Origin of the sequence: Burkholderia sp. AU30280, from assembly GCF_020420125.1 — a bacterium.
Classification (GTDB): Bacteria; Pseudomonadota; Gammaproteobacteria; order Burkholderiales; family Burkholderiaceae; genus Burkholderia.
This window is the reverse complement of sequence record NZ_JAIZRY010000013.1, coordinates 114,750-172,420: the sequence shown is the minus strand read 5'-3', so window position 1 is coordinate 172,420 and position 57,671 is coordinate 114,750. Positions and strand designations below refer to the sequence as shown.

Genomic DNA, 57,671 nt, shown 5'->3' with positions numbered 1-57,671 from the left:
TGGCCAGCGGCCCATGCGTCGTCGCGTCGTCGAACGGATCGCCGACGATCAGCTGCTGCGCGGCCGCAACGGCCAGATCCTCGACCGCGCCGAGCCGGTTGCGCGGCACGATCATGCGGGTCGGCGCGCTGCACGACTGGCCCATGTTCCGGAACGCGGCGGCCACGCCCGGCGGGATGGCCAGCGACAGGTCCGCATCCGGCAATACGAGGTTCGGCGACTTGCCGCCCAGCTCCTGCGCGACGCGCTTGACGGTCGGGGCCGCGGCTTGCGCCACCAGCACGCCCGCGCGCGTCGACCCCGTGATCGACACCATGTCGACCTGCGGGTGCGACGCGAGCGATGCGCCCACCTCGGTTCCGCTGCCGCTCACCAGGTTGAACACGCCGGCAGGCACGCCCGCATCGGCGATCACTTCCGCAAACAGCAACGCGCTGAGCGGCGACAGCTCGCTGGGCTTCAGCACCAGGGTGCAGCCCGCCGCGAGCGCCGGGCCGACCTTCGCGGTGATTTGATAGATCGGCCAGTTCCATGGCGTAATCAGCGCGCAGACGCCGATCGGCTCGCGCGCGACCGCGGTGGTCCCCCGCCGCGTGACGAACGGGTAGCTCGCCAGGTTGTCGCGCGCGACCCGGATATGTTCCGCCGCAAGCGGCACATGCGCGCCGCGCGCATAGGCGATCGGCGCGCCCATCTCCATCGCGAGCGCCAGCGCGAACGACTCCGCACGCTCGAGGATCAGCGCATGAATGCGGTCGAGCAGCGCGGCGCGCTGCTGCGGCGACGTCGCGGCCCAGCGCTCGAACGCGTTGCGCGCGGCCTGCACCGCGCGATCGGCGTCGCGCGCGCTGCCGAGCGGAATGTCGCACAGCGTGTCTTCAGTGGACGGGCAGACCACGGCGAACCGGTCGCCGCCGTCGGGCAAGACCCAGTCTCCGTCGATGAAGAAGCGGTCGAGCCTTCCGGCTTGCATCAGGTGACGAACAGGCGAATTCATTGCAGGGTGTCCTTCAGTCGGTACCAAGCGCCCACGAACGGCAAAAACCACGGTTTGCCGAAGTGGCCAGGAATGGCGGGCCAGTCGAAATCGCTCCACGGGTTGAGATCGGCCCGCCCGTCCATGATCTCCGCCATCAGCGTGCCCATCAGCGTGGCCATGTGCGTGCCGTGGCCGCTATAGCCCGTCGAGTAATACACGCCTTGTCGCTGGCCCGCGCGCGGCAGACGGTTGGCCGTCATGTCGACCATGCCGCCCCAGCAATAGTCGATGCGCACGCCGGCCAGCTCGGGAAACACGGCGGCCATCTGCTGTCGCAGGATCAGCCCGCTCTTTTCGTCCGAACGGGGGTTCGACGCCGCGAAACGCGCCCGCCCGCCGAACAGCATCCGGTTGTCGGGCGTGACGCGAAAGAAATTGACGAAGTGCTTCGTGTCGGTGACCATCCGGCGCGTCGGCAGCAACCGGTCGAGCAGGTCGCGCGGCAACGGCTCGGTGACGATGATGAACGCGCCGACCGGCACGATCCTGCGGCGGATCCAGCCGAACGGCCCCACTTGCGAGATGCCGCTCGCGAGCAGCACCTGGCGCGCACGGATCTCGCCGAGCGGCGTATGCACCGCGTATGCGCCGCCCGCCTCCCGCTTCAAGCCGAGCACCGGCGCATGCTCCAGGATGTGCGCGCCGCGCGCTTGCGCGGCACGCGCCAGGCCGCGCACATAACGGCCGACGTGCATCCCGGCGCTCTTCTCGAAGATCAACCCGCCGTGATAACGGTTCGAGCCGATCTCGTCACGCAGTTGCGCCTTCGTCACCACACGCGTGTCGGGGTCCACGCTCGCGGCGAGCAGCGCCTGGCTTCGCACCAGCTTGTCGAAGTGCTCCGGCTTCGCCGCGAGCTTGAGCTTGCCGCGGCGCACGAAATCGCAGTCGATCGACTCTTCCCTGACCAGCCGCTCGACCGTGTCGACACCCGCATCGAACGCGCGATACAACCGGTTGGCCCGTTCGGTGCCGATGCGCTGCGACAGTGACGCGTAATCCTGCGCGAAGCCGTTGTTGCACATGCCGCCGTTGCGTCCCGACGCTGCCTGCCCCACGGTGCCCGCCTCGCAGACGACGACCCGCGCGCCTTTTTTCGACAGCGCCAGCGCAGCCGCCGAGCCCGTGATCCCACCGCCCACCACGACCACGTCGCAACTTCCGTCAGGCAGCTCCGGCGAGCTGCCCACGAATGGCTCGGACGTATCGAGCCAGTAGGAACTGAAACGCATCACACACTCCAAAGCTGGCGCATCGGGCCGGACAGCCGGCGGGCGTTCGCCGCGCCGGTCCGGCAAGTCGCGCGATCCGAACCGAAACGCTTCGTTCAAACGCCGCTGCCTTCCGCGTGACGGCCGTCGCCTAGAAATCGGCGACCTTGCCCCATGCGGACGCGTCGAACCGGCCCGGCCGATACGGCAGCGGGTCCACGATCGGTTGCGCACCGGTGGCGAGATCCGCGATCAGGTGCCCCGCGCCGGGGCCGATGCCGAAACCGTGCCCGGAAAAGCCGGCAGCCAGGATCAACCCCGGCACGCCCGGCACTTCGCCGATCCCCGGAACGCCGTCCGGCGTGCTGTCGACGAAGCCGGCCCACGCATGCGTGATCGTTGCGTCGCGTAGCTCGGGCAGCAGCTCGACGGCGCGACGATAGGTTTCGGCGACCGTCGGCATATCGGGTTTCGGATCGAGGATGCGCACCTGCTCCATCGGGGTTGGCGCGTCGAGCCGCCACCGCTTCAGCGTTTCGTGTCCGCCGCGCACGCCCTCCAGGCCGCCCGGAAGCAGGTTGCGCCAGCGCTTGGCGAACATCGGCACGAACTGCGGGGCGAATCGCAGGAACTGCGGCGTCACGTCCACGCGCGCGCGGCCGCTGATGGCCAGCGCGTAGCGTCCGTCGCTGCGGCGCGTCACGGACACCCCCGACGTGTACATCGCATCGGGCAGCGGATGCTCGACCGGCGACACGCTCAGGATCGACTGACGGATCGACGCCTGCGGAAAACGGATGCCGAGCTGGCGGCAGAACGACGACGCCCACGCGCCGCCGGCAAGCACGACCGTCCGGGTCTTGATCACACCGGCTTCGGTGACGACCCCTGCGACACGCCCGCCCTCGAGTTCGATCCCGCGCGCCGCGCATTGCTGGTGCACGCTGCCGCCCAGCTTCATCAGCGCGGCCGCCACGGCCGGCGCGGCCTTCCCAGGGTCGGCCGTGCCGTCGGTCGGCGAGAACACGCCGCCCTTCCATGGCCGCCCGGTTGCGCGCCCGCGCTCGCCGGCCTGCTTGCTGTCGAGCATGTACGTCGTCACGCCCGCGGTCTTCGCGAAGTCGCCCCAGCTGGCCCAGCGGGACAGCTCGGCCTCGTCATTGCTCAGGTACAGCAACCCGCAACGATGAAAGCCCGTGTCTTCGCCGGATTCGGCGGCGAATCGCTCCCACAGATCGATGCTCTTGCTGGCCATCGGCAACTCGCGCTCGTCGCGGTTCTGCTGCCGGCACCAGCCCCAGTTGCGGCTCGACTGCTCGGCACCGATCCGGCCCTTCTCTACCAGCGCGACCGACACCCCGCGCCGGGCCAGGTAGTACGCGGTAAAGACGCCGATGATTCCGCCGCCGATCACGACGACGTCGGCCGAAGCCGGCAGCGTGGGCGAAGTTTCTATTTGGCGCAGCGGAGGGGACATGTTCAGTCTCGTTCGGTGGATACGTGGACGTTCTGCACGACGTAGAATTTCGCCACGCGCTCGCGGCTTTCCCACCCGATCGGTGCGCCGCGCGGCACGAACAGCGCATCGCCGGCGCCGAGCGACAGCACGCTGCCGTCGGGCGCGGCGAACCGTACGCTGCCGGCCAGCAGGAACATGAACTCGTTCACGCGATGCGGGCGAACGATGCGGTGATAGGGCGTCGAATCCCACGTGCCCGCGCAGTACTCGGCGCCGTCGTCGATGAACACGTTGTCGCTGCGGCATTGCGGTGCGGGCCCGAGCAGCACCTCCGCCGGCAGCGACGACGACGGCTTGAAGTCCGCATCGGCGCTCAGCGGAAAGCATCCTCGCTTCGTCGGTTTCGCGCACGCGGCCGCGCAGAACATGAGAAGCACGCGCGATGCCGCGCTGACGCGAAGCGCCGTGCCGCCGCCGATGACGGCCCCGTCCCCCGGCCCCAGCACCAGCGGAGCGGCCCCTTCCGCTTCGAGCGTCAGCTCGCCTTCGACCACGACGAGGGTTTCAATGTGCGGATAGCTCGAGACGTCGAGCTCGCCAACGAAGCGGATCCGCCCCGCGGCCATCGAGTCGGGCCCTTCCCACGCGATCTCGCGATGTCGCGCGAAAGGATCGCGCTCGCCGAACGCCCGCATGTCGAACGCGGTTGAAGAAGGGCTGCCGTCGGCACGGTGCAACACGAAAACTGCGCTCATTCCTGCTCCTGTACTGTGCGCGCGGGCCGGGTGGAAAACCGCCGCGCGATATCGGAAATCGTCGTTTGCCGGCGCGTCGGCCGGCAACCCGCGGGCGGGCACGCCGCCCTTGCACCTACGCGACGTGACACGACGCTTCGCGGTGTTCGGCCCGCGGGCGGATCGCCGGCACGCGCGCCGGTGCGCCATCCGTGCGCGCGACCATGTAGTCGCGCGGCGTGATCCCGAGCACGCGCCGGAAATGCCGGCACAGATGGCTCTGATCGAAGAAGCCGACCTCGGTCGCCACGACCGACGGCGCCAGGCCGGCCCGCAACAGGTCCTGCGCCCGTCGCACCCGCACGAGGCACAGATACCGGTGCGGCGACAACCCGACTTCACTGCGAAAGCGCGCGGTGAAACGCGACACGCTCAATCCGGCCACGGCCGCGAGCGTGTCGAGGTTCAGCGGCTGCGCAAACGACGCATCGATCGTGCGGAGCACGTCGCCGATTGCCGGCGAGAGCGGGCAAACGAATCGTGCGTTCATGTCGAATCCTCCCGGGTCACGCGTTTCAATGCAGGAAATCCTGCATCCGGTAATACGCGCCGACGATGGGCAGGAACCACGCATGCCCGAAATGGCCCGGCATCGCCGGCCAGTCGAGCTCGCGCCACGGGTTCGACGCGGCTGCCCCGTACAGCACGTCGGCCATCACGCGGCCCATGTGCACCGACATCTGCACACCGTGGCCGCTGTAGCCCATCGAGTAAAAGAGTCCGTCGTGCTGGCCCGCGCGCGGCAGCCGGTCGGCGGTGATGTCGACCAGCCCGCCCCAGCAGTAATCGAGCCGCACGTCGGCCAGTTCCGGAAAATATCCGGCCATGCCCGCGCGCAGGACGTCGCCGCTTTTCGCGTCGGAGCGCGGGCTCGACATCGCAAAACGCGCGCGGCCGCCGAACAGCAGCCGGTTGTCGGGCGTCACGCGGAAGTAGTTGCCGATCTGGCGCGACGTCACGTACGCGCGGCGGTGCGGAAACAACCGGTTCAGTTGCGCGTCGGGCAGCGGCTCGGTGACGACGATGAAACTGCCGACCGGCGCGATGCGCCGCCGGAACCACGCGAACGGGCCGTGCTGCGACGCGCCGGTGGCGACCAGCACGCGGTCGGCGACGAGTGTGCCGCGCGCACAGGTGATCGTGTGCCGCTCGCCCCCGAGCCGTTCGAGCCGCGTGACGGCCGCCTGCTCGTAGATGCGCGCGCCGGCCCGCACCGCCGCCTGCGCGAGGCCGACGCCGAACTTGCCCATGTGCATCTGCACGCCGCGGCGCTGCAACAGCCCGCCGTGGAAACCGTCGGACGCGACTTCCTCGCGGATCCGCGCCGGCTCGATCAGTTCGATGTCCGGATCGACGTCCCGCCGCAATGCGTCGAACGTCTTCGCGAGCCCCGCGAAATGCTGCGGCTTCGCGGCGAGCTTCAGCTTGCCCGCCCGCCGGAAATCGCAGTCGATCGCGTGCTCGGCCACGATCGTCTCGACGCTCTTCACCGCGTTTTCGTACGCGCGATAGAACTGCTTGGCGGGTTCGGCGCCGATTCGCGCGGCCAGCGACGCGTAGTCCTGCGCCACGCCGGTGTTGCACTGGCCGCCGTTGCGGCCCGACGCTTCGCCTGCGATCTGCGCGGCCTCGAGCACGACCACCGAGACGCCGCGCTGCGCCAGCGCAAGCGCCGCGGACAGGCCGGTGAAGCCGCCGCCGATCACGGCCACGTCGGCGCGCCCTTCAACGGGCCCCTCGCAGCCGGCGCGAAACGCGGGGCGGGTATCCAGCCAGTACGATTCGAATTTCATCGGATCCTTCTCGAGCATTCGGCACCGACGATCGGCGACCGTCCGTTGCAAGCCATTTAATCACCATCGAAAAGCGCAGTTGCCGCGTATTCACGCACGGCGCGCGCACGATTCACCGTTTTGCACGACCGCCGCAGCACACTATGCGGAAGGCCGCTCGCCGGGCGCCGCGCACGCGATGCATGGACGCCGCCGCGCGTTACAGGCGCACCGGCTGCACCGGCACGTCCGCCCCAGCCGGCTCGGCCTGGAAGCGCGCGAGATCGTCCTCGCTGCGATGGCACAGCACCTGCGCGCCGTTCCCGAGCGTGCGCAGGACCGGCGCCGTGCGATTGCACACGCCGTCCACCCGCATCGCGCAGCGCGACAGGAACGGGCACAGCTCCGCATCGTCCGCGCTCGCGCCGATCGGCACGAGCGGCCGATGGCAACGCTCGGCCGCACCGTCGAGCCAGCCCGCGCGCAGTTCCGGCGCGGACGACACGAGCAGGTGCGAATACGGGTGATAGGGCGGCGCGCACAGCGCATCGCGGCTGCCGGTCTCGACCCGCCGGCCCGCGTACAGCACGACGATCTCGTCGCTGATCGCGCGCACCTTCGCGATGTCGTGCGTGATGAATATGTACGACACGCCGAGCTTCGCCTGCAGGTCGCGCAACAGGTCCATGATCGCGGCGCCCACCACCGTGTCGAGCGCCGACGTGACCTCGTCGCACAGGATCAGGTCGGGCTCGGCCGCGAGCGCGCGCGCGAGGTTCACGCGCTGCTTCTGTCCGCCGGACAGCTCGCCCGTGCGCCGCGCGGCGACCGTCTGCGGCAGCCGCACGAGTTCGAGCAGTTCCGCGACGCGCTGCCGCGCACGCGCCCCCTTGATCCCGTGATAGAACGCGAGCGGCCGCGCCAGCGTGCGCTCGACGGTATGCACCGGGTTGAGCGCGGTATCGGCGTTCTGGAACACGATCTGCACGCGGCGGTGCTGCTCCTTGGTGCGCTTGCCGATGTCGCGCGCGAGCGGCTCGCCGTCGAGCAGGATCTCGCCGCCCGTCGCCGGCACGAGGCCCGCGATCACCTTCGCGAGCGTCGTCTTGCCGGAGCCGGATTCGCCGATCACGCCGACCGTCTGCCCGCGCCCGATGCGCAGGTCGACTTCGTGCAGGATCACCTTCGCGGGCCAGCCCTTCGCGGTCCGGCCGCCATAGCCGGCGATCGCGCCGCGCAGGTCGAGCAGGTGCGCCGGCGCGGCGGGCGCCGCTTTCGCATCGTGCCCGGCATCGTCCGGCGTGACCGCCGCGATCAGGCTCTGCGTGTACGGGTGCGTCGGCGCATGCAGGATCTGTTCGGTCTCGCCCGCCTCGCGGATCACGCCGTCGCTCAGCACGACGATCCGGTCGGCCATCTGCGCGACGACCGCGAGATCGTGCGACACGTATACGGCGCTCATCCCGTAGCGCCGGATCACGCTCTTGAAGGCCTGCAGCACGTCGATCTGCGTGGTCACGTCGAGCGCCGTGGTCGGTTCGTCGAGGATCACCAGCTCCGGATCGGTGATCAGCGCCATCGCGGCCATGAGCCGCTGCAACTGGCCGCCCGACACCTGGTGCGGGTAGCGCCTGCCGATCGTCTCCGGCTCCGGCAGCGCGAGCGCGCGGAACAGCTCGACCGCCTTCGCCTGCGCATCGCGCTTCGTCATCGTCTTGTGGATCAGCGCGCTCTCGATCACCTGGTCGAGGATCGTGCGCGACGGATTGAACGCGGCAGCGGCGCTCTGCGCGATGTACGCGACCCTGCGGCCGCGCAGCGCGGCCAGTGCAGGCGCGGACAACGTACAGACGTCGGTGCCGCCGAGCTTCACGGAGCCGCCGGCGATCCGGCAGCCGGCGCGCGCATGCCCCATCAGCGACAGCGCGATCGTCGTCTTGCCCGACCCGGATTCGCCGATCAGCGCGAGCACCTCGCCGCGCCGGATCTCGAAGTCGACGCCGTGGACGATCGTCGTTTCCTCGCCGCCCGGCCGGCCGCCGACCACACGCAGCCCGCGCACCTCGACGAGCAGATTCGATTCGTGTTGCATCAGTGCCCTCCCGCGGCGCCCGCAGCGCCCTTGCGGCGGCCGCGATGCGGCAGGCCGTCGATCAACAGGTTCACGCCCACCGTCAGGATCGCGATCGCGACCGCGGGCATGATCGCGACGGCCGAGCCGTCGCCGAGGCTCGCGATGTTCTCGCGCACGAGCGAGCCCAGATCCGCGTACGGCGGCTGCACGCCGAGCCCCAGAAAGCTGAGGCCGCTCAGCAGCAGCACGACGAACGTGAAGCGCAGCCCGGTATCGGCGAGCATCGGGTGAATCATGTTCGGCAGCATCTCGACGCACGCGATGTACAGCGCGCTTTCGCCGCGCGCCCGCGCGACCTGGACGAATTCGAGCGTGCTGATGTTGACGGCCAGCGCGCGCGCGATCCGGTACGAGCCCGGCATGTAGCTGACCGCGGCGGTGAGGACCAGCAGCGGCAGCGACGAGCCGAACGCGGCGACGAACATCAGCGCGAACATCTTCGACGGAATCGACGTGAGCGCATCGAGCAGCCGGCTCATCGTCTCGTCGACCGCGCGGCCCGACACGGTCGCGAGCAGCCCGAGCGTCGTGCCGGTCAGCGCGGCGAGCAGCACGGCCGCGAGCGCGAGCAGCACGGTCAGCCGCGTGCCGTACAGGATCCGGCTCAGCATGTCGCGGCCGAGGAAATCCGAGCCGAACGGCAGCTTCGCGCTGAACGGCGCGAACACGTCCTGCGTGACGATCGTGCCGACGTCGTGCGGCGCGAGCAGCGGTGCGAACACGGCGATGAACAGCATCAGGCCGACCATCGACAGGCCGACGCGACCGCCGGCCGTCAGCTTCATGCGCGCGGCGCGGCGCTTGCGCGGCCGATCGGGGGCGGGCGCGGCGGGCGGCGGCGAGCCGCCCCACGGTGGGCGCTGCTCGCCGGACGGCGGCAGCGCGCTGCTGCGTTGAACGGGTTCGGTCGGTTGCATGGGCGGCATCTCGGTAGAAGGACGGCAACCTGTCAGGTGCGCAGTCGCGGGTTCGACACGATCGAGCACAGGTCGGCAAACAGCACGAGCGTCAGGTACGCGACGCAGAAGATCAGCGTGCACGCCTGGATCAGCGGGAAATCGCGGTTGCCGACGGCATCGACCATCAGGCTCGCGAGGCCCGGATAGTTGAAGATCGTCTCGACGACGATCACGCCGCCGAGCAGATACGACAGGCTCAGGGCGACCGCGTTGGCGATCGGCCCGATCGCGTTCGGCAGCGCATGGCGCAGCACGACGCGCGCGGGGCTCGCCCCCTTGAGCACGGCCATTTCGACATACGACGCGCTCAGCTGCTCGATCACCGCGGCGCGCGTCATGCGCGCCATCTGCGCGATCACGACCGCGCACAGCGTCAGCACCGGCATCGCATACGCGCGCAGGAAGTCGTGCACGCTGTCGATCGGGCCGCTGTACGACAGCGCGGACAGCCAGTGCAGCTTCACGGCCAGCACGAGCACCGCGACCGTCGCGATCAGGAACTCCGGCGTCGCGACGAGCGACAGCGTGCCGAGGCTGATCACGCGATCGATCACCGACTCGCGCTTGACCGCCGCGAGGATCCCGAGCAGCAGCGCGATCGGCACCGACACGGCCGTCGTGATCGCCGCGAGCGCGAGCGACTTCGGCAGGCGCCCGCCGATCATGTCGGACACCGGCATGTCGCCGGACAGCGAACGGCCGAAATCGCCGTGCAGCAGCCCCGCGAGCCAGTGCAGGTAGCGCACGTGGGCCGGCATGTCGAGGCCGAACTGCTGGCGCAGCGCGGCGACCGTCTCCGGCGTCGCCGACTGGCCGAGCGCGGCCTGTGCGGCGTCGCCCGGCAGCAGGTTCGTGATCGTGAAGATGATCGCGGACACGATCAGCAGCGTCAGCGCGGTCACCGCGATGCGCCGGCCGATCAGCCCGAGCAGGATTCGGTTCATGGAGCGGCACTCCCGAAAAGGCCGCGCGCAGCCGGTGCGGTTTCCCGCACCGGTCGCGCCACGGCGGCAAGCGTCGGCATCAGGCGTTCCACCACACGTGCTCGGCGAACATGAAGCCCATCATCCCGCCGGTCGGCACCGAGCCGAGGCCCGCGAGCCGCTTGTCGTACCCGTCGAGGAAGCTGATGAACGCCGGAATGCCGACCCGGCCCTGCTGCGCGACGATCGCCTGCATCTCGCCGTACATCTGCTTGCGCTTCGCGTCGTCGGTCTCGGAGCGCGCGGCGAGCAGCAACTGGTCGAACTTCGTGTTCTTCCAGCCCGACTCGTTCCACGGCGCATCCGACTTGAAGAACTGCGTGAACAGCACGTCGGCGCTCGAGCGCGGGTTGATGTTGCCGAAGCCGAGCGGATGCTTCATCCAGTGGTTCGACCAGTAGCCGTCGGGCGACACGCGGTTCACCTGCAGGTTCAGTCCGATCTTCTGGCCGGCCTGCTGCAGCAGCACGGCCATCTCGATCGACCCGTTCGCATCCGACGTCGCGTAGATCGGCGGCAGCGCGGCGCCGAGCGCACCGGCCTTCTGGAACAGGAACTTCGCCTTGTCCGGATCGTGCGGGCGCTGCGGCAGCGACGCATTGAAGTAGCGATGCCCCGGCGGGATCGGCTGGTCGTTGCCGATCACCGCGTAGCCGCGGAACACCGCCGAGCGGATCTGCTCGCGATCGAACAGGTACTTCATCCCCTCGACGAAATCGGGATGGGCGGTGATCGGGTTTTCGCTGCGCATGATCAGGTCGGTATAGAGCCCCGACTTGGTTTCCTTCAGCGCATAGCCGGGCGTCGACGCGACCCGCTGCGTCGAGCGCGGGTCGATCGAGTTGATCAGGTGCACGTCGCCCGACAGCAGCGCGTTCAGGCGCGCGGCGCTGTCGCTGATGCCGATCAGCTCGATCTCGTCGAGGTACGGCATCCCGGGCTTGAAGTAGCTGTCGTTGCGCACGCCGACGGTCGATACCCCCGGCTTGAACGACTTGAGCTTGTACGGCCCGCAGCCGATACCGGTCGAGAAGTCGGTCGTGCCGTCCTTGACGATCACGAGCTGCGGCGTCGCGAGGATCACCGGCAGGTCGGCGTTCGCGCTGGCCAGCGTGAGCGTGACCTCGTCCGGACCGCTCGCCTTCACGTCGGCGAACTGGTCGGCGAGCGTCTTGACCTTCGATGCGGTGGCCGCGTTCTTGTGGCGCATCAGCGAGAACACGACGTCGGCCGGCCCGACCGGCTTCCCGTCGTGGAACGTGACGCCCTTGCGCAGCTTGACGATCCACGTCTTCGCGTCGGTCGTCTGCAGCGACTCGGCGAGATTCATCTGCGGCGTCAGGCTCGCATCGAGCTGCGTGAGGCCGCTGTAGAACATGAAGAAGCGAATGTAGTCGGCGCCGGTCGAGCCCTTGGCCGGATCGAGCGTATCGGCCGTCGAACTGGATTCGTTCGCGACCCGGATCTTGCCGCCGCGCTTCGGCGCCGGCGCGGCGAACGCCGACTGCGCATTCATCAGCAGCCCGCCGCCGCCGACGGCCATCATGCCGCTCGCCGCCATGACCCGCATCATGTCGCGGCGCGTGAAACCGCCCTTGTCGATATCGTCGTTCATCCGAACTGCTCCTGACTGTGGAAAGTGGGTCCTGGGGTCCAGCGTGGTTCGATCATCCCGTTGCGCCCGCCTGCTGGTGGCCGGCGCAACGTCTTGCACATGAAGTTCATTTAAGCATCGCCAAAATGCGGGTTGTCGCGATTCGGGGCGGCCGCACGACACGAATCAACCGTTTTGGGTAGGCTGCGCAGCATGAATTGCTGCGTGCGTATACGTCATGTCACGCCGCGTCACGCCACGCCCCGGCGCGTCACGCCGTTTGGCCGACACCGTGCCGCGACGGCCGTGCCGACCCGCGATGCCCCCGCGCCGCGCGCCGCCCTCGCATGAAAGTTCAGACGATAGCCGGCGCCCGACGCGACCGATCCGGGCGCTGACCGCGGTGCGGGCGGCTTGCCCGGCGCCGCGCCCGCGCGTATCGACCGCCGGGCGGCAACGCAGGCGATCCCGGCCGGTTCGACGGCGCGCCGCGCGGCCGATACGCCGCCTACAGCCCGAGCTGCGTCGCGAGATGGCCGATGTCCGACACCTCGTAGTAGTTGTAGAACGGCGTGCCCGGCTCGTGGCCGCGGTTGACGAACGCCTTGTGCTTGATCCCGAGATCCTCGGCCGTCATCAGGTCGTAGCGCAGGCTCGACGACACGTGCAGCACATCCTCCGGCTGGCAGCCGAGCTGGCCGAACATGTATTCGAAGCCCTGCATCCGCGGCTTGTACGACTGCGCCTGTTGCGCGGTGAACACCGCATGGAACGGCGCGCCGAGCTTGTCGACGTTGCTCATGATCTGGTCGTCCGATGCGTTCGACAGGATCACCAGCTTGTATTTCTGGGCCAGTCGCGACAGGCCCGCGGGTACGTCCGGATGCGGGCCCCAGGTCGGCACCGCCAAATAGAAGCTTTCCGCCTCGGCTTCGTCGAACGTCACGCCGAGCCTGTTGCAGGTGCGGCGGATCGCGTTGACGACGACATCCCGGTACGGCTTCCATGCACCGAGCACCTCGTCGAGGCGATAGGCGGCGAACGCGCGCACGAACGCCTCGAGCGCGACCGGCGACAGCCGGTCCGCGTAAACCTCGCGCGCCATTTCCGCCATCCGGAAGCGGGTGAGCGTGCCGTAGCAGTCGAACGTGATGAACTTCGGTTCAAATTGGATCATGGTGACGTCCTGTCGGTGTGAAGCCCCGGCAGGGCCGGGGACGGGCTGGGTTGTATGAAATTGAATCAGGGCAAAAAATCCGCCGCGCGTCGTTCGATGCCGCTCAAAGCGCAGAATCGTCGCGTGTTGCGCGCCTCGCACGGCACGATCTGCGGCGGCCTTCATGGGGCGCACGGGCGGGTGCGTGATGCATGGCCGCTTCGGCGCCTTGCTTCAATCGTATTGCGTTCGAACGGCAGAAGCTGCCGGAATGACGGGTCGGGCCGGCACGAACCGCGCGTTCCCGCGCGCCGATCAGGCCGGTTTGCGTCGAACTCGCCCGACCGGCCGCCAGCACCGGAAAACAGGCGAATCGTCCTATCCGCACCGCCGTGTCGCTGGCACAGTGGGTGCATCGTTCCCACTCATCCGGAGTCCGGCGTGTCCGACCTCAATCCTTCCAGCACGCTTACCTATCGCCCGTTCGCCGAAGCCGACCTGCCCGCCGCGCATCGGCTGTCGGAGGCAGTCAAGTGGCCGCACCGGCTCGACGACTGGCGCTTCGTGTTCCAGCTCGGCGGCGGCTTCGTCGCCGAGGACGAAACCGGCATCGTCGGTACCGCACTGGGCTGGCGCTTCGGCGAAGCGCACGCGTCGCTCGGCATGGTCATCGTGTCGCCCGAGCGCCAGGGCCGCGGCATCGGGCGCGAACTGTTTTCCCGCGTGCTCGACAGCCTCGGCTCGCGAACCATTTTTCTGCATGCGACGCCGGCGGGCGAACCGCTGTACGCGAAGTTCGGATTCGAAGCGATCGATACGATCGATCAGCACCAGGGCGCCGCGTTCCAGCCGCCGCTGATATCGCTGCCGCCCGGCGAGCGCCTGCGGCCCCTCGGCGCAAACGACGGCCCGCGGCTTGCCGCGCTCGCGTCGCGGGCCGCGGGCTATCGACGCGACGCGGTGATCGAGGCGCTGCTCGGCGTCGCGAACGGCATCGCACTCGACCGCGACGGCGAACTGCTCGGCTTCGCGCTGTTTCGCCGTTTCGGCCGCGGCCACGTGATCGGCCCGGTGGTCGCACCGGACACGCTGCGCGCACAGGCGCTGATCAGCCACTGGCTCGCGCTGCATGAAGGCATGTTCGTGCGGCTCGACGTGCCGGGCGACAGCGGGCTGTCGGACTGGCTTCAAGGGCTCGGGCTGCCGCGCGTCGATACCGTCGTCGCGATGGCGCGCGGGGCGACGCCCGAACGCGACCCCGCGCTGCGCGCGTTCGCGATCGTCAGCCAGGCGCTCGGCTGAACGGCACGCCCGATGAGCTTCCTCTACAAGGCCGACCCGGTGCGCGGCACGCAATGGGCGCAGCGCTTCGCGCAACAGGCGCCCGACCTCGCGTTCCGGATTTGGCCGGACATCGGCGATCCGCACGACGTCCGCTACCTCGCCGCATGGCAACCGCCTGACGATCCGGCCGCGCTGCTGCCGAACCTCGAGGTCGTGTTCTCGGTCGGCGCGGGCATCGACCAGTTCGACCTGTCGCGCGTGCCTGCTCACATCCCGGTCGTGCGGATGATCGAGCCCGGCATCGTCGAAGGCATGGTCGAGTATGTGACGCAGGCCGTGCTGACGATTCACCGCGACCTGTTCGACTATGCGGCGCAGCAACGCGCGCAGGTGTGGCGCGAGAAGCCGGTGCGCGCGGCCGCGTCGCGGCGCGTCGGCGTGCTCGGGCTCGGCACGCTCGGCCAGGCCGTGCTCGATACGCTGCGGCGCTTCGGGTTCCCGTGTGCCGGCTGGAGCCGCACGCCGCGCACGCTCGACGGCATCGACTGCTACGCGGGCGACGCGGCGCTCGACGCGTTCCTGGCCCGCACCGACGTCCTGATCTGCCTGCTCCCGCTCACCGACAGCACCCGCGGCCTGCTGGGCGCGCGCGTGTTCGATGCGCTGCCGGCCGGCGCGTCGCTCGTGCAGGCCGGGCGCGGGCCGCAGCTCGATGCGGCCGCCCTGCTCGCCGCGCTCGACAGCGGCCGGCTCGACAGCGCGATCCTCGACGTGACGGACCCCGAACCGTTGCCCGCCGGCCATCCGTTCTGGACGCATCCGCGGATCCGGATCACGCCGCACATCGCGAGCGCAACGCGGCCCGATACCGCGGTGGACGCCGTGCTCGCGAACCTCGCGCGGCATCGCGCGGGGCAGCCGATGATCGGCGTCGTCGATCGCGCGCGCGGCTACTGACGCGCGCCTCCGGTGCGGCGGGGTGCGCAGCAGAAAATGCCGAAGCACCCCGTGCAAACGCCGTATCCATACGTTTCGGGCAGCGAATTGAAGGCACAGGCGAATGGCTCGCCCGGTAGCATGAACTCACCGCTGACACCCGACGAGAGTCCCGCCTTCCCATGAACCACGCCACGCTGATCGAAGCCGATCGTCAACACCTGATCCACCCCGTCGTCAACTATCGTGCGCACGAGGCGCGCGGCGTCACCGTGCTCGAATCCGCCGAAGGCGTGTTCCTGCGCGACGCCGACGGCCATACGCTGCTCGACGCGTTCTCTGGCCTGTGGTGCGTGAACGTCGGCTACGGCCGCGCCAGCATCGTGAAGGCCGCCGCCGAGCAGATGGCGCAGCTGCCCTACGCGACCGGCTATTTCCATTTCGGGTCGCGGCCGGCGATCGAGCTCGCCGAACGGCTCGCGGCGCTCGCGCCGCCGTCGCTGAACCGTGTGTACTTCACGCTCGGCGGTTCGGATGCGATCGACTCCGCGGTGCGCTTCATCACGCACTATTTCAACGCGACCGGCCGGCCGTCGAAAAAGCAGATGATCGCGCTCGAACGCGGCTATCACGGTTCGTCGACGATCGGCGCCGGCCTCACCGCGCTGCCCGCGTTCCATCGCCATTTCGACCTGCCGCGCGCCGACCAGCACCACATCCCGTCGCCCTACCCGTACCGCCATCCGCTCGGCGACGATCCGCAGGCGCTGATCGCCGCGTCGGTCGCCGCGCTCGAAGCGAAGGTGGCCGAACTGGGCGCGGACAACGTCGCGGCATTCTTCTGCGAGCCCGTGCAGGGCTCCGGCGGCGTGATCGTGCCGCCGGCCGGCTGGCTGAAGGCGATGCGCGACGCGTGCCGGCGCCTCGGCATCCTGTTCGTCGCCGACGAGGTGATCACCGGCTTCGGCCGGACGGGCCCTTTGTTCGCGTGCGAAACCGAGCGCGTCGAACCCGACCTGATGACCGTCGCGAAAGGCTTGACCGCCGGCTATGCGCCGATGGGCGCGGTGCTGATGTCCGACGAAATCTACGAGGGGATCGCGGGCAGCCGCGCCGAATCGGCCGTGGTCGGCCACGGCTACACCTATTCCGCGCATCCGGTCAGCGCGGCGATCGGCCTCGAAGTGCTGAAGCTCTATCACGAAGGCGGGCTGCTCGCGAACGGCCAGGCGATGGCGCCCCGCTTTGCCGCAGGCCTCGACGCGCTGCGTGCGCATCCGCTCGTCGGCGACGCGCGCTCGGTCGGCCTGCTCGGCGCGCTCGAGCTGGTGGCCGACAAGGCACGCAAGACGCGCTTCGACCCGGCACTGAACGTGCCGGACAGGATTGCCGCCGCCGCGTATGCAAACGGCGTGGTGTTCCGTGCGTTCGGCGACGGCGTGCTCGGTTTCGCACCGGCGCTGAGCTTCACCGCGGGCGAGTTCGACCTGCTGTTCGAGCGCGTGCGCAAGACGCTCGACGACGTGCTGGCCGAACCCGGCGTGCAGCGCGCGCTCGACGCCGCACACGCGCAGCCGGCGTGAGCGCGACAAGGGTAAGCGGGGCTTGTGACGGCCCCGGTTCGACTCTAAAGTAACCGGACATTCCATTTTTGCCCTCTCACGGACCATGACGGACAGCAAGCTGGATCGCATCGACCTGCGCATCCTCTCCCAGTTGCAAAAGCGCGGCCGCATGACCAACGTCGAACTGGCCGACGCGGTCGGGCTGTCGCCCAGTCCCTGCCTGATCCGCGTCAAGCGGCTCGAGAAGGCCGGCTACATCGGCGGTTACGGCGCGCACATCCAGCTCGAGAAGCTCGGCGACGTGCAGGTCGTATTTACCGAGGTCACGCTGGCCGACCACCGGCGCGAGGACTTCGACCGTTTCGTCGCGGCGATCCGCAATGTCGACGAAATCGTCGAGTGCCATCTCGCAAGCGGCGGCTACGACTATCTGCTGAAGTTCATCACGCGCAGCGTCAGCCATTACCAGACGATCATCGAGGGCCTGCTCGAGCAGAACATCGGCATCGAGAAGTATTTCAGTTACGTGATCATCAAGTCGCCGTTCGTCAAACGGCACTATCCGCTCGAATCGCTGTTCGGCGACCGGCATTGACGGACAGCGTGCGGCATCCACGAACGCGGCAGCCATGCCGTCCGCGTGGAGTCGTCGCGCGCCCGCGCCGCCGCGCACCGCCGCCGAACCGCTTCATCCAAGGACCTGTCATGCCACTCACGCTGTCCCGCTCCGAACTCCTGCGCACCGCCAACCTGATCGACGGCGCCTGGCGCGATGCGCTCGACGGCCGCCGCTTCGCCGTCACCGATCCGGCAACGCTCGACACCGCCGCTGAAGCACCCGACAGCGGCGCGGCCGACGCCCACGCGGCGACCGACGCGGCCGCGCGCGCGCTGCCCGCCTGGCGCGCGACGCCCGCTCGCGAACGGGCGGCGATCCTGCGCACTTGGCACGCGGCGATCGTCGCGCATACCGAGGATCTCGCGAAGCTGATGTCCCGCGAACAGGGCAAGCCGCTCGCCGAAGCGCGCGGCGAAGTCGCCTACGGCGCGTCGTACGTGCTGTGGTTCGCCGAGGAAGCGACGCGCACGTACGGCGACCTGATTCCGCAGCAGCAGCGCGGTAAACGCCTCGCCGCGGTCAAGGAGCCGATCGGCATCGTCGCCGCGATCACGCCGTGGAATTTCCCGCTCGCGATGATCGCGCGCAAGATCGCGCCCGCACTCGCGGCCGGCTGCACCGTGGTCGCGAAGCCGGCGGAGGACACGCCGCTGACCGCGCTCGCGCTCGCGTTCCTCGCGCAGGAAGCGGGCGTGCCGGCCGGCGTGCTGAACATGATTTCCGCGTCCCGCGAGCGCGGCATCGATGCCGTGGCCGACTGGCTCGCCGACAGCCGCGTGCGCAAGATCACGTTCACCGGATCGACGCTCGTCGGCAAGCTGCTCGCGCGCGAATCGGCCGCGACGCTGAAGAAGCTGTCGCTGGAGCTCGGCGGCAACGCGCCGTTCATCGTGTTCGACGATGCCGAGCTCGACGCGGCAGTCGACGGGCTGATGGCCGCCAAGTTCCGCAACGGCGGCCAGACGTGCGTGTCGCCGAATCGCGTGTACGTGCAGGCCGGCGTCTACGACGCGTTCGCCGCGAAGCTCGCGGCGCGCGTCGCCGCGTTGAAGGTCGCGCCGGCGACCGACCCGGCCGCGCAGATCGGCCCGATGATCAACGCGCGCGCGGTCGACAAGATCGCGCGCCACGTCGGCGACGCCATCGAGCGCGGCGCGCGCGTCCTGGCCGGCGGCAAGCGCCTGCCCGAACTCGGCCCGAACTTCTACGCGCCGACGGTGCTCGCCGACGCCACCGCCGCGATGCAACTGAACTGCGAGGAAACCTTCGGCCCGATCGCCGCACTGTTTCGCTTCGATACCGAGGACGAAGCCGTCGCCGCCGCGAACGACACGCCGTTCGGGCTCGCCGCGTATTTCTACACGCAGGACGTGCGACGCATCGCGCGCGTGTCGGCACGGCTCGAAACGGGCATCGTCGGGATCAACGAAGGCGCGCTCGCGAGCGAGGCCGCACCGTTCGGCGGCGTGAAGGAATCGGGCTATGGCCGCGAAGGTTCGCGCTACGGCCTCGACGACTACCTGTCGATCAAGTACCTGTGCCAGGGCGGGCTCGACTGACAGTGCACGGATGCGTGCAACGCCGGCAAGGCAGGATCGCGGGAATCATGGACAATACTGCGCATCTGAGATGCGGAGGCTTGCCCGTGGGAATCAACTTCGATTTGAACGACTTGCAGGCGTTTCGCGCGGTCGTGGAAACGGGCAGTTTCCGCAAGGCCGCGGAGACGGTGAGCATTTCCCAGCCGGCGCTGAGTCGTCGGATCGACAAGCTCGAGGAAGCGCTCGGCGTGCGCCTCTTCGAGCGCACCACGCGTCGCGTCACGCTCACCACGGTCGGCCGCGTGTTCGCCCAGAGCGCCGAACAACTGCTCGACGATCTCGACGCCGCGCTGCTCGGCATTCGCGACGTGTCGTCGAGCCGCCTGGGCCATGTGACCATCGCATGCGTGCCCTCGGTGGCCTACTACTTTCTGCCCGCGATCATCGCGCGCTATCATCAGCGCTTTCCGCGCATCCGGGTCAAGCTGCTGGACGCGGGCGCGAATGAGGTGCTGGGTGCCGTCATCAGCGGCGAGGCCGACTTCGGCGTGAGCTTCATCGGCAGCCAGGAAGCCGAGATCGAGTTCAAGGTGTTGCTCCAGGAGCGCTTCGTCGCCGCGTGCCGCCGCGACCATCCGCTCGCGCGCAAGAAGCGCGTGACCTGGAACGAACTGTACGAGCACGATTACGTGGCGGTGGACAAGACGTCCGGTAACCGTCTGCTGCTCGACCAGGCGCTGGCCGCCGTGGCGCCGCGCGGGCCGAGCGTGTGCGAAGCGCGCCACGTGACGACCCTGCTCGGATTGATCGAGGCGGGGCTCGGCGTCGCCGCGGTGCCCTCGATGGCGATGCCCGGGCACGACCACCCCGTTCTCACGAGCGTGCCGCTCGTCGAGCCGGTCGTCAAACGGCGCGTGGGCATCGTCAAGCGGCGCGGACGTCCGCTCACGCCGGCCGCCGAAGCGTTTCATCGGATGATCGTCGACGCGAAGCGCGGCGGCATCGCGAGCAGCGGTGCATCGGCATGACAACGACACGAAAGACCCGAAGGAAGATCGTCCCGTGAGGTTGGCCAAGCTGCTCAAATCGCTCTATGTGCAGGTGCTGCTTGCGATGCTGCTCGGCGTGAGCGTCGGTCACGCATGGCCGGGCGCAGGCGCCATGCTCAAGCCCCTCAGCGATGCGTTCGTCGGCCTGGTGCGGATGACCATCGCGCCGATCGTCTTCTGCACGATCGTCTCCGGCATCACGTCACTTGCGGACGGGAAGGCAATCGGCCGCACGATCGTTCGGGCCATGGCGCTCTTCTATTCGCTGACCGCCGTCGCGCTCGCGATCGGGCTCGTCACCGCGTTCGTGCTGCGACCGGGCGCCGGCCTGCACATCGACGTGCACCATCTCGATTCGAGCATCCTCGCGCAGTACGCGAAGGACGCGCAGCCACGCGGGCTCGTGGCGTTCGGGTTGAGCGTGATTCCCGATACGATGCTTGGCGCGTTCGAGAAAGGCGAGGTGTTGCCGGTGCTGCTGCTGTCGCTGCTGTTCGGTTTCTCGCTGAATGCGCACCGGTCAGCCGGCCGGCCCGTTCTTGCGCTGATCGACGGGGTCGCCCAGGTCGTCTTTCGCGTGCTCGCGATGATCATGCGGCTCGCGCCGCTCGGCGCATTCGGCGCGATGGCGTTCACGGTGGGCCGCTTCGGTATCGGCTCGGTCGGCTCGCTGGCAAAGCTGATGCTGTCCTTCTACGCGGCATGCGCGCTGTTCGTCGCGCTGGTGCTCGCACCGCTCGCGCGCCTGCACGGCTTCGCGCTGTGGCGGCTGTTGCGCTACCTGCGCGAAGAGCTGCTCATCGTCCTCGCGACGTCCTCGTCGGAGCCCGTTCTGCCGCGCCTGATCGTCAAGCTGACGTCGCTCGGTTGCGACCGGGGCGTCGTCGGGCTCGTGCTGCCGGCGGGCTATTCGTTCAACCTGGACGGCACCGCGATCTATCTGACGCTTGCCGCGTTGTTTATCGCGCAGGCGTGCGACGTGCCGCTTTCCGCGTCGCAGATCGCGATGATGCTCGCCGTCATGCTGCTCACGTCCAAGGGCGCGGCGGGTGTTTCCGGCAGCGGGCTGGTGGCGCTGGTCGCCACGCTCGCCGTCATGCCCGACCTGCCCGTTGCCGGGGTCGCCCTGCTGGTCGGTATCGATCGCTTCATGTCCGAGGCACGCGCGCTGACGAGCGTGATCAGCAATGCCTGCGCGGTCATCTTCGTGTCGATGTGGGAACGCGCGTGCGATCGCACGCTCCTTGCACAGCGGCTCGCCGTGGCCGGTTCAGCCTTCCCGAACGGGGCCGATCAAGGCCGCGTCGCGGCCGATGCCGACGGTAACGGGAAGGCCGCCTGACGCACGCCTTCCCGTCGGCCGGATTCAGTGAGCGGCAACGGAATCGAGTCCGGTCGACCTCACGTCCGCCTGCACCTCGGGCGACGCAAGATAATCGAGCAGCGCCTTCGCTTCCTTCGGATGCTGCGCACCGACGGGAATGCCGGCGGCGAAGCGCGTGACCGACTGCAGCGATTCGGGAATCTTGCCGACGAAGGTCGCGCCCTTGACCGGCAGCAACTCGCTCACCTGCTGGAAGCCGATTTCGTAGTCGCCGTTCGCCACGACCGACGCCACCGGAATCCGCGGAATCATCTTCGCCTTCGACTTCACCTGATCCTCGATGCCGAGCTTCCTGAACAGCTCGCGTTCGATATACACGCCGCTCGCGCTGTCCGAATAGGCGATCGACCTGGCGTGCAGCAGCGCCTGCTTCAGCCCTTCGGGGGAGCTGATGTCGGGCTTTGCCGCGCCGTCGCGCACGACCATGCCGATACGCGAATCGGCCAGCTCGACCCGGGATCCGGGGATGACCTTGCCCTGCCTGATCAGTTCGTCGAGTGCGTAGCCGACCATGATCACCGCGTCGGCGGGCTCGCCGCGCGCGAGCCGGTTCGGAATCGCTTCGGGCGACTTGCCCATCGACGGACCGAGCGCGGTATCGAGCGTATTGCCCGTCGTCGACTCGAACCGGGGGCCGAGCAGCGTGTAGGCGGCGGTGAAGCCGCCCGAGCTCATCACGTGCAGTTCGGCGGCCTGCACGTTGGTCGCCGCCGCGCTAGCGGCGACAAGCGCGGTCGCGCAACATTTCAGGAACAGGTTTCTCATGGTCGTGGTCGTGGTCGTGGTCGTGGTCATGGTCGTATGGATTCGCGTGGGTTCGTGGGGTTTGCCGAGCATCCCGATGGGTTAGCGCATCAATGCGCCGGCGTCAGCGTCGCGGCACGGGGGCGATAGAGCGCGAACGTCGCAAGCAGCGCGCACACCGCGGCGAAGCTCATCCAGTATCCCGGCGCGGCCTTGTCGCCCGTCATGTGAATGAGCGCGGTCGAGATGGCCGGCGTGAAGCCGCCGAACACGGCCGTCGCAAGGCTGTAGGCGAGCGAGAAGCCCGCGACACGCACCTGCACCGGCATCACTTCCGTGAGCGCGACGACCATCGCGCCGTTGTAGATCCCGTACATGAACGAGAGCCAGAGGAGCACGAGCAGCATGTTGACGAACGACGGCGCGTGCGCGAGCAACGACAGCGCCGGGTAGGCGGTCACGATGGTGAGCACCGTCATGGCGACCAGAAGCGGCCGGCGGCCGATCCGGTCGGACAGCGCACCGCCGATCGGCAGCCACACGAAGTTCGACACGCCGACGCACAGCGTCACGAGCAGGCTGTCGGCGGTGCTCAGATGCAGCACCGTCTTGCCGAAGGTCGGCGCGTAGACCGTGATCAGATAGAAGCTCGTGGTGGTCATCGCGACCAGCATCATGCCGGCCGCCACGACGCCCCAATTCCGGACCAGCGTCCCGAACACTTCCTTCATGCCCGGACGATGCGTGCGCGCCTTGAACGCCTGGGTTTCCTCCAGATTGCGGCGCAGCATGAAGATGAACGGCACGATCATGCAGCCGACGAAGAACGGCACGCGCCATCCCCATGCGGCGATGGCCGACGTGCTCAGCCATTGATTCAGGGCAAAGCCCAGGCCCGCCGCGACGACGATCGCGACCTGCTGGCTGGCGGACTGCCAGCTCGTGAAGAAGCCCTTGCGGCCGGGCGTCGCCAGCTCGGCGAGATATACCGATACCCCGCCCAGTTCCGCGCCGGCGGAGAAGCCCTGCAGCAGCCGGCCGAGCAGCACGAGCGCGGGTGCCAGCAGGCCGATCGTCGCGTAGCCCGGCACGAACGCGATCAGGATGGTGCCGCTCGCCATGATGGACAGCGTGACGATCAGGCCCTTGCGGCGGCCGACGTCGTCGATGTACGCGCCCAGCACGATGGCACCCAGCGGCCGCATCAGGAAGCCGGCGCCGAACACGGCGAAGGTCATCATCAGCGATGCGAACTCGCTTTGCGCGGGAAAGAAGACGTTGGCGATCTGCGTGGCGTAGAAGCCGAACAGGAAGAAGTCGAACTGCTCGAGAAAATTCCCGGCTGTGACGCGGAAGACCGCAGCGGCCTTCGAACGTTCGGTCGGAAGGCTGGACGAGGGGTGCATCGGGGTGTCTCCTGAAAATCCAGAAATACGCGGGGGGCGGACGATTGTCGTTTTCCGCCATGTTCGCTTGGCGTCAGGCAAACGATAAGTGCAATTTTTGGAAGGATTGATGTTGATTGGTTATCAATCGGCGCGCGGGCGGCGCACGTGGCGGGACAGGGTTCCGGACGACAGCCAATGAAAAAGGGCCGGTCAGTACATCGACCGGCCCTGCCATCTACGATCACTGACGATCACTGCCCCGCAGCCGCCTCGATCGCGTCCGTGTCCCACTTCCCGCGTCGCGTTGCCTCGGCCAGCATCCCCAAGGTCAGCGGCCGTCGCTCCGGGTGCCGAAGGCGCTTCACGAGCAGCCCGATGAGTGACGACAGCAGTGCCTGGCCTTCGGGGCCAAAATAGCGCCGGTACGGGAATCCTCGGGCGTCGACGCCGAATGTCGCTGCCCACCGGTCGATGAACTCCACCCCGTCGAGGCCCGTGATGCCGAGATCCTGCTCAAGCCGCGATTCCGGTTGCACGCTCAGCTTGCTGCCGAACACCGGCCGCCCGAGTTCCTCGCGTGTGAAGGCTTCCAGGCGTTCCCAGGTATCGTCTTCCATGGCTCAGAGCACCCGGTCCTCGGGCTTCACGATTCGATTGTAGGTCGACACGGTGTTGTGCGTGATCAGGTAGGCGTCGAGCGCCAGGAATACCTCGCCCACCACGGGGATCGCCCGACCGACCCACGCACCGAGGCGGCGAGTAAAGGCGATCCGGATACCGGACAACCCGCCACCCGTGATCGTCGGCAGGCGAAACGGCAACGTTTGAGGGAGCAACTTCCGAGCGGCAACGGAGGCGACGGACGTGCCCGGTGTAGCGCCGGCGAACTTGCCGGGGACTGGGACGTCAGCCTGATCGAGAAACATCGCTGACGCAGCGGCGAGATTGTCCAGGCCGAGTTGCTTGCGTGTCTCGTCGAACGCGACCAAGGCAAAGACGTCGACGGGCCGCAAATCCTGCCAGGTGCCGTAGGTGTACCTGTTTTCATTCATTCATTTTTCTCCTGATCCAGCAAGGGCGCTGCTCTCCCAGCGGGTACCCCCTGCGAAGGCGACACTTTACCGCATCGCCTGGAACGGCCCGAGGCCGGGCGCGAGCGGCACGTTCGAGAACGCGGGCTTGCCCGGCAGGCCGAGCGTCCCCCCCGACGCCGCCCGACTTGCCGAGCCGCTTCAGCGCCGGCAGCGGGCCGCCCTCGCCGATCGCGATCGTGCCCGCGAGCGCCCGGGTTTCCCGGCCTCCGCCGGCTGCCCACTCGTCGATCGCCTGCGTGTGGCCGGCCCTGCTCTGCTTAACGGCACCGGCGGGAAGACATTGCGTCATGCAGAACGGCGGGCGCTTCCTCCATCGGTGCCTCGTCCACCGGTTCCGGAGACTGTCCGCACGGCATGCCTGCGCTTGACGCGGCCCGGCGTGAGCGGCCGCCACACCGTCGGGCCACCGGATCGCCTTGCTCGATCTCCCCAGGCTCGGTCGCACACGTTTGCGCCCCGGCACGCGATCGCACGCACGCGGCTGGCCGCCATGCGGGCCTTGATTTTCAGTTAACCGTGCCGTTAACCCGGATTTGAACCGGGCCGGCGTCATTGCAGCCGGCTTCCCTTACGAGCGCGAGCATGCCCGCATTCACCTCGATCGAGAAAATTGCCGACTGGGCCGGACGTCACCCGCTTGTCGTCGGGGCGGCGGGCACGCTGATGTCGCTTGCAGCACTCGGGATCAGCGCGGCGACTCTGTGGGCAGGACGAAACGAAGCCATCGAGCACGCGCATGAAACGTCGCGCAACGTGGCAGCCGTGCTGGTGAGCCAGATCGCACGCACCGTCGAAACGTCGAACAACGCGCTGCTCGCACTGGCCTCCGATCTCGGCAATCCCGCGGTACGGCGCATGGATGCAGGGCTGCGACACGATCTGCTGTTCGAGCGCACCGCGGCCCAATATGTCACCGGCATGGGCGTGACCGACAAGCGCGGCCAGTTGATCGACGGATGCTGCGGCACGATCCACCGTTGGGATTTCAGCGATCGCGACTACTTCAAGGTCCATCGCGATGCAGACAACGTCGGCCTCTACGTGTCCGAGGTCTATCGCGCGCGCTCGCGCGCCGGCAAGGAATCCATCGCGCTGTCGCGGCGCATCGAGCGGCCCGATCACACGTTCAACGGGATCGCGGTGGTCGCCATCGACCTCGCCTATTTCGATCAGCTGCTGTCCCGCCTCGATGTCGGGCCGAACGGGGTCAGCGCGATCCTGCGCGCGGACGGCACGATCCTGTCGAGAAATCCGGCGTTGAACGACAACCAGATGAATAACCTGCGTCGCTCGAAATCATTCGAGCGGATGGTGAACAGTGAATCGGGCTTCTATCCCGCGCGCTCGAGCATCGACGGCACCGTGCGGCTGTATACGTACCAGCGGGTGCCGGGCACGCCGCTGATCGCCGTCGTCGCGCCGGCGGAGCGCGACGTGCTGGCGGGCATTACGCGCCTGTCGTGGACGGCCGGCGTATTGGCGACCGTGATCAGCGCGCTGTTTTGCGCGGTGGTATGGCTGCTTGCGTTTGCGCTGCAGGGCAACCTGCGCAAACAGACGCTGCTCACGGATCTCACGCGGACCGATCCGCTGACCGGCCTGTGCAACCGCCGCGCGCTCGATATCGCGCTGGCCGACGAATGGGAACGGCTGCAGCGGGGCAGCAACGGCAGCCTGTCGATCCTGTTCATCGACGCCGACCACTTCAAGCAGTACAACGACCGGTATGGGCATGCGGAAGGCGATACGGCGCTGCGCTTTCTCGCCGACTGCATCCGCACCCATACGCGTCGACGCGGCGATCTCGCCGCCCGGTATGGCGGCGAGGAGTTCGTCGCGGTATTGCCGGATACGGACGAACACGGCGCCGCGCGGGTCGCGGAGGCGATTCGCCGAGAAGTCGAACGCAACCGGCTCGACGGGTTTGCGCAACCTGTTCCAGCCTTCACCGTCAGCATCGGCTGCGCGACCGGCCATCGCGCGCGCCCCGCGTCCGTGCATGCGCTGTCGCGCCAGGCCGACATGGCACTGTATCGCGCGAAGCGCGAAGGCAGGAATCGGGTGTGTTGCGCGGAACCGGAGCAACTCACTCGCCTGGCTTGACCGGCCACGGACCGGGTCTGCTTTGTTCGGCGGTTGACGACCCGCAAACGATAGTGTCATACGCCGGTCCTCAATTGTTCATGCGCCGTTCCGATAATCAGGAAAACTATTCGATGTCAATAAAACCGGACCTCACCTATGAATGATCGACGATTAACGGTTCGCGCGAAGCTGACCCTGGCTTTCTGCCTCCTGACCTGCATGGTTCTGCTCGTCTCCCTGCTCGGCATCGTATCGCTCGGCAATGCGAACGCGGCATTCGAAAATTTCGTCAATGGCACCAACACCCGCGCCACCCTGGCGGACAAGGTCCGCGTCGCGGTCGACCGGCGCGCGATCGCCGCCCGCAACCAGGTGCTTGCGACCGCGCCGCGCGACGCGGACATCGAGAAGGAAGCGGCGCTGCAGGCCGACCGCGAGGTCGGCGCGCTGCTCGGCGAACTGACGAATGCGGTCCGCGAGGGGAGCGGCGCATCCGACAAGTCCCGCGAGCTGGTCCGGCAAATCGGCGCGGTCGAAGCGCAGTACGGCCCCGTGGCACGTGCCATCGTCGACGCAGCGGCGAACAACCGCCGCGATCAGGCCGTCACGATGATCAACGAACAGTGTCGGCCGCTGCTGGCCAGGCTTGTCGCCGCCACCGACGCCTATGCGACGTACGCCCGCACGCAGGGCGCGCAACTCGTGACGGAATCGGACGACCGCTATGCATCGCAACGACTGATGCTGATCGTCATGAGTATCGCAGCAGCAGTAGCGGCCGCGATCTCGGGCGTCTTCATCACGCGCGGCCTGCTGCGCTCGCTCGGCACGGAGCCTGCCACGCTCAGCGACATCGCACGCCGTATCGCCGCCGGCGATCTCGGTAGCGAATCATCGGCCGGTGCCGCGCCGGTCGGCAGCGTACTGGCTTCCATGCGGGACATGCGGGCGAACCTGACCCGCCTGATCTCGGAAGTCCGTACCGCATCCGGCAATGTCGCGACAGGCGCCGGCGAAATCGCGTCCGGCAACCAGGACCTCTCCTCCCGCACGGAACAGCAAGCCGCCTCGCTGCAGGAGACCGCATCGAGCATGGAGCAGCTGACGTCCACCGTGCGCCTGAACGCCGACAATGCGCAGCAGGCGAGCGGGTTGGCCACCAACGCATCGGAGGTCGCCCAGCGCGGCAGCACGGCAGTCGGCCTGATGGTCGACACGATGACGGACATCAGCGCCAGTTCCACCAAGATCGCCGAGATCACCGGGATCATCGAAGGCATCGCGTTCCAGACCAACATCCTCGCGCTCAACGCGGCCGTGGAGGCCGCCCGCGCCGGCGAACAAGGCCGCGGCTTTGCCGTGGTGGCCAGCGAAGTCCGAAGTCTTGCACAGCGCTCATCGGGCGCCGCGAAGGAAATTCGCGAGCTGATCTCGCAATCGGTCCGGAAAATCCAGGACGGCTCGCATATCGCGAACCACGCGGGCGAGACGATGAACCAGGTCACGCATGCGATCGCGCGCGTGACCGACATCATGGGCGAGATCGCTGCCGCGTCGAACGAGCAGAGCCGCGGCATCGAGCAGGTGAATCTGGCGATTACACAAATGGACGAAGTCACCCAGCAGAACGCGGCACTCGTCGAACAGGCAGCCGCCGCATCGAAGTCGCTCGAAGAACAGGGCGGCCGGCTTGCCGAGGCGGTATCGCTGTTCCGGCTGGATACGCGGGCGGCCGGCGCATAGCCTCCCCCGCGCGCGTGCCCTCGATGGGTGCATCGAATCCGGCACCCGACATGTTCAGCACCGGAAATTAACCAGATAGTGGGAATTCGCGCGCGCCGAAGCCAACGCGAAACAATTCCTTAACGGCCACGTAACGATCCATCACCACAATTCGCCATCTTCGATCATCAGGATGGAGTCTTGCATGTTTGCATCACGAAGCCGTTTCCCGCTGCACGTTGCAGCGTTGTCGAGTGCGATCGTCCTGGCCGCCTGCGGCGGCGGCGACGATGTCGCGTCGACCGGCACGACGGCCGCAGCCGTTCCGGCGCCGCCCGCCGACCCCGGCTTCGTCGACAGCGCCCCGGTGCCGAGCGTGCCCGCGTTCGTCGACAACATCGCGACCAACCAGCGCGGCGATGCGCGCTATGCGACGCTGTCGACCAACGCCGCGGTGCGCGTGGTGAGCCGCTTTCTCGATCTCTGGCAGCCGTCGACGATGCTGGTCGACGCGGGCGTGAGCGCGCCGGCGAACGGCGCGTTTCCGGCCATCTCGCCGTCCACCTGCTCCGGGCTGCCCGGCAGCGGCGCACCGTGCGGCACGATCCTGAACGACGCCGTGCTGTCGGCCAACGTGCAGTACGTGATCAACGCGACGACCGCACGCACGCCGCAGCAGGCCGATGCCGCGTACTACGACGACCGGCGCGGCAAGGGCTTCAGCGTGACCGACGGCATGGGCCCGCTCACGGCGGCGTGGCGCACCGCGGCCCAGCAGACGACCAGCATCACCAGCATTCCGGCGGACGCGACGTCGGTGCTCTACAACGACTCGGGCAACAACGTCGGCGTGGGCAGCAGCACGAACGCGAACTTCGGGAAAGTCGTCGACCTGCTCAACGAAATGGGCAACAACGCGTCGACCGAACCCGCCAAGCGCTTCTACAAATATGCGCGCCCGTACCGCTGGAGCACGAGCGTGGTGGTCGCGCCGACGCTCGTTCCGGCGGAAAGCACGACGCCCGCGACCGACGGCGGCTTCATCAGCGGCCACGAGGCGGAAGCGATGCGCGATGCGACGACGATGGCGTGGCTCGTGCCGGAACGCTTCCAGGAAATGGTCAGCCGCGGCCTCGAACTCGGCGAGAACCGGATCCTCGCCGGCATGCACTCGCCGCTCGACGTGATCGGCGGCCGCATGCTCGCGCTGGCCGTCAGCGCGGCGAACCTGACCGCGTACGCCGGCGACGCGCAGGCCGCCTACACGCAAGCCCACCAGACGCTGCAGCAACTGACGGGGACGACCGCCACGACGTTCTCCGCATTCGCGCACGCCGGCACGGCGGCAACCGACCGGTTCGCCGACTACGCGACGAACAAGGCCGCATTCCTGCGCCGCCTGACGTTCGGTTTCGGCGCGATCGAATCGACGGACGCGCCGCCGGTCGTGCCGAAGGGTGCCGAGATCCTGCTGCAGACGCGCTTCCCGTACCTGAGCACCGACCAGCGGCGCGTCGTGCTGAAGACCACCGAGTTGCCGTCCGGCTATCCGGTCATGGACGATGCGGAAGGCTGGGGGCGCCTGAACCTGTTCGCGGCAGCCGACGGCTACGGCGCGTTCAACGGCAACGTGATCGTGTCGATGGATGCGTCGCAGGGCGGGCTCAATGCGGCCGACCTGTGGCGCAACGACGTCGCGGGCGCCGGCAAGCTGACGCTGCAAGGCAGCGGTACGCTGACGCTGGCGGGCAACAACCGCTACACGGGCGGCACGCAGGTCAGCGGCGGCACGCTTGCGGCCGCGTCGACGACGGCGTTCGGAACAGGCGACGTGTACGTCGGCCCGGGCGGCAGCGTGAGGATCGCGGCCGGCGCGCCGGTGACGATCGCGACCCGCTACACGCAGCTCGACGGCACGACGCTCGAACTCGACATCGACGGCAACGGCGGCGGACGCCTGCGCGTGGGCGGCCCGCTCACCGTCGCGGGCGGCACGCTGCACGTGAAGTTCGTGAACGGCTACGCGCCGAAGGCCGGCGACACCATCGCGCTGATCGACGGCGCGGCGGCTGCCGCGAAGTTCTCGACGGTGACGGTCGACGGGTTCAAGGCAACGCCCGTTTATACCGCGACGGGCGTGTCGATCACGCTGTCGGCGGCGTAGCCGGCCGGGCATCGATCCCTGCGACGAGGCCGCCCGAGGGCGGCTTCGGCGCGGGCCTCGCGTCAGACGAAGCGGGCGGGCGCCGCCGTGCCCGGCGCTGAAAGGCGGCCTGGATTGACCGACGCACGGGTGCCTGCGCCCGCTTTCGTCCTCGCCGCATCGCATGGCATCCTGCGTAAACCCCATCTCGAAATAAAATCAAATCCCTTATAATGGGATTTTCATAACAAAAGACGCATATACATTCATCCGATCATCTTTCAAGTCCTGAATTTCGGGTTTTCTTTCATTTTCGCTGCGATCACCCGCCGCCCTGCGTTGCCGCTCGCCCGGTGAGCGGCAACGCGGCTTTTCTTCCGCGTCACCCGGTGTTTTTTTCTGGATATGATCGTCGGCGGGACCGGGCGTGCTGCACCGCACCTCCCGGAAGTCATCCAGGCGGATCGCGCATGACGCGGTCGTACTACCGCGCCCGGGCAGCATGAGCCGGCTTCGGCCAGCATCGATTTCGAGACGGGATGCATTAGCCACACCATGAACCTGCACGCTGAAACACTGTGCTTCTCGGATGTGTTCCTCCATTCCCAGGCGATCGTGAACTGGTCGCAGCACTACGACCAGATCAGTCCGGGCACGGCCACGACCACGCTGCGCCAGGTCGCCGGCCAGCGCTTTCACGTCTTTCGCGAACGCATCAACCAGCGCGTGATGCAGCACGGCCTGGCGCCGCGCGACCGCCTTTGCTTCGCGCTGCCGATTGCCGGCACCGTCGCGCCGGTGGTCCAGGGGCGCACCGTCGAGCGCCCGAGCCTGCTGACCTTGCGCGGCGGCGAGGAGTTCGTCGCCCACCTGCCGTGCGACACGGAAGTGCTCGCCTTCACGATCGACCGCACGCTCACGGCCGATCGCGAACTGGACGAACTCGCGAACCTGCCCGCCCGCGTGCTGAAGCAGCCGGTGCTCCCGATCTCGCCCGCGCGCTACCGCGATGCGCTGGACGGCCTCGAACGCGTGCTTTGCCAGGCACTCGACAGCGGTTCGCTCACGGCGCGCGACGGGTTCGACGAGCGCGTGCTCGCGCACAGCGTCGTCGGCATCCTGCTCGACCTCGTGCAGTCCGACGATCCGGAGGCCGGCGCGCTGCCGTCGGCATCGACGCAAAGCTATATCGTTCGCCGCAGCCAGGAGATCGCACTGGAAAGCGACGATGTGCCGACGGTGATCGATCTCTGCCATCACCTTCGAATCAGCCGCCGCACGCTGCAATACAGTTTCCAGAACGTCGTCGGCACCACGCCGACGGCCTACCTCCGCTCGATCCGGCTGAACGCCGTGCGGCGCTTCCTGATGACGACGCCCGACACGATGCGGATTGGCGACGCTGCCGCGCAATTCGGCTTCTGCCATTTCGGGCGTTTTTCCGCGTACTACCAGCAACATTTCCACGAACTGCCGTCGCACACGCCGCGCCTGAGCTGAGCCCGCGAACGCGTCGCGGCCGCGCATCCGGGTAATCCCCTGCCGCCCGGCGCATGCGGATTGCCGAAAGCGGACAACGCCTGCTTTTTCGGCACCGTAAATTTTGTCGTCGGCCTGTTCCGCATCGCACTGCATCGGGCGGCCGTCCAAGCGCAGCCCTGTGCCGTCGGCGCACGTCGGCATCGATGGTCGGTTCGTCAGGATCGGCCCGCGGCACGGGGATATTGATCAGGCATGCCGGTGTCGATTCCCGATGGACGATCCGGTCAGCGGGACTACTCATGAACGAATCGTCGCCCCGGCCCGAAGCGGGCCTCAGCAGGAACGCCGTCGGCCTTTCCCACATCGTCTTCTTCGTCGTAGCGGCAGCGGCGCCGCTCACCGCGATGGTCGGCGCGACCCCCGCCGCGTTCTCGCTCGGCAACGGTCCCGGCGTGCCCGGCGTATTCGTGCTGGCGGGCGTCATGTACCTGATCTTCAGCATCGGCTACGCGGCAATGAGCCGGCACATCGCCAATGCGGGCGCGTTCTATGCATACATCGCGAACGGGCTCGGGCGTCCTGCCGGCGTGGGCGGCGCGTTCGTCGCGATCGTCGCGTACAACGCCGTGCAGATCGCGATCTACTGCATGTTCGGCTTCTTCCTGAACGACAGCATCCAGCGGCACTACGGCGTCGACGTGCCGTGGTGGGCGTTCGCGCTCGCCTGCGTCGTCGCCGTCCACTTCTGCGGCGCGCGGCGCATCGAGTTCAGCGGCCGGCTGCTCGGGATGCTGATGATCGGCGAGATCGCGATCGTGATGCTGCTCGATCTCGCGATCGTCGCGCATGGCGCGAGCACCGGCGGCTTCAGCGCGAAGCCGTTCAGCCCCGCGATGGTGTTCGCACCCGGGCTCGGCACCGCGCTCGTGTTCGTGCTCGGCTCGTACATGGGCTTCGAGGCAACGGCGATCTTCTCCGAGGAGGCCCGCGACCCGAAACGCACGATTCCGCGCGCCACGTACGTGGCCGTGATCCTCATCATGGCGTTCTACGCGCTGTCGTCGTGGGCGATCGTCGAGGCGTGGGGCGAGAGCCGGATCGCCGCGCAGGCGGCCCGCGATCCGGCCAATCTCTGGTTTGCCGTCAGCGGCCGGCTGCTCGGCGGCATCGCGACGGATGCGATGAACGTGTTGCTCGTCACGAGCCTGTTCGCGGCGATCCTGTCGTTCCACAACACGATCACACGCTACTTCTACGCGATGGGCCGTGAACGCGTGCTGTGGCGCAAACTCGGCCATACGTGCCCCGTGCATCGCTGCCCCGACGTCGCCGGGAAAGTGCAGACGCTGATCGCACTCGCGGCCATCGTCGGCTCCGCCGCGTGCCGGCTCGATCCGTTCGCGGTCGTGTTCTCGTGGATGAGCGCGCTGGCCACGATCGGCATCATCGCGGTGCAGATCCTCGTGGCGGCCTCGGTGATCGCATTCTTCGCGCGCGACCGCCGAGACGCCGGCCTCGTGCACCGCCTGATCGCGCCGCTCGTCAGCGTGATCGCACTCGGCGCGTGCCTCGTGCTGGTCGTGCGCAACCTGTCCGTGCTGAGCGGATCGGATTCGACCTTCGTCGCGATGTTTCCGTATTTCCTGGTCGCCGTCGGCGCGCTCGGCATCCGCGCCGCGTTGCGATTGAAGCGCAACGATCCCGACCTGTATCGCGAACTCGGGCGCGCCACGCCGTAACCGTCGCCCGGCCGGTGCCGTTTGCGGCACCGGCATCGTCTTGCCCCACGCCTGACGCTGCCCCTCGATCGGCACGCGACGCCTCGATGCATCGCGCCGGCACGGCCCTGCACGGGTATTCCCTATCGCGATCACGCGGCAACGATTGCCGATAGCGGACAAGGCCCGCCGTTTCATCGACATACAGTGAACCCGACGTCGAAGCCGTGCCGTGACAGCCTTCACCGCCACGACCGGCGCGGCTCGACGACTCGCCCCTGTGAAACACGGACACCATGATGAAAATTCAGAACCTGATCGGCGGCCGGCATTGCGACGCATCTGCCGGCCGTACCTTCGAAAAGCTGGCACCCGCTACCGGCGACTACGTCGCCGCCGTGCCGGCGTCGACCGCCGAAGACGTCGATCGCGCCGTACGCGCCGCACACGGCGCGCTGCATGACGACACCTGGGCACGCGCGGGCGGACCGGCCCGGGCGCGCTGGCTGCTCCGGCTGGCCGACCTGATCGAGCGCGACCGTGACGCGCTCGCGGAATGCCTGGCCATCGAACAAGGCCGTCCGCTCGCCGAGATGCGCATGATGGACATCCCGATGAGCATCGACACGCTGCGCTACTTCGCCGGCTGGGCCGACAAGCTCGAGGGGCGCACGATTCCGACCGACGGCTTCATGGGCCGCCCGACACTCAACTACACCCGGCGTGCGCCGGTCGGCGTCGCCGCGCAGATCATCCCGTGGAACGCGCCGCTGATGATCGCCGTGTGGAAGCTCGCACCGGCGCTCGCGGCCGGCTGCCCGGTCGTGATCAAGCCGTCGGAGGACACGCCGCTTGCGCTCGCTCGTCTCGGCGAACTCGTCTGCGAAGCCGGCCTGCCTGCCGGCGTCGTCAACATCGTCCACGGTGTCGGCTCGGAAGTCGGTGCCACGCTGGTCGCGCACCCGCTCGTGAGCAAGGTCAGCTTCACCGGCAGCACCGAAGTCGGCCGGACGATCGCCGCCGAAGCGGCCCGGACCTTCAAGCGCGTCACGCTCGAGCTCGGCGGCAAGGCCGCGCAGATCGTCTTCGCGGATGCCGATCTCGACCGTGCGATCCCGTCGCTGATGGCCGGCATGTTCGCGAACCAGGGCCAGACGTGCGCGGCCGGCTCGCGCGTGCTCGCGCACCGGTCGATCGCACCCGCACTCGAAGCGCGGCTCGCGGAAGCCGCCCGCGCCCTCCGCGTCGGCCCGCCGTCCGAACCCGGCGTGCAGATGGGCGCGCTCATCAACCCGCGTCACCTCGCACGCGTGCGCGCGCACGTCGACGCCGCGCTCGCCGAAGGTGCGGTCATGCTCGCGGGCGACGAACAGGTGCCGCCGCGCGGCTGCTTCATGCGCCCGACGATTCTGGGCAGCGTGCATCCGGACATGCGGATCGCCCGCGACGAAGTGTTCGGCCCGGTCGGGATGGTCATGCCGTTCGACACCGAGGATGAAGCCGTCCGCATCGCCAACGACACGCCGTTCGGCCTGTCCGCGTCGGTCTGGACGCAGGACGTCGGCACCGCACACCGCGTCGCCGAGCGGCTCGACGTCGGCGCGGTCGCCATCAACGCATGGAGCCCGATCGATGCGCGCCTGCCGTGGGGCGGCACCAAGCAGAGCGGAATCGGGCGCGACCTGTCGAAGGCCGCGCTCGACTCGTACCTCGAGGAAAAGATCATCAGCGCAGCCCTGTGATCCCGCGGCGCACAACGCGCCGCACCGTGTTCAAGCACTTCGTGAGAGAAAGACCATGGACTACCAAAAGCGACAAAAGCGATTCTGGCACCCGATGAGCTCGGCAGCCGCCGGGCACACGACCCCCACCGTGATCATCGAGCGCGGCGACGGCAACTACGTGTACGACGTCGAGGGCCACCGCATGCTCGACGGTGTCGGCGGACTCTGGAACGTCAACGTCGGCCACAACCGGCCGGAAGTGAAAGCCGCGATCGCACGCCAGATGGACGAGCTGTCGTACTACCAGACCTTCGACGGCGTCGCCCATCCGCGCGTGTACGACCTGGCCGACCGCCTGTGCGCGATGTTCGCGCAGGAGGACATGCAGCGGGTGATGTTCGGCAGCGGCGGCTCCGACGCGATCGAGACCGCGCTCAAGATGGCACGCCAGTACTGGGTCGCCGCGGGGGAACCGTCGCGCACGAAATTCCTGTCGCTGCGCAACGGCTACCACGGCGTACACGTCGGCGGCACGTCGATCGGCGGCAACGGCGTCTACCACTACAATCACGGCCCGCTGCTGCCCGGCTGCGTGCTGCTCGACACGCCGTGGCTCTATCGCAACCCGTGGAATTGCGACGATCCGCAGCAACTCGTCGAGCATTGCATCCGGCAGCTCGAGGAAACGATCGCGTACCACGGCCCGCAGACCATCGCCGCGTTCGTCGCGGAACCGGTACAGGGCGCGGGCGGCCTGATCGTCCCGCCCGCCGACTACTGGGCGCGCGTGCGCGCCGTGTGCGACCGCAACGGCATCCTGCTGATCGCCGACGAGGTGGTCACCGGTTTCGGCCGTACCGGCAGCCTGCTCGGCAGCCGCGGATGGGGTGTCGCCGCCGATATCCTGTGCGTCGCCAAGGGCATTTCCGCCGGCTACGTCCCGCTCGGCGCGACGCTGTACAACGGACGCATCGCGCAGGCGATCGAACACGGCGCGGGCTTCTCGCACGTGATCATGCACGGCTATACGTACAGCGGGCATCCGCTCGCGTGCGCCGCGTCGCTCGCGGTGCTCGACATCGTCGAAGCAGAGGATCTGCCGGGCAATGCGGCACGGGTCGGCCAGCGCCTGCTCGAGCAGTTGCTGCCGCTGAAGGCCGACTTCGAGACCGTCGGCGACGTCCGCGGCAAGGGACTGATGCTGGCGCTCGATCTCGTCACCGACAAGGCCAGCCGCACGCCGCTCGATCCGGGCGAGGGGTTCGCGGCGCGCGTCGCCGATGCCGCACGCAAGCGCGGCGTCCTGGTCCGCGCGATCGCCAACAAGGTCGTGATGTCGCCGCCTTTGACGCTGCAGCAGGACGAAGCCGATTTCATCGCGGTGACGTTGCGCGAGGCGCTGCAGGAGTGCTGCGCGGATTCGCGATCGATCGCCTGACCGCGCGGACAGCCGGGCGCACGAGCTGTTCGTCGAAGGTTCGTGCGCCGCGATCCGGCCTCGGTTCGACGAAGATCGCCGCGGAACGTCGACGCCGACGATCGGCAGCCCGCCTTTTGCAGTTTCGTTTTCAAGGAACACAAGCCAAATGGAAAACCAGGCCATTGCATTCACGGTGGAGAAATACCCGCTCGCGCTTCGGCTGCTTCACTGGGCCAGGGCGATCCTGATCGGCGCGCAACTCTGGACCGGATGGACCATGGTCCGCCTCGACGACAACCTGCCGGCCAAGTTCGACTGGTACTACCCGACCCACAAGGAGTTCGGCGTGCTCACGCTGCTGGTGGTCCTGACGCAACTGGCGATTCGCTCGATGAAGCCGTTGCCGCCGCTGCCGTCGAGCCTGCCGAAGCTGGACCGGAAGCTCGCCAAGATCGCGCACTACCTGCTGTATGCGCTGGCGATCATCGTGCCGCTGATGGGTTATTCGATGTCCAGCACGTATACGCAAAGCGACGGCGTGCCGTTCTTCTTTTTCCGCGTGCCCGAGCTGCTGCCGAAGAACGACCACTGGTTCGAGGCATTCCAGTGGCTGCACAAGACGCTGGCCTACACGCTGCTCGCGCTTGTCGTCCTGCATGTTCTCGCCGCCCTGAAACACCGGTTCTTCGACTCGAACCGCGAAAACGACGTATTGCGACGCATGCTGTAACGCCGCTGTCATACGGGGCCGCGATCCCGGCGACGCTCCGCATTCGGGTCGCTCGACCACGGCGGCCCGGTTTCTTTCATTTCAAATACTTCGTTTTACTAACTACAGACGGACCGTTTCGAGCGTCCGGCGCACCCGCACGCCATCGAAAACGGCACCGCACGGCCATACCGGCCCTCACCTGGAGATCGACAATGAAGAAGATGATTGCGGCCGTATCGGCCGCCGGCGCGATGGGATTCAGCCTGACGGCACACGCGCAGAGTGCCGTGACGCTTTACGGGTTGATCGACGAAGGCGTCAATTTCACGAGCAATGCCGGCGGCAGCAAGGCCTATCAGATGGTCAGCGGCGACACCGTCGGCAGCAACTGGGGGCTGAAAGGCACGGAAGACCTCGGCGGCGGGCTGCGGGCGCTGTTCCAGCTCGAGAACGGCTTCAACACGAGCACGGGAGCGCTCGGCGTGACGTCGCGGATGTTCGGCAGGCAGGCGTACGTCGGGCTCGATTCCGACCGCTTCGGCACGCTCACGTTCGGCCGCCAGTACGATCCCACGCTCGACATGTGGAGCACGTTCACGGCCACCGGAAACTGGCTCGGCGACTTCGGCGCCCACCCCTACGACAACGACAATGCCGACTGGGACTACCGTATCCAGAACAGCGTCAAGTACGTGTCGCCGACGTACGCCGGCTTCAAGGGCGAAGTGCTCTACGGCCTCGCGAACCAGGCGGGCGGCTTTGCTCGGAACCGCGTGTACAGTGCCGCGCTGCAGTACCAGATGGGCGCGTTCTCTGCTGCCGTCGCGTACCTGAAGGCCAACAACGGCGGCGCGACCGCGGGCGGCGCGCTGTCGAGCGACGATACGGTATTCAGCGGCCGCTCGCAGCAGAACATCGATGCCGGCGCGTCCTACAAGTTCAGCGACAAGCTGACGCTGTCCGCCGCGTACTCGCACGTCGACGTGTACAGCCCCGAATCGAATATCTACTTCGCGAACCAGCCGTCGGCCGGCTCGCAGAATGCGTGGAAATTCGACAACTTCGAGGTCAACGGCCAGTATTTCTTCCGGCCTGACTTCTGGTTCGGGGCCGCCTATACGTACACGCGCGCGCACGTCGCGACGGCGGCGGGCGATGCATCGCCGAGCTGGCACCAGGTGTCGATGATGCTCGACTACGACCTCAGCAAGCGGACCTCGACCTACATCCAGGGCGCATACCAGCATGCGACCGGCAACACCGGCACCGACTTCGACTACGCGCACGTCATCGGCACCGCCGGGCAGTCGTCGGGCCGCAATCAGCTGGCCTTGCGCGTCGGGATGATGCATCGCTTCTGAAACGGGCGGTTGACGCACGGGCTCGCGCGCCATGTACTCGGCGGCCCGTGCTTTCCGGCACCGTCAGAACTGATGCCGCACGCCGACGCGTACCGCGGTCTGCGTCGAGCCGGCTGCCGCGCCGCCGAGCGCGGCCTCGACCTGGGCGCCGTAAGCGCCGTCGTGCCCGCGTGCGAATACCGCGTACAGGCCGGTACGCTTCGACAGCGAATAATCGGCGCTCAGCGTGACCTGATTGGCCGAGCCGACGTCGCCGCCGCGCTGCTGGTACTGGAAGCCGCCGCCCAGCTGCAACGACGGCGTAAGCGCATAGGTCAGCCCGGCGTCGTAGGTGGTTGCCCGCAGCGGTGCGGCGGCGCCAATCCTCACATCCGACACCATGCCGAAGACGCGAAACCGGTCGAAGTTGTAGCCGGCCCCGCCCGAGAAGTTGCGAAGATTGCCGCCGGAAACCACGTCGTGCTGGCCGAAATAAGCGAGCGCGGCGCTGAACGCGCCCTGCGTGTAGGACAGCATCGCGCTCTGCACGCTGCTGCGCGCGACCGAACCGGGCACGTTGCCGAACCCCCACATGCCGCCGAACGCCAGCCCGCCGAACGTCGGACTCACGTACTTCACCGCATTGTTCACCTGAACGCCCCACACGCGGTTGTCGAGTGCGCCGCCTGCCGACGCATTCGCCGGCAATCCCCATGCGAGCAGGCCAGCCGGCGTGTTCGCGCCGATCGCGAAGGACGGCATGAGATCGCCGACGAAGTCGAACTGGCGCCCGAGCGTCACGGTACCCCAGTCGCCGCCGAGCCCGACGTACGCTTGCGAGCTGAACGCGGAGCCCGGCACGGTCAGCGTCCCGTCCGACGTCTGGAACTGGCTTTCGAGCCGGAACACGGCAAAATTGGCGCCGCCGAGATCCTCCCTGCCCGTCAGGCCCCACACGTCGTTGCGCGACACGCCCGCCTGCAACGCGAGCTGGCGCCCGCCATGCGGGGCAGCCGCCACGTTGCTCGTATAGGTCACGCCCGTGTCCAGCGAGCCGTAGAGCGTCACGCTCGATTGTGCGAACGTGGGTGTAACCGCACCGCAACCACACAACGCCACCATCCGGAACCACGCTTTCATCTGCTTCTCCTCATCGAATTTTTCCGGTCGATACGCCCGTGAACCGGCCGGCACGGCGACGACATCGATCCGGCACGCCTTTCCCGATAACAATAGGAATCCATATCAATAGACGGCACAGCGATCCGCCGTGCCGTGGCCGGCCCGCTTCCCGAACATCCGCCGGCGCGGCCCCGGTTACCGCCTGCGCGACTTAAGTTAGACTACGACCCTGTCGCCCGCGGTGCCGCACGCCGTGCCGCAGTCCGGCCGCGCGAACCGCGTTCGTCCTTCCCGTTTCATTGCCGCAAGCCGCCTGAATCCCGGATCACGTCATGTCGAGCCTCACCAAAATGCTGTCCATCCTCGACGTCTTCTCTTCGTCCGCGACGTCGATGACGGCCGAGGAGATCGCCGAGCACATGGGTTTTTCGCGGACCACCTGCTACCGCTACGTGAAGGAACTGGCGTCCGTCGGCCTGCTCGTCGGCAGCAACGGCCGCTATACGCTGGGCCCGCGCATCATCCATCTCGACTACAACATGCGGCAGTCGGACCCGACGCTCACCGCCGCGAAGCCCGTCATCCAGAAACTGGTTCAGGTCACCGGCGGCGATGCGCTCGTGTCGACGCTGTTCGACGAGCAGATCATCAACGTCATGCACGAGACCGGCGCCGAGAACCTGCAACTAGGCTTCGGCCGCGGCCGCATCATGCCGCTGTTCCAGGGCGCGTCGTCGAAAGTGATCGTGGCCGCGATGTCGCGCGCGCGCCTGAAACGCCTGCACGAACGGCACAACGACGAACTCGGTGAGTTCGCGGCCGACTGGACACAGTTCTGGCGCGTCTGCCAGCAGATTGCCGACGCCGGATACTGGATCTCGCGCGGCGAACTCGACGCAGGGTTCGTCGGCATCGCCGCACCTATCCGCACCGCCAGCAGCGGCGAGATCAACAGCAGCCTGTCGCTCGTCTTTCGCGCCGAACACTTCGCGCTGTTCGACGAGCACGTGCTCGGCAAACTCCTGATCGACGCCACCGCCCGGATCGGCGACGCCATCTGACGCGTCGCGCGTCGTCGCATCCAACGCCACGCGCGCAGCACCGACGTGCACACAGTCAATTCATCTGCGTGATGAATTTGGTAACCAGGTAGCCGTCGAACGTCTCCGTGCCCCCCTCGCTGCCGAAGCCGCTGTCCTTCACGCCGCCGAACGGGATCTCCGCCGGCCCCATCCCGAAGTGATTGATGTTGACCATGCCGGCTTCGAGCGAGCGACTGATGCGATGCGCGTTGCGCGCCGATTCGGTGAACGCATACGACGCGAGGCCGAACGGCAGGCGATTGGCCTCGGCGAGTGCATCGTCGAGCGCGTCGAACGGCACGATCCCGACGATCGGACCGAACGGCTCCTCGTTCATCAGGCGCGTGTCGCGCGACGGGCCGAGCACGACCGTCGGTGCGAAATAGTGCCCCGGCCCCGACAAGCGCGTGCCGCCCGCGGCGATCTCCGCGCCTTTCGCCTTCGCATCGGCAACGAACGCGTCGATCTCGGACACGCGTCGCGCATGCGCGAGCGGCCCCATCGTGGTCCCCTCTTCCAGCCCGTAGCCGACGCGGATCGCGCCGACCGCATCGAGATACGCGGCGACGAACCGTTCGAACGCCGGGCGTTGCACGAAAAGCCGGGTCGGCGACACGCAGACCTGCCCGGCATTGCGAAACTTGTACGCGGCCAGCATCGTCGCGGCGCGCTCGATGTCCGCATCCGCGCAGACGAGCACCGGCGCATGCCCGCCCAGCTCCATGGTCATGCGCTTCATGTGCAACCCGGCGAGCGCGGCCAGTTGCTTGCCGACCGGCACCGAGCCGGTGAACGAAATCTTGCGCACCAGCGGCGACTCGATCAGTTGCTTCGACACGTCGCCCGGTACGCCCCAGACGATGTTCAGGCAGCCCGCGGGCAATCCGGCATCGTGGAAGATGCGTGCGAGCGCGACGATCGCGCTCGGCGATTCCTCGGGCCCTTTCAGCACCAGCGTGCACCCGGACGCGAGCGCGGCCGCGATCTTGTGCATGGCCTGGCTGAACGGAAAATTCCAAGGCGAAAACGCCGCGCACACGCCGATCGGTTCCCGCAATACCGTCTGCGCGACGTCGGGAGAACGCGACGGTACGACGCGGCCGTAGGTGCGGCGCCCCTCCTCCGCATGCCATTCGAGCTGTTCGGCCGACGACTCGACCTCGGCGATCGCCTCGCGAAGCGGCTTGCCCTGGTCCATCGTGATGTGACGGCCGATCGTGTCGGCCCGCTCGCGCACGAGCGTGGCGGCACGGCGCAGGATGTCCGAGCGCACGAGCGGCGACTCCCGCCGCCACGCCGCGAATGCGCGATACGCGGCGTACACCGCGGCGTCGATATCGTCCGCTGTCGCATGCGGCAGCTCGCCGAGCACGCGGCCGGTTCCCGGATCGAGAACGGGTTGCGTGCGCCGGCCGTCGGCCTGCAGGAACCGGCCATCGACATACAGATGGAGCGGCGCGTAATCATGGGGTGCATCAGGCGTCATGTGCGACGTCAGCGGTGTAAACGGAATCAAGACGGATACCTCGGTAGAGACTGCACGATGGGCGCGGACGGTGCGACGATCGCATCACGCGGCCTGGCCCGGCGCACGCAACAGGCCGCCGATTTCCTGCCGGAGAATCTGGTTTTCCTGCCGGACGAGCAGATGCCGGACCTTGCCGCGAAACGTCCTGAACTCGGGATCGGCCATCAGCACGGCACGCCGCCGCGTGCGATCGTCCAGCGAATCGAACGCCCACAGATAGACGAGCTGGTTCAGCGGCCCGACTTCCGTCGCGAAACAGCCGACCATCGTGCCGAGCGCCTGCTCCTGCGCCGTGCGCCCGCCTTCCGCGTACAGCCGCAGATATTCAGCGACGCCGCCCGGCACCAGCGTGTAGGTGCGTTGCTCAACAAACATGGGCTTCCTCCCGTTGTCGCGGCGCGAACGTCTGAAAGGCCGCGGTCACGCCGGCCATCCCCGCGGCATCCGTCTGCGCGGCCACGTAGCGATCGGGGCGCACCACCACGAGCGGGCCCGCATGCCGGTCGAACCAGGCAGCCATGGCGTTGTCGACGTCTTCGACGCACGTGCTGCCGTGGCCGCTGGCCAACCGCCCCGCGCGGCCGGTGCCGCTGCGCGAACGATTGACCTGGATGAACGTCGCGCCCAGCGCCGCCCAGTACGCCCGGTCGTCGTCGCTCAGGCAGGCCTGCGGATCGCATTGCCAGCCGACGATCGAGAACCACGGGCCCAGCACGTCGTCGAGCTTGCGGCGCACGCCGTCGGCCGTCTCGACGTCGGGCTGCGCGATCATCCGGCCGACCGCGGTGTCCGGCGCCTCCGGCAGCACGACGCCCCGCGTATAGCGCGGCATCGGCTTGAAACGCATCTGCAGGATGTAGTCCTTCAGGCCCGGCGCAAACCGCGCGAGCCCGAGGAAACGATCGCGCAGGAATGCGACGATTCGGCTGGTCGGCATCAGCATCGCGCCGAACGTGTCCGCGAGGTCGATCATCGCCTTCGCGTGATCGCGCCGCTCCCATTCGTACGTGTGGATCACGCCGGGATGCAAGGCCCCCTTGACAACGCCCGCCAGTTTCCACGCGAGATTGCCCACGTCGCGCAACCCCGCGTTCAGGCCCTGTCCGATCCACGGCGGCGTCAGGTGCGCGGCATCGCCGATGAGCGCCACGCGGCCGACGACGAACCGTTCAGCCACCCGCGAATGGTGCGTGTAGGTCCTGGCGCGCACGATCTCGAGGCGGTCGACATCGTCGACGTACGGTGCGATCAACGCGCGAATCGATTCCGGTTGCGCGATCGCCTCTTCGTCCTCGTGCGGGAACACGAGAAACTCCCAGCGCCGGAAATTGAACGGCAGGTAGATGCAGACGTTCGGGCGGCGCGGGTCGCAGTTCAGCGCCGTGCACGGCTGGTCGAGCCCGGCGTTCTTCACGTCGACCACGACCCACTTCATCGAATGGGTGGTGCCGGCCAACTTGACGCCCAGCCACTCGCGCATCGGGCTGCGGCCGCCGTCGGCCGCCACCACGTAGTCGGCCTCGAGCGCGTAGTGCTGGCCGTCGGCGCGGCGCACCTGCAGCGTGACGCGCTCGTCGTCCTGGTCGAGGCCGACCACTTCGTCGCCGGTCCGCAGCGACACGTGCGGATAGCGTGCCAGCCCGTCGCGCAGCGTCCGCTCGGCCAGTTGCTGCATGAAGATGTTGCGCCGCCACCAGCCGAATTCGCGCATCGACGGGCGGATGTCGGCAAAGCATTCGCCGTTCGCCTTGAACATCCGCAGCGGCACGTTCTGGATGATGTCGCGGCTTAATTCGTCGGCGAGGCCCGCGGTCTGGAACAGCCGCAGCGCCTCGTCGTCGATGCCGACCGCGCGCGGAAACTCGACGATCTGCGGCGCCTTCTCGATGATCACCGTCTCGATGCCATAGAGGCCGAGCAGGTTCGCCATCGCCGCGCCGTTCGGCCCCGCGCCGACGATCGCGACCGACGTCCGGTTCGCATGGTTCAGGTTCATTCGTCAGACTCCCGCCCGCCACGCCGGATCGTCCAGACGATCGAGCCAGGGTCGCAATGCGTGATTGAACGCGGCCGGCTGATCGTCATGGACGTAATGCGTCGCACCGGGAATGTCGATCCGCTCGATTCCCGCGTTGGCGGCCGCCATTTCGGCCGCCACGTCCGCGGACAGGAAATCCGATTCGCCGCCGCGCAACAACAGGGTCGGCACGTGCAGGTTGAGGATCAGCGGCCACAGGTGAACGAGTTGCTCCGGCGTGGCGGCCAGCCGCGCTGCCGCAATCCCGTCGGCGTCGTGCCGCCACACGATCCGCCCTTGCGCATCCTCTTTCAGCGAGTGCACCACGCGCGAATCGAGCGCGAATTCCGTGATGTTCGGCCGCTGGCGCCGCCAGAACGCGCGCGCCTCGTCCCACGACGCGAACGCGGCCGGCGTGTCCTTCAGTTCACGCTTGATGCGCTCCGAACCCTGCGAACCGGCCGACGCGCCCGGGCCCATGTCCTCGATCACGAGACCGGCGAGCCGTTCCGGTTGCGCCGCTGCGTAGACGAACGCATTGGCGCCGCCCATCGAATGCCCGACCAGCACGAACCGCCGCAGGTCGAGCGCGCGCACCAGCGCGTCGAGATCGCGCACGTAGGCCGCCGCGTAATAGTCCCGCCGCGGATCCCAGTCGCTGCGTCCGCGTCCGCGCTGATCGAGCGCGACGACCCGGTAGCGGTCGACCAGCGCGTCAGCGACGGGCGCCCACGTCTGCGCGTAGCTGCGCAAGCCGTGCAGCATCACCACGGCCGGTGCATCGTCGCGCCCCCAGCTCACGTAGTGCAGCCGCAGCCCGTCGCTGTCGACCCACCCCTCGTTGACGGATGCCGTATTCATCATCGCCTCCCCGGCCGCCATCCGCGATCAGACCAGACCGTCGTTGCCGACGATCTCGCTCGCCTTCAGCCCGCCGAGCCGCGCATGCAGGCGGCCGCGCGTCGCGAAGGCGAAGATCACCAGCACTTCGTCGTCGTTGGGTGCATCGGGAAACAGGCACGTCACCGTGTCGTAGTGCGAGCGCACGTAGAGCGCATCCTTGTGCGCAAGCGGCACGTCGATCACCGTGTTGACCGGGCCGCGCTTGCCGCTCGACGGCACCCACGACTTCCCGCCGCCCAGCGCCGCACGGATCGGCTCCGCGAAGATCGACGTCAGGAACGCGTTGCCGTGTTCGTATTCACCGGCCGAGCCGACCAGGCACGCCTTGCCGTAGCTCTCGATCGCACGACCCGCGGCGAGCGATTCGATGCGCCGCGCAAACTCCTTGCCGAGCGCGGGCGACGGGCGCACGAGGTCGTCGAGGTTTTCGCTGAAGCGCCCCGCATACGGGTTGTGAACGGCCGCGGCGATCACGATCTTGCGCAGCGGCTCGCCGTCCGCGAGCTGGCCGGATTCGTTCGCGAGCGAATCCTCGATCTGCGTGTACCACTTGCGGATGTGAAAACCTTCGAAATTGGCAATCTTGCTCATCAGGAATCCTCTATTAAATGTCGGTCATGCGGAAATGGAGAACCGGCGCATCAGTCGAACAGCGGCTCGAGCTGCGCGGGGTCGCTCGGTGCGTTGTACAGGTGCAGCACGCGCTTGCCCTCTTCGTCGTCGGTGACGGTTTCGCAGAAGAATTCGAGGCGGTTGCCGTCCGGGTCCGTGAAGTACACGCCGATCCCGACCTTGTGATCGGTGATCTTGACGATCGGCACGTCGCGGCGAATCAGCATGCCGTACAGGCGGCGCAGTTCGGTCAGGCCGCCGGCGATTTCGAGGCCGTAGTGCTGCAGGCCGATCGTGCCGAGCTCCGCGTCGGACGCCGCGCGGATCAGCGCGATGTCATGGTGCTTCTGGCCGAAGGACATGAACACCCACTGCTCGCCGCGCGCGGTTTCCGTCATGCCGAGCACCTCGGCGTACCAGGTGCTCGAGCGCACGGGGTCGCGCACGAACAGCGACAGGTGGGTGCGCTGGACGCGCGGGGTCGGCAGCGGCAGTCCGCTCGCGTTCGCCCGCTCGGCGTGTCGCTGGATGTCGGACGGGGTCATCGTTCGCTCCATTCAATTGATCGACTGCGCGTGGGCGACGAGCGGCGCTTCGAACGGCGTCCACGCGACGGCCGTGATCTCGCTGAAATCGCGCCATTCCTTGGCCCAGTTCCGGCCGCCGTCGCGCGAACAGAACAGGTGCCCGTACTTGGTGCCCGCATAGACGAGCGCCGGCCGGGCCGCATGGATGCCGAACGCCCAGAACGTGGAATTCGGCGGCGTCTGCAGGTCCGTCTCGTGCCACGCGTAGCCGCGATCGGTCGAGCGGTAGATGCGGCTGCGGGTGCCCGGCGTGCCGTCGCCGATCGCCATCAGCAGGTCGCCCTCCGGCTCCGGTAGTTGCACGACCGTGCGCGTGTAGTACAACCCGTCGAAGCGATCGCGCGACTGTCTGGCGTCCCAGGTCTCGCCGTCGTCCTCGCTCACGTACACCGCGTTGACCGTCAGCAGCACGGTGGTTTTAGGCCGGTCCGCCGTGGCGGACAGCACGGCGATCGCATGAATGTCGCTGTTGCGGATCGCCGTGCCCGGGCCGTCCACGCGCGCCCAGCTCGCACCGGCATCGCGGCTGCGCCACGCGCCGCCTTCCTCCACGCCGTACCAGACGTTGCGGCCGTCGTCCGGATCCACGCAGATCGTCAGCAGCCGCGGGCGATTGACACCCGCGCAGAACTCGGGGAATTCGGGCGCCGTTCTCTCCCACGTCAGGCCCGCGTCGCTCGACTTGTACAGCGCGGCGCGCGACGGTGCGCCGGTGCCCGCATAGAGCACCGCGGGGTTCGCCGGATCGATCGCGATGGACCAGACCGTCTGCCCGTTCAGCAGGTTGTCGGGACGAAACCAGTGCGCGCCGCCATCCTCGCTGATGCACAGCCCCGCATCGGCGCCGGCATAGACGCGCGACGGCGTCGCGGGATCCACCGCGAGCGCGCGCACGATCCCGTCGAATTCGATCGGCTCGGCGAGCCCGAGGCGATGCCAGGTCTTGCCGTCGTCGTTCGAGCGCAGGATGCCTTGCCCGGCCGTGGCGACCAGTACGGTTGCAGTCATGAATTGCTCCTTGTGTCAGAGAAAGATGCCGCGCGTGAGCCCGCCGTCGCAGCCGATCGACTCGCCGGTGATCGAACCGGATTTCGGCGACGCGAGAAACGCGACGATCCACCCCATTTCTTCCGGCTGCAGCACGCGCCGGATCGGCGTGACCTTCACGTAGTTCGCCTCGACCTCCGCGGCCGTGAGCCCCTGCTTCCGCGCCTCTTTCTCGTAGAGTTCGTGGATGTGCGGCGTCTCGACGACGCCCGGGTGAATCGTGTTGACCGTGATGCCGGACGGGCCGAGCTGGTCGGACAGCGTCTTGGTGAGGTGCACGATCGCCACGTTGCGCATGCCGGACAGTTGCTTGCTGCCGCGGCCCGTGAGGCCGCCGATGTTGACGATCCGGCCGAAGCCGTTGCGCCGCATGTAGGGCGCGGCCGCCTTCGCGCAGCGCAGGTAGCCGACCACCTTGATGTCGATGTCCTGGAGCAGCCCCTGCGGGTCGGCGTTTTCGAGCTCGGCCCGCACGAGGCCGCCCGGATGCGCGGCGCCGTTCAGCAGGATGTCGAGCCGGCCGAAGCGCTCGACGCTCGCGGCCATCGCCGCTTCGACGGATGCCATGTCGGTCGTGTCCACCATGACGGGCAGGATCGCACCCGCCGTGTCGCCCAGCGGCGCGAGTTCCGCACGGATCTCGGCGGCGGCCGCCTCGAGGTGTTCCATGCGCCGCGCGGCGATCGTGACGTTGACGCCTTCGCGGGCCAGCTCGAGCGCGACGGCCTTGCCGATGCCCATGCTGCCGCCGGTGATGAACGCGGCTTTTCCGTGGAGTTGCAGATCCATAGCGATGAAAGTGAGAGTCGGGATTGAAGGGGAAAGCGGGTTGCGTGATCAGGACAGGCACATTTCGATGAGCGTCGGCCCGTCGGCATACGTGAGCGCGTCGTCGAGCGCCTGCACCAGCGCTTGCGTCGTGCTCGTACGCTCGGCCGGCACGCCGTAGCCGCGCGACAGCGCGAGCCAGTCGATCGTCGGATCGTCCAGCAGCGTCAGGCGACTGGCGTGCGGCGTGTCGACCGGCAAGCCGCTGCGCGCGAGTTCGGTCTGCAGGATGCCGTAGCGCCGGTTCGACGCGATCAGCATGACGACCGGCAAGCGCTCGCGCGCCATCGTCCACAACGCCTGGATCGTGTACTGCGCACTGCCGTCGGACTGCAGCGCGAACACGCGGCGCTCCGGGCACGCGACGGCGGCGCCGAGCGCGACCGGCAAACCCTGGCCGATCGCGCCGCCCGTATTCGTGAGGATCGTGTGACGACGGGCACGCGCCGACGCGGTGACGAACGGATAGCCGCACGTACCGCCCTCGATCGACACGATCGCGTCGTCGGGCAACGCGTTCGCCAGCACGCGGCCGACGGCTTGCGGCGTCAGCGGCCCGTCCTCCACGTGCCAGCACTCGACCGGCACGCCGTCCGCGCGCTCCGGTGCGCCGATGCGATCCGCGAGCGCTTCGAGTGCGTCGTCGGCCGCGTCGCCCGGTGCGGCGAGCGTCACGATGTCTTCGGGCCGCGCGAGTTCGCCCGGAATGCCTTCGTAGCCGAAGTAGGTGACGGGCGCGAGCGCACCCGCCAGCACCACGCGCCGGCAGGCCAGCGCGGCCAGCGCAGGCTCGGGGAAGTAAGGCAGCCGGTCGATGTCCGGCAGGCCGCCGCCGCGCTCGGCGCGCGCCGGAAAGGTTTCGCTGAAGCAGGTCGTACCGGTGGCCGCCGCGATGCGCGCCGCCGCGCGCTGCCCGCGCGCCGACAGGGCACGGCCGCCCATCAGCAGCACCGCGCGATGGCCGCTGAGCAGCAGCTCCGCGACCCGCTCGACCTGCACGGAGTCGAACGACACCGCCCGGCGAACGACGGCGGGCGAGCCCGCATCGCGCACCTTGACCGACTGGAGATCGACCGGCAGCACGAGCGTCGCGACGCCGCGCTGCGCGCCCATCGCGGCCGAGATCGCATCGGCAGTATCGGTCGCGAGATCGGTCTCGCTCGCGACGCTGCGGTACCACACCGACACGGGGCGGGCGAGCGACTCGATGTCCGACGTGAGCGGCGCGTCGTACTTCAGATGGTCGCGCGTGTGATCGCCGACGATGTTCAGGATCGGCGTGCGTGCGCGGCGCGCGTTGTGCAGGTTGGCGATGCCGTTCGCGTGGCCCGGCCCGAGATGCAGCAACGTCATCGCGGGCTTGCCGGCCATGCGGCCGTAGCCGTCCGCGGCGCCCGTGCAGACGCCTTCGAACAGCCCGAGGATCGAGCGCACGCCCGCCACGGTGTCGAGCGCGCCGACGAACGGCATCTCGGTGGTGCCGGGATTGGCAAAACAGACGTCGACGCCGGCATCGCGTGCCGTCTCGAGCACGACGCTCGCCCCGCTTCGGGTTCCGGTATCGGTGTCCAACTGTGGGATGTTCATGCGGCCGCTCGACGGTTTGAATGAGATGGGTTTTACTGTAATCCCGAATTACGGGATTTGTCAAACAACAAAACCATCGGCATCTTGCCTGCCGCACACACGTTTACCCGATAAATTCCTCTCTATTTCGGTATAAATCACGCATCCACGATCCGCCTCACGCCTCTTGGAACTATCACAATTCCCGCAATTCGGAATTTATCGACATTCGATCGGGCAGACGTTGCCGGCCATTTCGCCCTGGATGCGATGTCACCACCTTGCGATAGCACGCGCGTCTCATTTGCATTGGATTTCGGCGAATATGTCCTGTTTGGAACACAGGCGTCGGCGCGCGGTCACCGGCCATGCCCGAACGCAGATCACATCAAAGGACGGGGTATGAGCAGGAAGAACCGGGCGGCCGCACCGATGGCCAGCGTCGTCGGCATGGCCGGCCTGAGCGACGCCGATGCGCAGCCGTTGTCACTGCCTGCGATCGAGGTTTCGGGGCAACGCACGTGGGCACCGTTTCGCGCACCGAGGCGGACGTGATTGCGGCGCGCGCGGCGCGCCTGTCAAGCAAGCGCGGCGAGTGGTGCCGCCGTCAGCGCGCACCGGCCGGAACGGCGTCGGTTTTCACCCCGCCGTTCCGCTCGGCCCGCTCGACGATACGCGCCAGCCGAATGATGTCGCTCAGCGCGAAATCGGCCGCATCGGGCCGGCCGCGGCCGCACTCGTCGGCGATACGCATCGCGAATGCGAGCGCTTCGGAACGCTCGCGCAGCAGCGCCCGCAGCGCATCCGCGATGACCCGCCGGTCGCGTGGATCACCGAGGCCCAGCACGGGACCGGCATGCGGTTCCCCGTGCGTTGCCTGCGCTGGCGTGAAAACGTCCGGCACGCGCATCGTGTTTCTTTCCATGGTCGTCCTCTCGTCGTCTCGCGGCCGACAGGTGCGTCAGCGCCGGTTCGATCGCGATACCACGTCGATCCACACGGCCAGCACCAGCACCGCGCCCTTGACGATCATCTGCCAGTACGCGTCGACGTCGAGCATCGACATGCCGTTGTCGAGGCTCGCCATCACCAGCGCGCCGATCAACGCGCCGTAGACCGTGCCCGATCCGCCGCGCATCGACGTGCCGCCGATGAAGCACGCGGCGATCGCATCGAGCTCGCCCATCGTGCCGGCGGACGGCGAACCCGCCGCCAGCCGCGCCGTGTTCACGAGGCCGGCAAACGCGCACATCAACCCCATCAGCGCGAATATCGCGAGCTTCACGCGATCGGTATCGACGCCGGACAACCGCGTCGCCTCGAGGTTCGAGCCGACCGCATAAACGCGCCGGCCGAATACGGTTTGCGTCGCGATCCACGAGAACACGCCGAGCAACGCGAGCAGCAACAGCACCGGCACCGGAATGCCGCCATAGCGGTCGAGCGTCGCGACAAACGCAAACAGCACCGCACCCGCGCCCGCGATCTTCACGCCGTCCTGCCACGGCGGCGCGACCGCGAGCCGGTAGCGCCGCCGCGTGCCGCGCTGCCGCACCACCAGCAGCGTCACGAGCACGAACAGCAGAACCGCGAGGCCGTCGCCCGCCATGCGCGGCAGATAGCCCTGCCCGATGAACACGAAGCCGTCCGACACCGGTGCGATCGTCGAGCCGCCCGTCACGCCGAGCAGGATTCCGCGAAATGCAAGCATCCCGCCCAGCCCGACGATGAACGACGGCACGCGCCGATAGGTCGACCACCAGCCGTTGAACAGCCCGATCAGCACGCCGAGCGCGAGCACGACCGGCACCGTCGCCGCGACCGGCCAGTGGCGGTTGACGTCGAGGATCGCGGCGACGCCGCCGAGCAGCCCGAGCAGCGAGCCGACCGACAGGTCGATCTCGCCCGCGATGATGACGAACACCATCCCGCACGCGAGCATTCCGGTGATCGACATCTGCCGCAGCAGGTTCGATACGTTGCGCGGCGTGACGAACGCGCCGTCCGTCAGCACCGAGAAGAACACCCAGATCGCGACCACCGCGAACAGCAGCGCGAGCACCTTGTAGCGCACGAAGACCTGGCGCAACGGAAGCCCCGCTGCGCGGCCGGCGGGTCGACGCGCTTGTGCATCCGGCGTCGCGGGAGTCGAGGAGGAAAGGTCGGAATTCATGTCGCACTCGCTGCGGTGGGGTCGGTCGGCCGCCGCGCGGGTTTCAGCGCGGCGCCGAGAATCTGTTCCTGCGTGAGGCCCTGGTTGATGAAATCGCCGCGCAGCTCGCCCTCGCCGATCACCAGCACGCGATCGGCCAGACCGAGCACCTCGGGCAGTTCCGACGACACGACGATCAGCGCGACGCCGCGCTTTGCCAGCGCGAAGATCAGCCGGTAGATCTCCGCCTTCGCGCCCACGTCGACGCCGCGCGTCGGTTCGTCGAGGATCAGCACCTGCGGCTCGGCCAGCAGCATCTTGGCGAGCACCGCCTTCTGCTGGTTGCCGCCGGACAGGCTCGCGATCGGCAGGAACGGATGCGCGGCACGTACCGACAGCCGTTGCATCTCGGTGCGGATCGCATCGAGTTCGGCGGCCGCGTCGATGCGCCCGCGCGCCGCGAAGCGCTGCAACACCGCCAGCGTGATGTTGTGGCCCACGCCGAGTTGCGGCACGATGCCGTGGCGCTTGCGGTCCTCGGGCACCATCGCGATCCCGGCGCGGATCGCGTCGGCCGGCGAACGGATCGACAGCACCCGGCCGTTCATCCGCACGGTCGCCGTGCACGCGCCCGGATACGCGCCGAAGATCGCCTGCATCAGCTCCGTGCGGCCCGCGCCGACGAGCCCGGCGACGCCGAGAATCTCGCCGCGCCGCACGCTGAACGACACGTCGTCGACGCGCTTGCGGCGCGTGTTCGTCACGTCGTGACAGATCACGTTCCGCGCTTCCAGCACGACATCGCCGATCTCGTGCGGCTCACGCGGATACAGGTCGCGGATCTCGCGGCCGACCATCATCGCGATGATGCGGTCGGTCGTCAGCGCGTGCATCGGCTCGGTCGCGACGTGACGGCCGTCGCGGATCACGGTGACCGTGTCGCACACGGCCGCGACCTCGTCGAGCTTGTGCGAGATGTACACGCACGCGACGCCGCGCCGCTTCAGGTCACGCACGATGTCGAGCAGGATCCGCGTCTCGGCGGCGCTCAGCGACGATGACGGTTCGTCGAGGATCAGCAGCTTCGCCTGCTTGTTCAGCGCCTTCGCGATCTCGATCAGCTGCTGGTGGCCGCCGCCGTAGTTCATCACCGGCTGCGCGACGTTGATCGTGTCGATCCGCAATTCGCGCAGCAGCGACTCGGCCTGCCGGACCATCGCCGCGAAGTGCATGCGCCCGCCCGGCAGCGTGATCTCGTTGCCGAGGAAGATGTTCTCGGCAACCGACAGTTCGGGGACGAGCATCAACTCCTGGTGGATGATCGCGATGCCCGCCCGCTCCGTGTCGCGCACGCCGGATGCCGCGAGCGGTGCGCCTTCCCAGCGGATTTCGCCGTCCCACGTGCCGTGCGGATAGACGCCCGACAGCACCTTCATCAGCGTCGATTTGCCCGCGCCGTTCTCGCCGCACAGTCCGACGCATTCGCCGGGCCGCACGGTGAGGTCGATGCCGTCGAGCGCTTTCACGCCGTCGAACGCCTTGACGATGCCGCGCATCGTCAGCAAGGGTTCCGTCATTCGTTCATGCCTCGCAGGATGCGCGCGGGCGCACCGGTGGATGGCCCGCGCGTCGCGCCGTTACTGGCTCGCCAGTTGCGCCTGGGTATAGAAGCCGTCCTTCACGACGACGTCGACGTTGCGCCTGGTCAGCAGCGTCGGCTGCAGCAGCACCGTATCGACCTTCTTCCTGCCGTTGTCGTATTGCGCATTGAACGCGGGCTTCGCGCCCTTCGCGAGATCGACCGCAAGCCTGGCCGCTTCGCTCGCGATCAGCTTGAGCGGCTTGTAGACGGTCATCGTCTGCGTGCCCGCGATCACGCGCTTGACCGCCGCGAGATCCGCGTCCTGCCCGGACACCGGCACCTTGCCGGCCAGATGCTGCGCGGCGAGCGCCTGGATCGCGCCGCCGGCCGTGCCGTCATTCGACGCGACGATCGCATCGATCCGGTTGTTGTTCGCGGTCAGCGCATCCTCGACGATCCGCAGCGCGGTCGACGCACTCCACTCTGGCACCCATTGCTGGCCGACGACCTTGATGTCGCCGCGATCGATCGCGGGCTTCAGCACCTTCAGCTGGCCCTCGCGCAGCATCTTCGCGTTGTTGTCGGTCGGCGCGCCGCCGAGCAGGAAGTAGTTGCCCTTCGGCTTCGCGTCGAACACGCCCTGCGCCTGCAGCTCGCCGACCTTCTCGTTGTCGAACGAGATGTATGCGTCGACGTCCGCGTCGAGGATCAGCCGGTCGTACGACACGACCTTGATGCCGGCCTTCCTCGCTTCGGCGACGACGTTGCCGAGCGTCTTCGAATTGAACGGCACGATCACGATCACGTCGACGCCGCGCGAAATCAGGTTCTCGATCTGGGAAATCTGCCGCTCCTCGCTCGCGTCGGCCGACTGCACCGACACCTTCGCGCCCAGCTTCGTCGCGGCCGCGACGAAATAGTCGCGATCGCGCGACCAGCGCTCGACGCGCAGGTCGTCGATGCAGAAGCCGATTTCCGGCTTGTCCTTGCTCGCGTGCGCGAGCGGCGTGCCCAGCGCGAGGATCGCCAGCGCAGCGGCGCCGGCAAGCGAACTCAATACGGTACGACGCGTCACGGATCTCATGTCTCCACTCCTTGTTATCGGACAACCTCACGAACGCCGGGCGGCAGCCGAACTGCGCCGCCCGCATCGCGTCACTGCACAACACGGCATCGCGCGACGGGAATCGCGTCGGCGATCCGCACGTCAAGCGCCCGTGGCAAACACCGGTTCGAGCGCGCGATACAACGCGCGAAACGTCGGCCGCCGCACGTCGCGATACCACGCGTGGCGTGCCCTGTCCGGCTCGCGCACCGCGACGACCGGCGGCTGCGGACACACGTCGCCGAGCGGCGCATCCGGTTCGAGCGCGAGATGCGCAAGGCGCGCGGCGCCCAGCGCAGGCCCCACCTCGCCGCCCGCGCGCAAGGTCAGCGCGCGGCCGCTCAGGTCGGCGAGCATCTGCGTCCAGTACGCGCTGCGCGAGCCGCCGCCGATCACCGTGATGCTGTCGGGCACCACCCCCGCCGCATGCAACGCGTCGATTCCGTCGAGCAGCGCGAATCCGACGCCTTCGAGCGTCGCGTTCGCGAGATCCGCACGCTGCGTGTCGGGCACGAGCCCGTAGAACACGCCCTTCGCATTCACGTCGTTGTGCGGCGTACGCTCGCCGCTCAGGTAAGGCAGGAACCATGGCCGGGTCGCACGTGCATTCGCCTGCGCATCGTCGAGCAGCGCCGCCACGCCGTCGTAACCGGCCAGTTGCGCGGTGAAGTCGATGCAGCCTGCCGCGTTCAGCATTACGGACATCAGGTGCCAGGTATTCGGCAGCGCATGACAGAAGCTGTGCACGGCCGATTCGGGATTCGCGCGAAACCCGTCGGACACCGCGAAATAGACACCCGACGTGCCGAGCGACAGCAGCGCATCGCCAGGCCGCACGATGCCGACGCCCACCGCGCCGGCCGCGTTGTCGCCACCACCGGCCACCACCGGGATCTCGCGCAGCCCGAGCGCGCGCGCGACGGCCGGCAGCAGGGTGCCGGTGACACGATTGCCTTCGAACACGGCCGGCATCTGTGCGCGCGACAGCCCGCATGCGGCAAGCAGCGTGTCGTCGTAGTCGCGCTTCGCGACGTCGAGCCACAGCGTGCCGGCGGCATCCGACGGATCGGTCGCGAATGCGCCGGTGAGCCGGTAGCGCAGATAGTCCTTCGGCAGCAGCACCTGGGCGATGCGTGCGAACACGTCGGGTTCGTGACGACGTACCCACAGCAGCTTCGGCGCGGTAAAGCCCGGCATCGCGACGTTGCCGGCCACCGCGCGCAGCGCGGGCGCGAGCCGTTCGAGTTCCGCGCACTCGGCGTCCGCGCGGCCGTCGTTCCACAGGATCGCGGGGCGCAGCACCGCGCCATGCGCATCGAGCAGCGTCGCGCCGTGCATCTGGCCGGTCAGTCCCAGCGCGGCGATGTCGCGCGAATCGATGCCCGCGGCGCGCGCATCCGCGACGAGCGCGGCGAGCGCGCCGCAGGCGGCGTCCCACCAGTCGAGCGGCGCCTGCTCGGACCAGCGCGGTCGCGGCCGGTTCACCGCGAGCGGGCGGCTCGCGCTCGCGCGCACCGCGCCGTCGCGGTCGAGCAGCACCGCCTTCACGCCCGACGTGCCGAGATCGAGTCCGATGTACATGGCGTCAGCGCAGCCCGTAGATCGCCTGGTTCACGATGTTCTCGAGCCGTTCCTGCGCGCCGCTCGCATGCCGCGGGGCCACGCCGCGCGCCAGCGCATCGGCCGCGAGCGACTCGAGCGTATAGCCGCCCGACAGGATCTTGCGGCCGAACGCGTCGTCCCACTGCGCGTAGCGCTGCCGGCGCAGCGCCTCGAGCCGGTCGTTCTCGACCAGCACGGCCGCGCGTTCGAGCGCGAGCGCAAGCACGTCGATCGCGCCGACATGGCCGTGGAACAGGTCTTCCGGATCGACACTCTGGCGCCGCACCTTCGCATCGAAGTTCATCCCGCCGGTCGTGAAGCCGCCGTGGCGCAGGATTTCGTAGAACGCGAGCGTCAGCTCCTCGACGCTGTTCGGGAACTGGTCGGTGTCCCAGCCGTTCTGCGGATCGCCCCGGTTCGCGTCGACGCTGCCGAACACGCCGAGCGCGAACGCGTTCGCGATCTCGTGATGGAACGAGTGCCCGGCAAGCGTGGCGTGGTTCGCCTCGATGTTCACGCGAATCTCGTTCTGCAATCCGTACTGCACGAGGAAGCCGTGCACCGTCGCGACATCGTAGTCGTACTGGTGCTTGGTCGGCTCCTGCGGCTTCGGCTCGATCAGCAGCGCGCCCTTGAAGCCGATCCGGTGCTTGTGCTCGACGACCATCGACAGGAAGCGGGCAAACTGCTCGCGTTCGCGCTTCAGGTCGGTATTGAGCAGCGTCTCGTACCCTTCCCGCCCGCCCCACAGCACATAGTTTTCGCCGCCGAGCCGGTGGGTCGCGTCGAGCGCGTGGCACACCTGGGTCGCGGCCCACGCGAACACGTCGGGGTTCGGGTTCGTCGCGGCGCCGGCCGCGAAGCGCGGGTGCGAGAACAGGTTCGCG

49 protein-coding genes and 1 pseudogene (2 of these 50 cut by a window edge) are annotated in these 57,671 nt (G+C 68.1%); 17 read left to right on the top strand and 33 right to left on the bottom strand.

What is annotated here, in order from left to right:
* From LGN17_RS27270 to LGN17_RS27220, 11 genes are all read right to left on the bottom strand, one after another.
* Nucleotides 1-997 carry the 5' portion of an aldehyde dehydrogenase family protein gene (locus LGN17_RS27270; RefSeq protein WP_226199846.1) on the bottom strand. Its footprint begins 461 nt before the window's first position, so only the first 997 of its 1,458 coding nucleotides appear in the window; it begins with the start codon at nucleotides 995-997; its stop codon lies beyond the left edge, outside the window.
* The gene (locus LGN17_RS27265; protein WP_226199844.1) at nucleotides 994-2,271 is read right to left on the bottom strand and encodes an NAD(P)/FAD-dependent oxidoreductase; all 1,278 of its coding nucleotides are present in this window, start codon (nucleotides 2,269-2,271) and stop codon (nucleotides 994-996) included. The genes LGN17_RS27270 and LGN17_RS27265 overlap by 4 nt, the downstream gene beginning before the upstream one ends.
* Nucleotides 2,272-2,401: 130 nt before the next feature.
* Complete coding sequence (locus tag LGN17_RS27260) at nucleotides 2,402-3,727, bottom strand: NAD(P)/FAD-dependent oxidoreductase (protein WP_226199842.1); 1,326 nt, start codon at nucleotides 3,725-3,727, stop codon at nucleotides 2,402-2,404.
* A 2-nt stretch (nucleotides 3,728-3,729) separates the two neighbouring features.
* Nucleotides 3,730-4,464 (bottom strand): cupin domain-containing protein, encoded by a 735-nt coding sequence (locus LGN17_RS27255; protein ID WP_226199840.1) that lies wholly within the window; start codon nucleotides 4,462-4,464, stop codon nucleotides 3,730-3,732.
* A 115-nt stretch (nucleotides 4,465-4,579) separates the two neighbouring features.
* Nucleotides 4,580-4,993 (bottom strand): helix-turn-helix domain-containing protein, encoded by a 414-nt coding sequence (locus tag LGN17_RS27250; protein ID WP_226199838.1) that lies wholly within the window; start codon nucleotides 4,991-4,993, stop codon nucleotides 4,580-4,582.
* Nucleotides 4,994-5,018: 25 nt separating this feature from the next.
* On the bottom strand, nucleotides 5,019-6,296 hold the full coding sequence (locus tag LGN17_RS27245) for an NAD(P)/FAD-dependent oxidoreductase (RefSeq protein WP_226199835.1): 1,278 nt from the start codon (nucleotides 6,294-6,296) through the stop codon (nucleotides 5,019-5,021).
* A gap of 199 nt (nucleotides 6,297-6,495) precedes the next feature.
* Nucleotides 6,496-8,367, bottom strand: coding sequence for an ABC transporter ATP-binding protein (locus LGN17_RS27240; RefSeq protein ID WP_226199831.1), 1,872 nt, complete (start codon nucleotides 8,365-8,367; stop codon nucleotides 6,496-6,498).
* A complete protein-coding gene (locus LGN17_RS27235) occupies nucleotides 8,367-9,326 on the bottom strand; it encodes an ABC transporter permease (protein ID WP_175951872.1) in 960 nt (319 codons plus the stop codon). The genes LGN17_RS27240 and LGN17_RS27235 overlap by 1 nt, the downstream gene beginning before the upstream one ends.
* Nucleotides 9,327-9,358: 32 nt before the next feature.
* On the bottom strand, nucleotides 9,359-10,312 hold the full coding sequence (locus LGN17_RS27230; RefSeq protein WP_175970279.1) for an ABC transporter permease: 954 nt from the start codon (nucleotides 10,310-10,312) through the stop codon (nucleotides 9,359-9,361).
* 79 nt (nucleotides 10,313-10,391) lie between these two features.
* The gene (locus LGN17_RS27225) at nucleotides 10,392-11,966 is read right to left on the bottom strand and encodes an ABC transporter substrate-binding protein (RefSeq protein ID WP_226199827.1); all 1,575 of its coding nucleotides are present in this window, start codon (nucleotides 11,964-11,966) and stop codon (nucleotides 10,392-10,394) included.
* 487 nt (nucleotides 11,967-12,453) lie between these two features.
* The gene (locus LGN17_RS27220; protein ID WP_226199824.1) at nucleotides 12,454-13,122 is read right to left on the bottom strand and encodes a haloacid dehalogenase type II; all 669 of its coding nucleotides are present in this window, start codon (nucleotides 13,120-13,122) and stop codon (nucleotides 12,454-12,456) included.
* A 420-nt stretch (nucleotides 13,123-13,542) separates the two neighbouring features.
* On the opposite strand from LGN17_RS27220, the gene LGN17_RS27215 reads away from it, so the two are divergent.
* From LGN17_RS27215 to dctA, 7 genes are all read left to right on the top strand, one after another.
* Entirely contained in the window at nucleotides 13,543-14,403 is an 861-nt protein-coding gene (locus LGN17_RS27215) for a GNAT family N-acetyltransferase (RefSeq protein WP_175951868.1), read from the top strand.
* 12 nt (nucleotides 14,404-14,415) lie between these two features.
* On the top strand, nucleotides 14,416-15,342 hold the full coding sequence (locus tag LGN17_RS27210; protein ID WP_226199822.1) for a 2-hydroxyacid dehydrogenase: 927 nt from the start codon (nucleotides 14,416-14,418) through the stop codon (nucleotides 15,340-15,342).
* Nucleotides 15,343-15,503: 161 nt separating this feature from the next.
* On the top strand, nucleotides 15,504-16,904 hold the full coding sequence (locus tag LGN17_RS27205; protein ID WP_226199820.1) for an aspartate aminotransferase family protein: 1,401 nt from the start codon (nucleotides 15,504-15,506) through the stop codon (nucleotides 16,902-16,904).
* 85 nt (nucleotides 16,905-16,989) lie between these two features.
* Entirely contained in the window at nucleotides 16,990-17,481 is a 492-nt protein-coding gene (locus LGN17_RS27200) for an Lrp/AsnC family transcriptional regulator (RefSeq protein ID WP_226199818.1), read from the top strand.
* 110 nt (nucleotides 17,482-17,591) lie between these two features.
* The gene (locus tag LGN17_RS27195; protein ID WP_226199816.1) at nucleotides 17,592-19,064 is read left to right on the top strand and encodes an NAD-dependent succinate-semialdehyde dehydrogenase; all 1,473 of its coding nucleotides are present in this window, start codon (nucleotides 17,592-17,594) and stop codon (nucleotides 19,062-19,064) included.
* Nucleotides 19,065-19,150: 86 nt separating this feature from the next.
* The gene (locus LGN17_RS27190) at nucleotides 19,151-20,074 is read left to right on the top strand and encodes a LysR family transcriptional regulator (protein WP_226200002.1); all 924 of its coding nucleotides are present in this window, start codon (nucleotides 19,151-19,153) and stop codon (nucleotides 20,072-20,074) included.
* 34 nt (nucleotides 20,075-20,108) lie between these two features.
* Nucleotides 20,109-21,437: a C4-dicarboxylate transporter DctA gene (gene dctA / locus LGN17_RS27185; RefSeq protein WP_226199813.1), complete on the top strand. Its 1,329-nt coding sequence runs from the start codon at nucleotides 20,109-20,111 to the stop codon at nucleotides 21,435-21,437.
* 24 nt (nucleotides 21,438-21,461) lie between these two features.
* On the opposite strand, the gene LGN17_RS27180 is transcribed toward dctA, so the two are convergent.
* The 5 genes and pseudogenes from LGN17_RS27180 to LGN17_RS27160 form a co-directional block, all read right to left on the bottom strand.
* Entirely contained in the window at nucleotides 21,462-22,244 is a 783-nt protein-coding gene (locus LGN17_RS27180; protein WP_226199810.1) for a substrate-binding domain-containing protein, read from the bottom strand.
* 89 nt (nucleotides 22,245-22,333) lie between these two features.
* Nucleotides 22,334-23,629 (bottom strand): MFS transporter, encoded by a 1,296-nt coding sequence (locus LGN17_RS27175; RefSeq protein WP_226199807.1) that lies wholly within the window; start codon nucleotides 23,627-23,629, stop codon nucleotides 22,334-22,336.
* A gap of 233 nt (nucleotides 23,630-23,862) precedes the next feature.
* A complete protein-coding gene (locus LGN17_RS27170) occupies nucleotides 23,863-24,228 on the bottom strand; it encodes a DUF1493 family protein (protein ID WP_226199804.1) in 366 nt (121 codons plus the stop codon).
* A 3-nt stretch (nucleotides 24,229-24,231) separates the two neighbouring features.
* The gene (locus LGN17_RS27165; RefSeq protein ID WP_226199802.1) at nucleotides 24,232-24,663 is read right to left on the bottom strand and encodes an STM2901 family protein; all 432 of its coding nucleotides are present in this window, start codon (nucleotides 24,661-24,663) and stop codon (nucleotides 24,232-24,234) included.
* Nucleotides 24,664-24,747: 84 nt separating this feature from the next.
* Nucleotides 24,748-24,952, bottom strand: a pseudogene (locus tag LGN17_RS27160) (chemotaxis protein); the annotation flags it as partial.
* A 335-nt stretch (nucleotides 24,953-25,287) separates the two neighbouring features.
* On the opposite strand from LGN17_RS27160, the gene LGN17_RS27155 reads away from it, so the two are divergent.
* From LGN17_RS27155 to LGN17_RS27145, 3 genes are all read left to right on the top strand, one after another.
* The gene (locus LGN17_RS27155) at nucleotides 25,288-26,808 is read left to right on the top strand and encodes a sensor domain-containing diguanylate cyclase (RefSeq protein WP_226199800.1); all 1,521 of its coding nucleotides are present in this window, start codon (nucleotides 25,288-25,290) and stop codon (nucleotides 26,806-26,808) included.
* A 138-nt stretch (nucleotides 26,809-26,946) separates the two neighbouring features.
* Nucleotides 26,947-28,533 (top strand): methyl-accepting chemotaxis protein, encoded by a 1,587-nt coding sequence (locus tag LGN17_RS27150; RefSeq protein ID WP_226199796.1) that lies wholly within the window; start codon nucleotides 26,947-26,949, stop codon nucleotides 28,531-28,533.
* Between the two features lie 184 nt (nucleotides 28,534-28,717).
* On the top strand, nucleotides 28,718-30,676 hold the full coding sequence (locus tag LGN17_RS27145) for a phosphatase PAP2 family protein (RefSeq protein WP_226199793.1): 1,959 nt from the start codon (nucleotides 28,718-28,720) through the stop codon (nucleotides 30,674-30,676).
* A gap of 207 nt (nucleotides 30,677-30,883) precedes the next feature.
* Here the strand turns inward: LGN17_RS27145 and LGN17_RS27140 are convergent, their stop codons facing one another.
* The gene (locus LGN17_RS27140; protein ID WP_226199790.1) at nucleotides 30,884-31,258 is read right to left on the bottom strand and encodes a hypothetical protein; all 375 of its coding nucleotides are present in this window, start codon (nucleotides 31,256-31,258) and stop codon (nucleotides 30,884-30,886) included.
* Here LGN17_RS27140 and LGN17_RS27135 point away from each other — a divergent pair.
* The 6 genes from LGN17_RS27135 (at nucleotide 31,247) to LGN17_RS27110 (ending at nucleotide 39,072) form a co-directional block, all read left to right on the top strand.
* Complete coding sequence (locus LGN17_RS27135) at nucleotides 31,247-32,155, top strand: helix-turn-helix domain-containing protein (protein WP_226199786.1); 909 nt, start codon at nucleotides 31,247-31,249, stop codon at nucleotides 32,153-32,155. The two genes, LGN17_RS27140 and LGN17_RS27135, sit on opposite strands and share 12 nt — an antisense overlap.
* A 281-nt stretch (nucleotides 32,156-32,436) precedes the next feature.
* Nucleotides 32,437-33,876 carry an APC family permease gene (locus LGN17_RS27130; protein ID WP_226199783.1) on the top strand — a complete coding sequence of 480 codons (1,440 nt, stop codon included), beginning with the start codon at nucleotides 32,437-32,439 and terminating at the stop codon, nucleotides 33,874-33,876.
* A 275-nt stretch (nucleotides 33,877-34,151) separates the two neighbouring features.
* The gene (locus LGN17_RS27125) at nucleotides 34,152-35,597 is read left to right on the top strand and encodes an aldehyde dehydrogenase family protein (protein ID WP_226199780.1); all 1,446 of its coding nucleotides are present in this window, start codon (nucleotides 34,152-34,154) and stop codon (nucleotides 35,595-35,597) included.
* Between the two features lie 55 nt (nucleotides 35,598-35,652).
* Entirely contained in the window at nucleotides 35,653-37,017 is a 1,365-nt protein-coding gene (locus tag LGN17_RS27120) for an aspartate aminotransferase family protein (protein ID WP_226199778.1), read from the top strand.
* Nucleotides 37,018-37,165: 148 nt separating this feature from the next.
* The gene (locus tag LGN17_RS27115; protein ID WP_226199775.1) at nucleotides 37,166-37,729 is read left to right on the top strand and encodes a cytochrome b; all 564 of its coding nucleotides are present in this window, start codon (nucleotides 37,166-37,168) and stop codon (nucleotides 37,727-37,729) included.
* Between the two features lie 194 nt (nucleotides 37,730-37,923).
* A complete protein-coding gene (locus LGN17_RS27110) occupies nucleotides 37,924-39,072 on the top strand; it encodes a porin (protein WP_226199773.1) in 1,149 nt (382 codons plus the stop codon).
* Nucleotides 39,073-39,135: 63 nt separating this feature from the next.
* Here LGN17_RS27110 and LGN17_RS27105 read toward each other — a convergent pair whose 3' ends face one another.
* On the bottom strand, nucleotides 39,136-40,191 hold the full coding sequence (locus LGN17_RS27105) for a porin (RefSeq protein WP_226199771.1): 1,056 nt from the start codon (nucleotides 40,189-40,191) through the stop codon (nucleotides 39,136-39,138).
* Nucleotides 40,192-40,505: 314 nt separating this feature from the next.
* Here LGN17_RS27105 and LGN17_RS27100 point away from each other — a divergent pair, with 314 nt between their 5' ends.
* On the top strand, nucleotides 40,506-41,234 hold the full coding sequence (locus LGN17_RS27100; RefSeq protein WP_226199768.1) for an IclR family transcriptional regulator: 729 nt from the start codon (nucleotides 40,506-40,508) through the stop codon (nucleotides 41,232-41,234).
* 55 nt (nucleotides 41,235-41,289) lie between these two features.
* On the opposite strand, the gene LGN17_RS27095 is transcribed toward LGN17_RS27100, so the two are convergent.
* From LGN17_RS27095 to xylA, 15 genes are all read right to left on the bottom strand, one after another.
* Entirely contained in the window at nucleotides 41,290-42,741 is a 1,452-nt protein-coding gene (locus tag LGN17_RS27095) for an NAD-dependent succinate-semialdehyde dehydrogenase (protein WP_226199765.1), read from the bottom strand.
* Between the two features lie 84 nt (nucleotides 42,742-42,825).
* On the bottom strand, nucleotides 42,826-43,158 hold the full coding sequence (locus LGN17_RS27090; protein ID WP_226199762.1) for an NIPSNAP family protein: 333 nt from the start codon (nucleotides 43,156-43,158) through the stop codon (nucleotides 42,826-42,828).
* Nucleotides 43,148-44,779 (bottom strand): bifunctional 3-(3-hydroxy-phenyl)propionate/3-hydroxycinnamic acid hydroxylase, encoded by a 1,632-nt coding sequence (locus LGN17_RS27085; protein WP_226199759.1) that lies wholly within the window; start codon nucleotides 44,777-44,779, stop codon nucleotides 43,148-43,150. The genes LGN17_RS27090 and LGN17_RS27085 overlap by 11 nt, the downstream gene beginning before the upstream one ends.
* A 3-nt stretch (nucleotides 44,780-44,782) precedes the next feature.
* Nucleotides 44,783-45,661, bottom strand: a complete 879-nt coding sequence (locus tag LGN17_RS27080; RefSeq protein WP_226199757.1) for an alpha/beta fold hydrolase — start codon at nucleotides 45,659-45,661, stop codon at nucleotides 44,783-44,785.
* A gap of 27 nt (nucleotides 45,662-45,688) precedes the next feature.
* Nucleotides 45,689-46,294 (bottom strand): amino acid synthesis family protein, encoded by a 606-nt coding sequence (locus LGN17_RS27075; protein ID WP_174987057.1) that lies wholly within the window; start codon nucleotides 46,292-46,294, stop codon nucleotides 45,689-45,691.
* A gap of 50 nt (nucleotides 46,295-46,344) precedes the next feature.
* Nucleotides 46,345-46,860: a VOC family protein gene (locus LGN17_RS27070; RefSeq protein WP_226199755.1), complete on the bottom strand. Its 516-nt coding sequence runs from the start codon at nucleotides 46,858-46,860 to the stop codon at nucleotides 46,345-46,347.
* A 12-nt stretch (nucleotides 46,861-46,872) separates the two neighbouring features.
* A complete protein-coding gene (locus LGN17_RS27065; protein ID WP_226199753.1) occupies nucleotides 46,873-47,910 on the bottom strand; it encodes a WD40/YVTN/BNR-like repeat-containing protein in 1,038 nt (345 codons plus the stop codon).
* Nucleotides 47,911-47,925: 15 nt separating this feature from the next.
* A complete protein-coding gene (locus tag LGN17_RS27060) occupies nucleotides 47,926-48,738 on the bottom strand; it encodes an SDR family NAD(P)-dependent oxidoreductase (protein WP_226199751.1) in 813 nt (270 codons plus the stop codon).
* 48 nt (nucleotides 48,739-48,786) lie between these two features.
* Nucleotides 48,787-50,364, bottom strand: a complete 1,578-nt coding sequence (locus LGN17_RS27055; RefSeq protein WP_226199749.1) for an acetolactate synthase large subunit — start codon at nucleotides 50,362-50,364, stop codon at nucleotides 48,787-48,789.
* A gap of 586 nt (nucleotides 50,365-50,950) precedes the next feature.
* On the bottom strand, nucleotides 50,951-51,253 hold the full coding sequence (locus LGN17_RS27050) for a hypothetical protein (protein ID WP_226199747.1): 303 nt from the start codon (nucleotides 51,251-51,253) through the stop codon (nucleotides 50,951-50,953).
* A 51-nt stretch (nucleotides 51,254-51,304) separates the two neighbouring features.
* A complete protein-coding gene (locus tag LGN17_RS27045) occupies nucleotides 51,305-52,516 on the bottom strand; it encodes a sugar ABC transporter permease (protein ID WP_226199744.1) in 1,212 nt (403 codons plus the stop codon).
* Nucleotides 52,513-54,072, bottom strand: coding sequence for a D-xylose ABC transporter ATP-binding protein (gene xylG, locus LGN17_RS27040; RefSeq protein ID WP_226199742.1), 1,560 nt, complete (start codon nucleotides 54,070-54,072; stop codon nucleotides 52,513-52,515). The genes LGN17_RS27045 and xylG overlap by 4 nt, the downstream gene beginning before the upstream one ends.
* Nucleotides 54,073-54,132: 60 nt before the next feature.
* Nucleotides 54,133-55,161, bottom strand: a complete 1,029-nt coding sequence (gene xylF / locus LGN17_RS27035; RefSeq protein ID WP_175951853.1) for a D-xylose ABC transporter substrate-binding protein — start codon at nucleotides 55,159-55,161, stop codon at nucleotides 54,133-54,135.
* 123 nt (nucleotides 55,162-55,284) lie between these two features.
* The gene (gene xylB / locus LGN17_RS27030) at nucleotides 55,285-56,763 is read right to left on the bottom strand and encodes a xylulokinase (RefSeq protein WP_226199739.1); all 1,479 of its coding nucleotides are present in this window, start codon (nucleotides 56,761-56,763) and stop codon (nucleotides 55,285-55,287) included.
* A gap of 4 nt (nucleotides 56,764-56,767) precedes the next feature.
* Nucleotides 56,768-57,671, bottom strand: the 3' portion of a protein-coding gene (gene xylA / locus LGN17_RS27025) for a xylose isomerase (RefSeq protein ID WP_175970257.1). Its footprint extends 419 nt past the window's final position; only the last 904 of its 1,323 coding nucleotides appear in the window; its start codon lies beyond the right edge, outside the window; it ends in the stop codon at nucleotides 56,768-56,770.

Coding starts and splice junctions, on each gene's coding strand:
- LGN17_RS27265 (WP_226199844.1), bottom strand. CDS start 2,271: ATGCGTTTCAGTTCCTACTGGCTCGATACGTCCGAGCCATTCGTGGGC.
- LGN17_RS27260 (WP_226199842.1), bottom strand. CDS start 3,727: ATGTCCCCTCCGCTGCGCCAAATAGAAACTTCGCCCACGCTGCCGGCT.
- LGN17_RS27255 (WP_226199840.1), bottom strand. CDS start 4,464: ATGAGCGCAGTTTTCGTGTTGCACCGTGCCGACGGCAGCCCTTCTTCA.
- LGN17_RS27250 (WP_226199838.1), bottom strand. CDS start 4,993: ATGAACGCACGATTCGTTTGCCCGCTCTCGCCGGCAATCGGCGACGTG.
- LGN17_RS27245 (WP_226199835.1), bottom strand. CDS start 6,296: ATGAAATTCGAATCGTACTGGCTGGATACCCGCCCCGCGTTTCGCGCC.
- LGN17_RS27240 (WP_226199831.1), bottom strand. CDS start 8,367: ATGCAACACGAATCGAATCTGCTCGTCGAGGTGCGCGGGCTGCGTGTG.
- LGN17_RS27235 (WP_175951872.1), bottom strand. CDS start 9,326: ATGCAACCGACCGAACCCGTTCAACGCAGCAGCGCGCTGCCGCCGTCC.
- LGN17_RS27230 (WP_175970279.1), bottom strand. CDS start 10,312: ATGAACCGAATCCTGCTCGGGCTGATCGGCCGGCGCATCGCGGTGACC.
- LGN17_RS27225 (WP_226199827.1), bottom strand. CDS start 11,966: ATGAACGACGATATCGACAAGGGCGGTTTCACGCGCCGCGACATGATG.
- LGN17_RS27220 (WP_226199824.1), bottom strand. CDS start 13,122: ATGATCCAATTTGAACCGAAGTTCATCACGTTCGACTGCTACGGCACG.
- LGN17_RS27210 (WP_226199822.1), top strand. CDS start 14,416: ATGAGCTTCCTCTACAAGGCCGACCCGGTGCGCGGCACGCAATGGGCG.
- LGN17_RS27205 (WP_226199820.1), top strand. CDS start 15,504: ATGAACCACGCCACGCTGATCGAAGCCGATCGTCAACACCTGATCCAC.
- LGN17_RS27200 (WP_226199818.1), top strand. CDS start 16,990: ATGACGGACAGCAAGCTGGATCGCATCGACCTGCGCATCCTCTCCCAG.
- LGN17_RS27195 (WP_226199816.1), top strand. CDS start 17,592: ATGCCACTCACGCTGTCCCGCTCCGAACTCCTGCGCACCGCCAACCTG.
- LGN17_RS27180 (WP_226199810.1), bottom strand. CDS start 22,244: ATGAGAAACCTGTTCCTGAAATGTTGCGCGACCGCGCTTGTCGCCGCT.
- LGN17_RS27175 (WP_226199807.1), bottom strand. CDS start 23,629: ATGCACCCCTCGTCCAGCCTTCCGACCGAACGTTCGAAGGCCGCTGCG.
- LGN17_RS27170 (WP_226199804.1), bottom strand. CDS start 24,228: ATGGAAGACGATACCTGGGAACGCCTGGAAGCCTTCACACGCGAGGAA.
- LGN17_RS27165 (WP_226199802.1), bottom strand. CDS start 24,663: ATGAATGAAAACAGGTACACCTACGGCACCTGGCAGGATTTGCGGCCC.
- LGN17_RS27155 (WP_226199800.1), top strand. CDS start 25,288: ATGCCCGCATTCACCTCGATCGAGAAAATTGCCGACTGGGCCGGACGT.
- LGN17_RS27150 (WP_226199796.1), top strand. CDS start 26,947: ATGAATGATCGACGATTAACGGTTCGCGCGAAGCTGACCCTGGCTTTC.
- LGN17_RS27145 (WP_226199793.1), top strand. CDS start 28,718: ATGTTTGCATCACGAAGCCGTTTCCCGCTGCACGTTGCAGCGTTGTCG.
- LGN17_RS27140 (WP_226199790.1), bottom strand. CDS start 31,258: ATGGAGGAACACATCCGAGAAGCACAGTGTTTCAGCGTGCAGGTTCAT.
- LGN17_RS27130 (WP_226199783.1), top strand. CDS start 32,437: ATGAACGAATCGTCGCCCCGGCCCGAAGCGGGCCTCAGCAGGAACGCC.
- LGN17_RS27125 (WP_226199780.1), top strand. CDS start 34,152: ATGATGAAAATTCAGAACCTGATCGGCGGCCGGCATTGCGACGCATCT.
- LGN17_RS27120 (WP_226199778.1), top strand. CDS start 35,653: ATGGACTACCAAAAGCGACAAAAGCGATTCTGGCACCCGATGAGCTCG.
- LGN17_RS27115 (WP_226199775.1), top strand. CDS start 37,166: ATGGAAAACCAGGCCATTGCATTCACGGTGGAGAAATACCCGCTCGCG.
- LGN17_RS27110 (WP_226199773.1), top strand. CDS start 37,924: ATGAAGAAGATGATTGCGGCCGTATCGGCCGCCGGCGCGATGGGATTC.
- LGN17_RS27105 (WP_226199771.1), bottom strand. CDS start 40,191: ATGAAAGCGTGGTTCCGGATGGTGGCGTTGTGTGGTTGCGGTGCGGTT.
- LGN17_RS27100 (WP_226199768.1), top strand. CDS start 40,506: ATGTCGAGCCTCACCAAAATGCTGTCCATCCTCGACGTCTTCTCTTCG.
- LGN17_RS27095 (WP_226199765.1), bottom strand. CDS start 42,741: ATGACGCCTGATGCACCCCATGATTACGCGCCGCTCCATCTGTATGTC.
- LGN17_RS27090 (WP_226199762.1), bottom strand. CDS start 43,158: ATGTTTGTTGAGCAACGCACCTACACGCTGGTGCCGGGCGGCGTCGCT.
- LGN17_RS27085 (WP_226199759.1), bottom strand. CDS start 44,779: ATGAACCTGAACCATGCGAACCGGACGTCGGTCGCGATCGTCGGCGCG.
- LGN17_RS27080 (WP_226199757.1), bottom strand. CDS start 45,661: ATGAATACGGCATCCGTCAACGAGGGGTGGGTCGACAGCGACGGGCTG.
- LGN17_RS27075 (WP_174987057.1), bottom strand. CDS start 46,294: ATGAGCAAGATTGCCAATTTCGAAGGTTTTCACATCCGCAAGTGGTAC.
- LGN17_RS27070 (WP_226199755.1), bottom strand. CDS start 46,860: ATGACCCCGTCCGACATCCAGCGACACGCCGAGCGGGCGAACGCGAGC.
- LGN17_RS27065 (WP_226199753.1), bottom strand. CDS start 47,910: ATGACTGCAACCGTACTGGTCGCCACGGCCGGGCAAGGCATCCTGCGC.
- LGN17_RS27060 (WP_226199751.1), bottom strand. CDS start 48,738: ATGGATCTGCAACTCCACGGAAAAGCCGCGTTCATCACCGGCGGCAGC.
- LGN17_RS27055 (WP_226199749.1), bottom strand. CDS start 50,364: ATGAACATCCCACAGTTGGACACCGATACCGGAACCCGAAGCGGGGCG.
- LGN17_RS27050 (WP_226199747.1), bottom strand. CDS start 51,253: ATGCGCGTGCCGGACGTTTTCACGCCAGCGCAGGCAACGCACGGGGAA.
- LGN17_RS27045 (WP_226199744.1), bottom strand. CDS start 52,516: ATGAATTCCGACCTTTCCTCCTCGACTCCCGCGACGCCGGATGCACAA.
- xylG (WP_226199742.1), bottom strand. CDS start 54,072: ATGACGGAACCCTTGCTGACGATGCGCGGCATCGTCAAGGCGTTCGAC.
- xylF (WP_175951853.1), bottom strand. CDS start 55,161: ATGAGATCCGTGACGCGTCGTACCGTATTGAGTTCGCTTGCCGGCGCC.
- xylB (WP_226199739.1), bottom strand. CDS start 56,763: ATGTACATCGGACTCGATCTCGGCACGTCGGGCGTGAAGGCGGTGCTG.